Source organism: Stenotrophomonas sp. YJH_SMC_101-4 (genome assembly GCF_059370395.1).
Window position 1 is genome coordinate 226,855 of sequence record NZ_JCAFTP010000004.1, and the last position, 57,441, is coordinate 284,295.

The 57,441-nt window shown below is 66.5% G+C and carries 46 protein-coding genes, 1 tRNA gene and 1 pseudogene (2 of these 48 cut by a window edge); 30 read left to right on the top strand and 18 right to left on the bottom strand.

The window, feature by feature from the left end:
* From tolR to queC, 7 genes are all read left to right on the top strand, one after another.
* Positions 1 to 49, top strand: the end of a protein-coding gene (gene tolR / locus AC5P8D_RS15315) for a protein TolR (RefSeq protein ID WP_005410751.1). It extends 380 nt beyond the left edge of the window; the window shows 49 of its 429 coding nt (coding positions 381–429); the start codon falls outside the window, past its left edge; the stop codon is at positions 47 to 49.
* Positions 39 to 1,094: a cell envelope integrity protein TolA gene (gene tolA / locus AC5P8D_RS15320; protein WP_159360493.1), complete on the top strand. Its 1,056-nt coding sequence runs from the start codon at positions 39 to 41 to the stop codon at positions 1,092 to 1,094. The genes tolR and tolA overlap by 11 nt, the downstream gene beginning before the upstream one ends.
* A gap of 285 nt (positions 1,095 to 1,379) precedes the next feature.
* Positions 1,380 to 2,699 carry a Tol-Pal system beta propeller repeat protein TolB gene (gene tolB / locus AC5P8D_RS15325; RefSeq protein ID WP_032128528.1) on the top strand — a complete coding sequence of 440 codons (1,320 nt, stop codon included), beginning with the start codon at positions 1,380 to 1,382 and terminating at the stop codon, positions 2,697 to 2,699.
* A gap of 64 nt (positions 2,700 to 2,763) precedes the next feature.
* Positions 2,764 to 3,282, top strand: a complete 519-nt coding sequence (pal, locus tag AC5P8D_RS15330; protein WP_005410748.1) for a peptidoglycan-associated lipoprotein Pal — start codon at positions 2,764 to 2,766, stop codon at positions 3,280 to 3,282.
* Between the two features lie 3 nt (positions 3,283 to 3,285).
* The gene (ybgF, locus tag AC5P8D_RS15335) at positions 3,286 to 4,104 is read left to right on the top strand and encodes a tol-pal system protein YbgF (protein ID WP_495203463.1); all 819 of its coding nucleotides are present in this window, start codon (positions 3,286 to 3,288) and stop codon (positions 4,102 to 4,104) included.
* Between the two features lie 176 nt (positions 4,105 to 4,280).
* The gene (gene queE, locus AC5P8D_RS15340) at positions 4,281 to 4,982 is read left to right on the top strand and encodes a 7-carboxy-7-deazaguanine synthase QueE (protein ID WP_071306421.1); all 702 of its coding nucleotides are present in this window, start codon (positions 4,281 to 4,283) and stop codon (positions 4,980 to 4,982) included.
* 78 nt (positions 4,983 to 5,060) lie between these two features.
* A complete protein-coding gene (gene queC / locus AC5P8D_RS15345) occupies positions 5,061 to 5,726 on the top strand; it encodes a 7-cyano-7-deazaguanine synthase QueC (RefSeq protein ID WP_329760943.1) in 666 nt (221 codons plus the stop codon).
* A 133-nt stretch (positions 5,727 to 5,859) separates the two neighbouring features.
* Here the strand turns inward: queC and AC5P8D_RS15350 are convergent, their stop codons facing one another.
* Entirely contained in the window at positions 5,860 to 6,816 is a 957-nt protein-coding gene (locus tag AC5P8D_RS15350) for a DUF2268 domain-containing putative Zn-dependent protease (protein WP_329760944.1), read from the bottom strand.
* A 178-nt stretch (positions 6,817 to 6,994) separates the two neighbouring features.
* Between AC5P8D_RS15350 and AC5P8D_RS15355 the strand changes: the two genes are divergently transcribed.
* Positions 6,995 to 7,070, top strand: a tRNA-Lys gene (locus tag AC5P8D_RS15355).
* A 73-nt stretch (positions 7,071 to 7,143) separates the two neighbouring features.
* Here the strand turns inward: AC5P8D_RS15355 and AC5P8D_RS15360 are convergent.
* Genes AC5P8D_RS15360 through AC5P8D_RS15370 form a run of 3 tightly spaced genes read right to left on the bottom strand, consistent with a single transcriptional unit; the run spans position 7,144 to position 8,706 of the window.
* Positions 7,144 to 8,196 (bottom strand): tyrosine-type recombinase/integrase, encoded by a 1,053-nt coding sequence (locus AC5P8D_RS15360; RefSeq protein WP_159360819.1) that lies wholly within the window; start codon positions 8,194 to 8,196, stop codon positions 7,144 to 7,146.
* On the bottom strand, positions 8,196 to 8,408 hold the full coding sequence (locus tag AC5P8D_RS15365) for a DUF4224 domain-containing protein (protein ID WP_100447143.1): 213 nt from the start codon (positions 8,406 to 8,408) through the stop codon (positions 8,196 to 8,198). The genes AC5P8D_RS15360 and AC5P8D_RS15365 overlap by 1 nt, the downstream gene beginning before the upstream one ends.
* A 7-nt stretch (positions 8,409 to 8,415) precedes the next feature.
* The gene (locus AC5P8D_RS15370) at positions 8,416 to 8,706 is read right to left on the bottom strand and encodes a hypothetical protein (RefSeq protein ID WP_100446460.1); all 291 of its coding nucleotides are present in this window, start codon (positions 8,704 to 8,706) and stop codon (positions 8,416 to 8,418) included.
* 51 nt (positions 8,707 to 8,757) lie between these two features.
* Here AC5P8D_RS15370 and AC5P8D_RS15375 point away from each other — a divergent pair, with 51 nt between their 5' ends.
* The 6 genes from AC5P8D_RS15375 (at position 8,758) to AC5P8D_RS15400 (ending at position 13,946) form a co-directional block, all read left to right on the top strand.
* The gene (locus tag AC5P8D_RS15375; protein ID WP_157805978.1) at positions 8,758 to 9,240 is read left to right on the top strand and encodes a hypothetical protein; all 483 of its coding nucleotides are present in this window, start codon (positions 8,758 to 8,760) and stop codon (positions 9,238 to 9,240) included.
* 417 nt (positions 9,241 to 9,657) lie between these two features.
* Positions 9,658 to 10,050 (top strand): DNA adenine methylase, encoded by a 393-nt coding sequence (locus AC5P8D_RS15380; protein ID WP_235652565.1) that lies wholly within the window; start codon positions 9,658 to 9,660, stop codon positions 10,048 to 10,050.
* 205 nt (positions 10,051 to 10,255) lie between these two features.
* Positions 10,256 to 11,119 carry a hypothetical protein gene (locus tag AC5P8D_RS15385; RefSeq protein ID WP_159360492.1) on the top strand — a complete coding sequence of 288 codons (864 nt, stop codon included), beginning with the start codon at positions 10,256 to 10,258 and terminating at the stop codon, positions 11,117 to 11,119.
* Between the two features lie 537 nt (positions 11,120 to 11,656).
* A complete protein-coding gene (locus tag AC5P8D_RS15390; protein WP_053092029.1) occupies positions 11,657 to 11,857 on the top strand; it encodes a DNA adenine methylase in 201 nt (66 codons plus the stop codon).
* Between the two features lie 1,033 nt (positions 11,858 to 12,890).
* A complete protein-coding gene (locus AC5P8D_RS15395; protein WP_019658981.1) occupies positions 12,891 to 13,052 on the top strand; it encodes a hypothetical protein in 162 nt (53 codons plus the stop codon).
* Positions 13,053 to 13,484: 432 nt separating this feature from the next.
* Positions 13,485 to 13,946, top strand: coding sequence for a PA2169 family four-helix-bundle protein (locus AC5P8D_RS15400; protein ID WP_043400569.1), 462 nt, complete (start codon positions 13,485 to 13,487; stop codon positions 13,944 to 13,946).
* 479 nt (positions 13,947 to 14,425) lie between these two features.
* Here the strand turns inward: AC5P8D_RS15400 and AC5P8D_RS15405 are convergent, their stop codons facing one another.
* Both AC5P8D_RS15405 and AC5P8D_RS15410 read right to left on the bottom strand, forming a co-directional pair.
* The gene (locus tag AC5P8D_RS15405) at positions 14,426 to 14,743 is read right to left on the bottom strand and encodes a hypothetical protein (RefSeq protein WP_010481695.1); all 318 of its coding nucleotides are present in this window, start codon (positions 14,741 to 14,743) and stop codon (positions 14,426 to 14,428) included.
* Between the two features lie 78 nt (positions 14,744 to 14,821).
* The gene (locus AC5P8D_RS15410) at positions 14,822 to 15,112 is read right to left on the bottom strand and encodes a hypothetical protein (protein ID WP_019337548.1); all 291 of its coding nucleotides are present in this window, start codon (positions 15,110 to 15,112) and stop codon (positions 14,822 to 14,824) included.
* 282 nt (positions 15,113 to 15,394) lie between these two features.
* On the opposite strand from AC5P8D_RS15410, the gene AC5P8D_RS15415 reads away from it, so the two are divergent.
* Both AC5P8D_RS15415 and AC5P8D_RS15420 read left to right on the top strand, forming a co-directional pair.
* Positions 15,395 to 16,234, top strand: a complete 840-nt coding sequence (locus AC5P8D_RS15415) for an alpha/beta hydrolase (protein ID WP_329840945.1) — start codon at positions 15,395 to 15,397, stop codon at positions 16,232 to 16,234.
* A gap of 82 nt (positions 16,235 to 16,316) precedes the next feature.
* Positions 16,317 to 17,255, top strand: a complete 939-nt coding sequence (locus AC5P8D_RS15420; protein ID WP_100446454.1) for an alpha/beta hydrolase — start codon at positions 16,317 to 16,319, stop codon at positions 17,253 to 17,255.
* Positions 17,256 to 17,362: 107 nt separating this feature from the next.
* Here the strand turns inward: AC5P8D_RS15420 and AC5P8D_RS15425 are convergent, their stop codons facing one another.
* Positions 17,363 to 17,788 (bottom strand): response regulator, encoded by a 426-nt coding sequence (locus tag AC5P8D_RS15425; RefSeq protein WP_010481704.1) that lies wholly within the window; start codon positions 17,786 to 17,788, stop codon positions 17,363 to 17,365.
* Between the two features lie 94 nt (positions 17,789 to 17,882).
* Positions 17,883 to 18,650: pseudogene (locus AC5P8D_RS15430) on the bottom strand (CPBP family glutamic-type intramembrane protease).
* Positions 18,651 to 18,799: 149 nt separating this feature from the next.
* Between AC5P8D_RS15430 and AC5P8D_RS15435 the strand changes: the two are divergent.
* Positions 18,800 to 19,120 (top strand): TFIIB-type zinc ribbon-containing protein, encoded by a 321-nt coding sequence (locus AC5P8D_RS15435; RefSeq protein ID WP_057503042.1) that lies wholly within the window; start codon positions 18,800 to 18,802, stop codon positions 19,118 to 19,120.
* 54 nt (positions 19,121 to 19,174) lie between these two features.
* Here AC5P8D_RS15435 and AC5P8D_RS15440 read toward each other — a convergent pair whose 3' ends face one another.
* The 6 genes from AC5P8D_RS15440 to AC5P8D_RS15465 form a co-directional block, all read right to left on the bottom strand.
* Positions 19,175 to 19,687 carry a GNAT family N-acetyltransferase gene (locus AC5P8D_RS15440; RefSeq protein ID WP_109814753.1) on the bottom strand — a complete coding sequence of 171 codons (513 nt, stop codon included), beginning with the start codon at positions 19,685 to 19,687 and terminating at the stop codon, positions 19,175 to 19,177.
* Between the two features lie 81 nt (positions 19,688 to 19,768).
* Positions 19,769 to 20,764: a copper resistance protein B gene (locus AC5P8D_RS15445; RefSeq protein WP_109814754.1), complete on the bottom strand. Its 996-nt coding sequence runs from the start codon at positions 20,762 to 20,764 to the stop codon at positions 19,769 to 19,771.
* Positions 20,761 to 22,569, bottom strand: coding sequence for a copper resistance system multicopper oxidase (locus tag AC5P8D_RS15450; RefSeq protein WP_099560269.1), 1,809 nt, complete (start codon positions 22,567 to 22,569; stop codon positions 20,761 to 20,763). Before AC5P8D_RS15450 ends, AC5P8D_RS15445 begins: the two co-directional genes overlap by 4 nt.
* A gap of 75 nt (positions 22,570 to 22,644) precedes the next feature.
* On the bottom strand, positions 22,645 to 23,025 hold the full coding sequence (locus AC5P8D_RS15455) for a CopL family metal-binding regulatory protein (RefSeq protein ID WP_049435662.1): 381 nt from the start codon (positions 23,023 to 23,025) through the stop codon (positions 22,645 to 22,647).
* A 204-nt stretch (positions 23,026 to 23,229) separates the two neighbouring features.
* Positions 23,230 to 25,035: a DNA helicase RecQ gene (recQ, locus tag AC5P8D_RS15460; RefSeq protein WP_099560270.1), complete on the bottom strand. Its 1,806-nt coding sequence runs from the start codon at positions 25,033 to 25,035 to the stop codon at positions 23,230 to 23,232.
* A 557-nt stretch (positions 25,036 to 25,592) separates the two neighbouring features.
* On the bottom strand, positions 25,593 to 26,141 hold the full coding sequence (locus AC5P8D_RS15465; RefSeq protein WP_005410730.1) for a Dps family protein: 549 nt from the start codon (positions 26,139 to 26,141) through the stop codon (positions 25,593 to 25,595).
* Positions 26,142 to 26,227: 86 nt separating this feature from the next.
* On the opposite strand from AC5P8D_RS15465, the gene hrpA reads away from it, so the two are divergent.
* Entirely contained in the window at positions 26,228 to 30,310 is a 4,083-nt protein-coding gene (gene hrpA, locus AC5P8D_RS15470) for an ATP-dependent RNA helicase HrpA (RefSeq protein WP_329760975.1), read from the top strand.
* A 107-nt stretch (positions 30,311 to 30,417) separates the two neighbouring features.
* On the opposite strand, the gene AC5P8D_RS15475 is transcribed toward hrpA, so the two are convergent.
* Positions 30,418 to 30,954 carry a hypothetical protein gene (locus AC5P8D_RS15475; RefSeq protein ID WP_099560272.1) on the bottom strand — a complete coding sequence of 179 codons (537 nt, stop codon included), beginning with the start codon at positions 30,952 to 30,954 and terminating at the stop codon, positions 30,418 to 30,420.
* 130 nt (positions 30,955 to 31,084) lie between these two features.
* On the opposite strand from AC5P8D_RS15475, the gene AC5P8D_RS15480 reads away from it, so the two are divergent.
* Positions 31,085 to 33,241: a RelA/SpoT family protein gene (locus AC5P8D_RS15480; RefSeq protein ID WP_019336379.1), complete on the top strand. Its 2,157-nt coding sequence runs from the start codon at positions 31,085 to 31,087 to the stop codon at positions 33,239 to 33,241.
* A 30-nt stretch (positions 33,242 to 33,271) separates the two neighbouring features.
* Positions 33,272 to 34,837, top strand: coding sequence for a hypothetical protein (locus tag AC5P8D_RS15485; RefSeq protein ID WP_313270889.1), 1,566 nt, complete (start codon positions 33,272 to 33,274; stop codon positions 34,835 to 34,837).
* Here AC5P8D_RS15485 and AC5P8D_RS15490 read toward each other — a convergent pair.
* Positions 34,834 to 36,933: a glycosyltransferase gene (locus tag AC5P8D_RS15490; protein ID WP_049481805.1), complete on the bottom strand. Its 2,100-nt coding sequence runs from the start codon at positions 36,931 to 36,933 to the stop codon at positions 34,834 to 34,836. The genes AC5P8D_RS15485 and AC5P8D_RS15490 overlap by 4 nt on opposite strands.
* A 96-nt stretch (positions 36,934 to 37,029) precedes the next feature.
* On the opposite strand from AC5P8D_RS15490, the gene mrcB reads away from it, so the two are divergent.
* From mrcB to tsaB, 4 genes are all read left to right on the top strand, one after another.
* The gene (gene mrcB, locus AC5P8D_RS15495; protein WP_414614552.1) at positions 37,030 to 39,468 is read left to right on the top strand and encodes a penicillin-binding protein 1B; all 2,439 of its coding nucleotides are present in this window, start codon (positions 37,030 to 37,032) and stop codon (positions 39,466 to 39,468) included.
* Positions 39,465 to 40,001 (top strand): hypothetical protein, encoded by a 537-nt coding sequence (locus tag AC5P8D_RS15500; RefSeq protein ID WP_049430084.1) that lies wholly within the window; start codon positions 39,465 to 39,467, stop codon positions 39,999 to 40,001. Before mrcB ends, AC5P8D_RS15500 begins: the two co-directional genes overlap by 4 nt.
* Before the next feature lie 645 nt (positions 40,002 to 40,646).
* Complete coding sequence (yoaA, locus tag AC5P8D_RS15505; protein WP_159360484.1) at positions 40,647 to 42,695, top strand: DNA repair helicase YoaA; 2,049 nt, start codon at positions 40,647 to 40,649, stop codon at positions 42,693 to 42,695.
* 9 nt (positions 42,696 to 42,704) lie between these two features.
* On the top strand, positions 42,705 to 43,418 hold the full coding sequence (gene tsaB / locus AC5P8D_RS15510; RefSeq protein WP_019336376.1) for a tRNA (adenosine(37)-N6)-threonylcarbamoyltransferase complex dimerization subunit type 1 TsaB: 714 nt from the start codon (positions 42,705 to 42,707) through the stop codon (positions 43,416 to 43,418).
* 495 nt (positions 43,419 to 43,913) lie between these two features.
* On the opposite strand, the gene AC5P8D_RS15515 is transcribed toward tsaB, so the two are convergent.
* The gene (locus AC5P8D_RS15515; RefSeq protein ID WP_049436813.1) at positions 43,914 to 44,798 is read right to left on the bottom strand and encodes an energy transducer TonB family protein; all 885 of its coding nucleotides are present in this window, start codon (positions 44,796 to 44,798) and stop codon (positions 43,914 to 43,916) included.
* Entirely contained in the window at positions 44,798 to 45,745 is a 948-nt protein-coding gene (gene gshB, locus AC5P8D_RS15520) for a glutathione synthase (protein ID WP_495203464.1), read from the bottom strand. The genes AC5P8D_RS15515 and gshB overlap by 1 nt, the downstream gene beginning before the upstream one ends.
* A gap of 240 nt (positions 45,746 to 45,985) precedes the next feature.
* Between gshB and pilG the strand changes: the two genes are divergently transcribed.
* The 6 genes from pilG to AC5P8D_RS15550 all read left to right on the top strand — a co-directional run.
* Entirely contained in the window at positions 45,986 to 46,387 is a 402-nt protein-coding gene (pilG, locus tag AC5P8D_RS15525) for a twitching motility response regulator PilG (protein ID WP_005418455.1), read from the top strand.
* A gap of 18 nt (positions 46,388 to 46,405) precedes the next feature.
* Positions 46,406 to 46,768 carry a response regulator gene (locus AC5P8D_RS15530; protein WP_005410717.1) on the top strand — a complete coding sequence of 121 codons (363 nt, stop codon included), beginning with the start codon at positions 46,406 to 46,408 and terminating at the stop codon, positions 46,766 to 46,768.
* Positions 46,768 to 47,298 carry a chemotaxis protein CheW gene (locus AC5P8D_RS15535; RefSeq protein WP_005410716.1) on the top strand — a complete coding sequence of 177 codons (531 nt, stop codon included), beginning with the start codon at positions 46,768 to 46,770 and terminating at the stop codon, positions 47,296 to 47,298. The genes AC5P8D_RS15530 and AC5P8D_RS15535 overlap by 1 nt, the downstream gene beginning before the upstream one ends.
* A gap of 41 nt (positions 47,299 to 47,339) precedes the next feature.
* On the top strand, positions 47,340 to 49,376 hold the full coding sequence (locus tag AC5P8D_RS15540) for a methyl-accepting chemotaxis protein (RefSeq protein WP_010482706.1): 2,037 nt from the start codon (positions 47,340 to 47,342) through the stop codon (positions 49,374 to 49,376).
* A 100-nt stretch (positions 49,377 to 49,476) separates the two neighbouring features.
* A complete protein-coding gene (locus AC5P8D_RS15545) occupies positions 49,477 to 56,208 on the top strand; it encodes an Hpt domain-containing protein (protein WP_495203465.1) in 6,732 nt (2,243 codons plus the stop codon).
* Positions 56,195 to 57,441, top strand: partial view of a chemotaxis protein CheB gene (locus AC5P8D_RS15550; protein ID WP_109814764.1) — the 5' portion only. Its footprint extends 94 nt past the window's final position; only the first 1,247 of its 1,341 coding nucleotides appear in the window; the start codon lies at positions 56,195 to 56,197; the stop codon falls past the right edge of the window. The genes AC5P8D_RS15545 and AC5P8D_RS15550 overlap by 14 nt, the downstream gene beginning before the upstream one ends.

Below are 57,441 nucleotides of genomic sequence, written 5' to 3' on the forward strand. Positions count from 1 at the left end.
CAAGCGCGCCAAGGTAGACAAGGTAGGCCTGGCCACCGATGCACGCTGACGCCCTGCCACCTCCACAGCAGCGCGAACCCGGCTGGGGCCTGCCCCTGGCGCTGGCGTTGCTGGTGCACCTGCTGGTCGCGCTGGTCTTCATCGTGGCATGGTTCTGGTCGCCCGAGCGCAACACCGACGCCGCCGCCGGTGATCCGTCGGTCGAGGCCAGCCTGGCGCTGTCTGCGTCGGAGGCCTCCGCCGCGCGCCAGGCCCTGCGCCAGTCGGAAAAGCTGGAAGACCTGCCGCCGCCGGTGGCCGAGCCGATCCCGGTGCCGGAAGACACCATTCCGCCGCCGCAGCCGATCCCCGAGCCGCGCCCGCAGGACGCTCCCACGCCGCAGCAGCAACAGGCGCAGGAGCGCGTCGCGCAGCCGGACACCAAGGACCAGGAAGCGGTGAGCGCACTGGCCATCTCGCAGGAGAAGGCCAAGCAGGAGCAGGAAGCCAAGCGTCGCCAGGAGCAGATCGACCTGACCGAACGCAAGCGCCAGGAAGAAGCGGAGCAGAAGCTGCGCCTAGCCAAGCAGCAGGAAGCGGACGAGAAGAAGAAGCTGGCCGAGCAGGAGCGCGTGGCCGCTGACAAGGCCGAGGCCGAGAAGCAGAAGAAGATCGCCGAGATCCGTGCCCGCCGCGAGCAGGCCGAGAAGGAAGCCAAGCTGGCCGAGCAGAAGCTGCGCCAGGTGGCCGCCGCGCGCAATGCAGCCGGCAGTGCCGCTGCCGGTGCCAGCGGTGCGTCCCAGCCGGCCGCCGGTGGTGGTGGCAACAGCGACGATCTTTCGGCCAAGTACGCCGCCGCGATCCAGGCCAAGGTGCTGTCGCAGTGGGTGCGCCCGGATACGGTGCCGCTGGGCCAGCGCTGCCAGATCACCATCACCCAGATTCCGGGCGGCACGGTGATGCAGGCCAAGGTCAGCCCGAACTGCCCGTACGACGAGGCCGGCAAGCGTTCGATCGAGGCCGCCGTGCTCAACGCGCAGCCGCTGCCATACCGCGGCTTCGAGTCGGTATTCGCGCGCACGCTCAACTTCACCTTTACCGCCCAGGATCGCTGAGGCGGGCAGGGCAGGGTGGCTCCCGGGCCACCTGCGCCCACGGATGTCGCGCTCGCCTCTGGCAGGTCCGGTTTCGGCCGGGCAGGCTGTGGGCTGCTGTCGAACACCGTCCTACAGGGCGGCGTGACCGGGGCAGGCGAGTGCGATGTTAGCCACGACGTTAACGGTGCGTGAGAGGACGGGCTGGAACTGACCCGGAATTCACGTACCCTTGGTTCATGATTGCGAAGCGGTTCACTTCCGCTTTGTTATCCCTCGTTCCGGTTTCCCCCTATTGAGCGCTCCATGAAAAAGATGCCTCGCTGGCTTGCCGTGTTTGCGGCCCTGTTGCTGCCCTTTGCTGCCGTCGCGCAGCAGAAGGGGCTGGATATCGACATCATCGGCGGCAATGCCTCCGCGCTGCCGATCACCATCGTGCCGATGCCCTACCAGGGTTCGGCGGCTGCACCGCAGACCGACGTCGCTGGCGTGGTCCGTGCCGACCTGGAGCGCTCGGGCCAGTTCCGCACGCTGCCCGAAGCGCAGATCGTCGAGAAGCCCGTGCGTGGCGGCGACATCCAGTTCGCCACCTGGCGCGCGCTGAAGCAGAACTACATCGTGGTCGGCCGCGTGCTCGACGCCGGTGCCGGTGCCTACCGCGTCGAGTACGAACTGTTCGACGTGCCCAAGGGCGAGCGCCTGCTGGGCCTGGCGATGACCGCCCGTGGCAATGCCATGCGTGATGTCGCCCACCAGATGGCCGACGCCATCTACGAGAAGATCACCGGTGTGCGCGGCGCCTTCTGGACCCGCATCGCCTACGTGACCGCCAGCGGCAAGGGCGACGCCATGCGCTATGCGCTGATGGTGGCCGACTCCGATGGCTACAACCCGCAGACCATCGTGCGTTCGGCCGAGCCGCTGCTGTCGCCGTCGTGGAGCCCGGATGGCAGCAAGCTGGCCTACGTCAGCTTCGAGCGTGGCAATTCGGCCATCTACATCCAGAACATCGGCACCGGCGCACGCGAGCTGGTCACCAGCTTCCGTGGCATCAACAGCGCCCCGGCCTTCTCGCCGGACGGCCGCAAGCTGGCCCTGACCCTGTCGCGTTCGGGCAACCCGGAAATCTACGTGATGGACCTGGGCAGCAAGCAGCTGACCCAGCTGACCAACCACTTCGCCATCGATACCGAGCCGACCTGGGCGCCGGACGGCAGCGCGGTGTACTTCACCTCCGACCGCGGCGGCCGTCCGCAGGTCTACAAGGTCGGTGCGGGCGGCGGCAGCGCCGAGCGCGTGACCTTCCAGGGCAACTACAACGCCAAGCCCTCGGTGTCCTACGATGGCAAGAAGATCGCCGTCGCCCAGGGCTCGGGCAACAGCTACAAGATCGCGATGATGGACAGCTCGCTGGGTTCGCCCCGCTGGAGCACGCTGTCCCCGGGCTCGCTGGATGAATCGCCCAGCTTTGCGCCCAACGCGAGCATGGTGTTGTATGCCGCCCGCGAAGGTGGCCGTGGTGTTTTGTATGCCGTCTCGGCCGATGCGCGGGTCCGCCAGCGCCTAGTCCTGGCCGATGGTGATGTGCGCGAACCGGCATGGTCCCCATACCGTACCCAGCGCTAAAAGAGTGTTAATATTTTCGTTGTCTTGAACCCCTCATCGGCCTAGGAGCCACAAAGGTATCGCCATGAACAAGTCCACCCGCGTTCTGCTTGTTTCCCTGCTGTCTGTGGCCGTCCTGGCCGGTTGCTCGAAGAAGGTGAAGGAAGAGCCGGCAGCCCCGGTTGACACCGGCACCTCGACCACCACCCCGACCGGTCCGTCGACCTCGGGCCTGTACGGCCCGGGCGACCTGGACACCGACGCTTGCCTGCGCCAGCGCGTTGTCTACTTCGACCTGGACAAGGAAGACGTGAAGCCGGAATTCCAGGCCATCATGGCTTGCCACGCCAAGTACCTGCGTGACCGTCCGTCCTCGCGCATCACCCTGCAGGGCCACACCGACGAGCGCGGTTCGCGCGCGTACAACCAGGCCCTGGGTGAGCGTCGTGGCAACGGCGTCAACTCGGCCCTGCAGGCCAACGGTGGCTCGGCTTCGCAGCTGACCGTCGTGTCCTACGGTGAAGAGCGTCCGGTCTGCACCGAGTCGAACGAGTCCTGCTGGTCGCAGAACCGTCGCGTCGAAATCGTCTACACCGCGCAGTAATCCATGCGCATTGGCATCAAACTGATGCTGGTCGTTGCGGCAGCCCTCGTGGCTGCCGCACCGGCGCATGCACAGCGACAGAGCCTGGCTGACCGTGTCGGCGCGCTCGAGCAGCAGATGTACAACAACAGTGCCAACCAGGACCTGTTGAACCAGATCAACCAGCTGCGGCAGCAGGTCACCAGCCTGCAGGCCTCGATCGAGCAGTTGCAGCACGACAACGCCCAGCTCAAGCAGTCCGCCCAGGATCAGTACCTGGATCTGGACAGCCGCCTGAACCGGTTGGAAGGGGGCAATGCCGCCCCGGCCCTGCCGCCCGTTCCGGCGAGCGCGCCGAAGGCCGCACCGGCTCGGGCAAAACCCGCAGCGGCGGCCACTTCCGAGCGGCCGCCTTCCGTCCATGGTGATGCCGGCAGCCTTGCCGCCACCGGCGACGAGCGCACCTCCTACAATGTCGCCTTCGATTCGCTGAAGGCCGGCAAGTACGATGACTCGGCGCAGCTGTTCCTGAGCTTCCTGCAGTTGTATCCGAACGGCGTCTACGCGCCGAACGCGCTGTACTGGCTGGGCGAGAGCTACTACGCCACCCGCAATTTCCCGATGGCCGAGACCCAGTTCCGCGAACTGCTCTCGCGCTATCCGACCCACGACAAGGCCGCTGGCGGCCTGCTCAAGGTCGGCCTCTCGCAATACGGCGAGGGCAAGGTCGACCAGGCCCAGCAGACGCTGGAGACCGTCGTGGCGCAGTACCCTGGCTCGGACGCCGCGCGCACCGCGCAGGACCGTCTGCAGTCCATCCGCCTCGGCAAGCAGATCCGCTGATCCGCTGACCGGGCGTACAATGGGTGCCCTGTAGAGCCGAGCCCATGCTCGGCTACTTTCGTTTCCGGACCGGCAAACCCGTCCGGTTGCTGTTGTAGAGCCGAGCCATGCTCGGCTGCTTTCGTTACCGGCCACGGTAGCCCACCCGCCACGTGTCCCACCAAGAACTCCCCGCCATGACCGCCGTTACCCCGTCCAGCGCCGCCGCCACGCCCAGTGAGATCGTGCAGTCGCCCCTGCCACGCCTGAAGATCACCGAGATCTTCACCTCGCTGCAGGGCGAAGCCGATACCGCCGGCTGGCCGACCGTGTTCGTGCGCCTGACCGGCTGCCCGCTGCGCTGCCAGTACTGCGACACCGCCTATGCCTTCCATGGCGGCACCTGGTGGGACATCGACGACATCGTGGCCGAGGTGCTGGCCCAGGGCGTGCGCCACGTCTGCGTGACCGGCGGCGAGCCGCTGGCGCAGAAGCGTTGCCTGGTGCTGCTGCAGAAGCTCTGCGATGCCGGCATGGACGTTTCGCTGGAGACCTCCGGCGCGCTGGACGTCAGCGCGGTGGACCCGCGCGTATCGCGCGTGGTCGACATCAAGACCCCGGGCTCGGCCGAAGTGGCGCGCAACCGGTGGGACAACCTGCCGCTGCTGACCGCCCGCGACCAGATCAAGTTCGTCATCTGCAGCCGCGAGGATTACGACTGGGCCAAGTCCCTGCTGGCCGAGCGCGATCTGGTCAAGCGCTGCACGGTGTTCTTCTCGCCCAGCAAGGGCGAGATCACCGCGCGGCAGCTGGCCGACTGGATCGTTGAAGACCGGCTGCCGGTGCGCTTCCAGATGCAGTTGCATAAAATCCTGTGGAACGACGAGCCGGGCCGATGAGCCCGCGCAGCGTTCCCTGATGTAGCTCCGGCGCGGGACAGCGTGCTGGCTTTCCCCTCCCAACCGGATGTTTTTCCCATGAAGAAGGCAGTCGTGCTTCTCTCCGGCGGCATGGATTCAGCCGCCGTCATCGCCATCGCCCAGGAACAGGGCTTCGCTGTGCATGCCCTGAGCGTGCGCTATGGCCAGCGCCATACCTCCGAACTGGATGCCGCCGCCCGCGTGGCCAAGGCCCAGGGCGTGGTCGCGCACAAGACCGTGGACGTGGACCTGCGCAGCATCGGCGGCTCGGCACTGACCGACGACATCGACGTACCCGAGGCCGGTGGCGCCGGCATCCCGGTCACCTACGTGCCGGCGCGCAACACCATCATGCTGTCGCTGGCGCTGGGCTGGGCCGAAGTGCTCGGTGCCAATGACATCTTCTGCGGCGTCAACGCCGTGGACTACTCCGGCTACCCGGACTGCCGCCCCGAGTTCGTGGCTGCATTCCAGACACTGGCCAACCTGGCCACCAAGTCGGGCGTGGAAGGTGCGGGCATCAAGGTGCACGCGCCGCTGCAGTTCCTCAGCAAGGGCCAGATCGTCAGCGAAGGCGTGCGCCTGGGCGTGGACTTCGGCCTGACCGTGTCCTGCTACAACGCCGACGCCAACGGCGCCGCCTGCGGCCACTGCGACGCCTGCCGCCTGCGCGCGCAGGGCTTCGCCGAGGCCGGCGTGCCGGACCCGACGCTGTACGCCTGATCGCTCGGTAGAGCCGGCCGCTGGCCGGCTTCCCTGTGGGTGCGAACCAGATGGACCTGGTGGATGCCAACCGCTCCCTCGGTGGGTGCGAACCTTGGTTCGCACTCCCTGGCCCGCAAGGCATGGCCCGGCGCTACCGCTGCTGCAACCACCCCGATGCCTCGATAAACGCCCGCACCGCCTTCGGATCGGCATAGTCCAACTCGATCATCCGCGCGATACCGGCCTTCTCGTCGGCCTGCTGGCGCATGTACTCCTGCGCGATGCGATACCCAGCGTAGTACCCCACATCACTCACCCCGAATGGATTGCGGGCGCTGTTGTAGAGCCAGTTGTCGAGGTTACCCCCGTCCATCTCTGCAATGAAACGCGTGCGGATGTCCGCCTCATGCGCGGGTCCGTAGCTGTACAGCGGAAGCGCCGGCCGACGCCCACTCAGTCGTTCGGCCACGTACTCGGCAACACCCTCGCGCACCGCGTACTGGGCCAGGCTGCCGGTGGTCTCGCGCTGCTGGGTATGCACGTACTCGTGCAGGTTGTTCTGCGCGTTGTTCGCCCCCGGACGGCTGTCGTAGAAGATCCGTAGCCGCTCGCGCATCTTTTCGGGCAGTTCGCTCACGTCCACGCGCTCATCGCCCAGCGCCATCTCGGCACCGATCAGCACCTTGTCGCCCAGCGTGGTGCCACCGGTGCGCAGTACACCGACTGCGTAGGTGATGGTGGCCGGGCGCAAAGCCGGGTAGAGCGCCCGGAATTTGGAAAGATCCCGTTCCAGTGTGGCGCTGGCCTGCTGCGCGTTGGCGGTCAACGGCCGAACCGACGTCCAGAAGCGCGGCCACGCACGCATGGCCTCGGCGTATTCGCGGGCGGTGTAGTTGCGGACCTGCATCAGCGCATGCAGGCCGGGGCTGCCTGGATCGATGTAGCGCTCCTGCACGAGTGCGACCTGGCGTTCAACGTCGGGCTCGGCGCGTACCGCGTCATAGGTGGCCCAGAAGCGGCCGATGTCGTCGGTGACGACCTGGGGCGGGGCGGCCAGTGCCGCGCAGGGCAGCAGCAGGGCGGCAATGAGGCAGAGGGGCAGGTGCATCCGTGGCTCCGGGGAAGGATCACAGATGGGATGCGACGACGGCCCGGAAGGTTTAAGCCGGCGGCCCAGATCGGGTAGTGCCGGCCGCTGGCCGGCAACCTCGACGCACCAGGGTTTCACCCGGCCCGGCAAAGTAGGGTAGAATGCCCACCCCGCCGAAAGGCTGGGGCAGTGCAATGGGCCGTTAGCTCAGTCGGTAGAGCAGAAGACTTTTAATCTTTTGGTCGAAGGTTCGAATCCTTCACGGCCCACCATTGCTACATAAGGGTTTCGGAGCGATCCGGAGCCCTTTTTGTTTTTCCGCAATCGCCCATCTTTTCCGCAAAACTACTTCGTCGGGGTTACGCGGTCGCCCTTGCGCTTTCGTGTGTAGGTCTCGGTCATTACCACCGACGAGTGACCGAGCTGGCGCTGCGCCTGGCGAATATCTGCGGATGCATCGGCCTTGTCGGTGCCGGCCTTGGCTCGCAGATCGCGGAACTGGAAGGCCGACTTTTCGACGCCAGCGCGGGCGCGCGCTGCATCGAACCTGCTCCGTAGCTGCCCCTTGCTCAAGGGCTGACCATGCTCATCCAGTAGCAGCGCGGTGTGCACGATGACGGCTCCCGTGTGCTTGCCGCGGCGCTTGAACGTCCTGGCGGCAAAGCGCGCCAGAAGCGCCGCCAGCTCACCTTCGATGGCAATGCGCAGCTTGTGCTTGGTCTTGCTCTGGCTGATGTGCAGGAACCCATCGCGCACGTCACGCCGGTCCATGCTGAGCGCATCGGACGGCCGCTGGCCAGTCAGATAGGCCAGATCCAATGCATCACGCAGCGGTTGATCTGCTGCATCCCACACTGCCCGGTATACGTCGTCTTCCACGTACACATCGCGGCCCGCTTCACCGTAACCTCGCACGCCCTTGCAAGGGTTCTCCGCGTCGGTGAAGCCCCATTCCCTACACTTGTTCCACATGTGGCTCAGCAGGGCCTTTTCGCGGTTTGCGCTGACCGTGGCCACCGTTCCGTGCTTCGTTCGCCAGTCCATGTACTGGCGAACGTGCAGCGGCCTGATCTTGGCCAGCGGGGCAGGAGGATTGCAGAAGAATTCCTCCAGCTTGGCCAGCTCGGCCAGGTTGACCTTCGCCGTCGATGCGCGCTTCTTCGGGATGACCAGCTGCGCGTAACGCGTGGCTGCATCCTTGAAGGTCACGATCTCCGGCACCTGGGCCTCGGTCGCCATCAACTCCGCCCACTTCCGAACCGCCTCCGGGTAGCTTTTACCCAGCGGAGTTTCGCGCCTCGGCTTGCCGCCGTGGTCGAAGAAGTAATAGACGGTCTTCCCCCGCTTTCGCTTACGCAAGTGGGGTATCGAACCAGGATCCTTTGAGCGTCTTCCCATTACGCTGCTGACCTCAGTGCGTTGCTCGTCCAACCGCCCTCGACCTCTGGCGGTTTCTTCGCTGACCCATCAACGGCCGCCCACATCACGACCGGCCAGCCCGCAGCGTTGATCGTATGCGGGATGCCGTTGCGAGCCAGGTTCTGGATCTGCCTGCGCTTTGTATGCGCCCCGGTCAGGTCGGCCACGTCGCCGTGGGCGCCGGGGCGCATGATCTTCTCAGCCGCCGACACGGCGCACCTCCCGCGGCGTTGCCAGAAGCGGCAGCTGCAGCACGTTGTCCGGCAGCACCGGCTCAGCCTTGCGAGCGCTGCGGGCAGGGCGGTTTATACGCCGCCACTCGGCCAACGCCTTCTCGGGATCCTGGCTCTTGCTGGTCGCCCTGCAGGCGCATTCGACCAGGTGGCCGCCGCCGGCGGACGCACAGCGCTTGTCGTGGATGTGGCGCGCGCGGTGGCCGGCGGCGCAGTTCGGCAACCCTTCCGGGTGGCTGATATGTTCCTGGGTCATGTGTCAGCTCCGATGGAAATGCGGGGAATGGCTGGCGCTACACTGGGGTGCATGAGTCAATATGCGAATTCGACGCATGCGGAGTTGTGGCTCCGCGCCAAGGCTGAGGCGGGCGCTCTTCGACAGAGCGCTGACGTTCAGGACTTGGTATTGGCCAAGAGGCCGACGACGCATTGGCAGCGGCAGCAGATCCGAGCCGCCATGGCTCCGGGCGCTGACCGGTCGCTGGCCGACCTGTTGGATGCGCTGGCCAGACAGGTTCACCACGGCCAGCACATCCCCGGGGATGCCGAGCAGCTTCTGCAGGATCCAGCCACCAGCCTTCTGTCTGTGTTCGGCCCGAAGCTGGCCGAGCATCAGCGCAATGCGCGGCACCTGGTGGTGCTGGAGGCGGCGAACGTGGTCCTGCGCAAAGACTCGTCGGCCTGGCTGCATGGTGGAGAGGCCGGACAGACGCCACACGAGCGGTCGCTGGCCAGCAACGGCGGTTTGGCCGCTGTGCTGCAGGAGCTGGAAGCCCGTCGGAAGCGATAGGGCGGTCATGCGAATAGATCCAGTTGGGCCGGCAGCGGCAACAGCGGCGGGTGAGGGGGAGGGGGGGGGCGCCGGCACTGCAGCAGCACGGCGTGGCTTTGCTGTAGGCGGTGCACGGCGCACCAACTGCAGGTAATCGCCGTCTCCGCGCATCTGCCAGGGACGCCCCTTGATCGGGCAAACATCGTGGTAGCCCGCGTCGTAGTGAGTGGCGGGCGGCCCTTCGCGATACCTGAGCTGCACCTGGTAGTGCGATCTACCGGCGAACTTCGCCGGTTCGAGGTGTGGACCCGTCACGCTCTTGACGGTAAACAGCGGAAAGCACCGACTCCAGCGTGTGTCGTCGCCCGGCTGATCGGGTTTGGTGGCGAGGTGCAGGGGCAGTCGTTCGGCGTGGTTACCGCTGGCGGTCCACGATTGAACCTTCTGCGCATCGAGGAGGAGCTGAGCGCTGTGCATCTCCGCCTGGCGAATACGGTGATCGAGTGCCTGCCATGGCAGGAGTGCGTGCGGCGCTACGATCGGCCGGGGACGCTGTTCTACCTCGATCCGCCGTATTGGGAAACGGAGGGTTACGGCGTCGAGTTCCCCTTCGCTGAGTACGAGGCCATGGCCGAGCTGATGCGCGGCTCGGTCGGGCGCTTCGTGGTCTCGATCAACGACCACCCTGAGATCCGCGAAGTGTTCGCCGGCTTCGACCTGGTGCCGCTGCAGCTCGACTACACCATCGGTGGCGGGCAGGGGAGAGGGAAGAAGTTCGGAGAGCTGATCATCAAGAGCTGGGACGACAGCCAGGCCACCCTGCTGTAGACGTCACGCAACTTGCCGGAGCAGGTCCTCGCGATTGTTGCGTGGCGTGTTGACGGCACGGCTGAAGCTGCAGGCCTCCAGCGCTGGCGGCTCGTTGGCCGATAGCATCGTCGAGTGCACTGGCGTCATAGATTGACTTAACTATTCATGAATGTTAAATCTTGATCGCTAAGGCTCGTCTAGCGAATGGATCAAGGACGAAGTAATGATCAAGAAGATACTATTTTCTTCTGTGCTGCTCGCCGCAGGCTATGCAAGTGGTGCGGGCGCTGAAACCATTTCTTGCGATGGTTGTACTCCCGCAGAGATGCAGGAATGGGCAATGATGACGGCGGCCTATAGCGGGAATTCGTATAGTGAAATATATGTCATAAATCGTCACGAGGGTAAGATTCGTCGCTACGCAGTGACCCTCGATCAGCCTGGCCAAGATGTTCCAGGTCAAATTCCAGACGGTTCGACAAGTTACGGGTCTGCAGTCGAGTACGCGGTGCCAGTTCCCATTGCCGACTATTTCTCGATCGCAGTTCAGATTGATGGCAAAACTTACTTCATGCCAATGGGGGCGGGGCTGCCAGACAGTATGTATGATGTTGTAAACAATCCGGCAAGAGAAGCAACCATGCTGGATTGGGTGAGGACCACCCCTGAGAATAGTTTCAATACACTACTGATGCGCGCTCAGATGCTGGTGAACATTCCAGTGTTTGATCTCAATAAGGTGAAGGTTTCAATAACCCTTCATGCTGTAGATGGAAGTTATGCGGTGGTTGTTTTCGATCCCATCGAGAAAAAGTGGCAGCGATTGCCTAACTCCACGCGTGATTCCAGTAACAATCTAATTCCTGCCACAAAGTCAGAGTTGACTGGCGGGGTTGACAGTTTTAGGCAGTATCATTTCAATAACTCGATGGATCAGGGGCGGTTCGTCAACCAAGCGGTAGCATTAGGCGCAACATTCGTTGGTTCTGTCGGTAGTGCGCCTGGTGGCGTGGTGTGTACTTCTATCCTGAAGTCAACGACAGATGGTCAAGAGCGTCAGGAGTCCATAACGTGCAGCTCAGATTAGTTAGTAGGGTCAGTGTTTCAAAGGTGCTGCTCGTCGTGTCTGTGATTTTGTGCGTGATGACGATGCAGAATATCAATAGTGGTGTCAGCCACGTCTATTGGTGGTCTGCTATTGGCTTGGCGTGCCTCGGAGTTGTTCTTGGTTGGCCGCTTGGGCAGGTGCGTCGATATGTTATCTGTGCAATTACGGCTATTGCCGTCCCAGCGGTTCTAATGATCTAACTGCCCAGATTGCTGCAGCCCGCGCTTGGTCGGGCTGCAGCCTTATTCACTTTCGGCACCGCTGCTTGATGCCCTGCCTGCGCGGGATGGCCCTGGTCCTTGCCGGATCCGGGGCTGCAGGCAGCTCGACGCGGGGCGCGTGAGCAGCGCGCCGCCGGCACAGAGTCGAGTCAGACTCGACTCTGCCCGAACGGTTCAGAGAGGTAGCCGGCGCGTTCGCAGGATCTGCGAACGCCCGGTCGTATCCTTCCGGCCATGCGTCCAGCTCGATCACCAAGACATCTCGCTCAAATGCTCCTTCGCGGAGTACGAGGCCATGGCCGAGCTGATGCGCACCTCGGTCGGGCGCTTTGTGGTCTCGATCAACGACCATCCTGAGATCCGCGAAGTGTTCGCCGGCTTCGACCTGGTGCCGCTGCAGCTGGACTACACCAGCGGCGGCGGGCAGGGAAGAGGAAAGAAGTTCGGAGAGCTGATCATCAAGAGCTGGGACGACAGCCAAGCCACCTTGCTGTAGACGTCACGCAACATGCTGGAGCAGGTCCTCGCGATTGTTGCGTGGCGTGTTGACGGCGCGGCTGAGGCGGCAGGCCAGCTATTGCTGGCGGCTTGCTGCGCCTCTCGTTCATTATTTTCGTGTCGTATCGCAGTGTAGTAACGAGACAGCGCGCACCATCGTCTTGCGGTGAATTCATCGCGATGGAGTGATTTATGTATGAACGACGTCGACGGCTACAGATACGCATCCAGCACCAACTTGAAGGGCTGCGAGCGATATGGATACGGGTCAAGTATCGGAGTGAAAGGCTTCAAGCGATACGGGTACATGCTCGACGCAGAAGTGATCGTTCCATGGAGGCTGCGTTCCTGCGAGCAGCGAATCCAGCTCAAGATATTCAGTGAGAGTCGTGCGCGAATATAGTGGAGTATGTTTGGAATGCTGAAGTCTTGTAAGGGTAAGTGAGAACGATTGGTGTGAAATTGGAGTGGATGGCGTATAAATGCGCCGTCCATCTTCGTTCCGTTTGCCTGCAGGTGGTTTGGTGTGTGGCTCATTAGGTGGCCGTGCAGCGCGACTCCTTGAGAGGTCGGTCGTCAACAGAATAGGGGGGCGTCATCAGGAGAGGAGGTGGTCCCAGCATCGAGACGCAAGGCGTCTTGCAGCGGCCTCATTGTCTGCACGGCCAGAACGCATTTCTAGCCTTCTAATCAAGTCATCGGCCCAAGCGTCACGGCTTCCGTGGGGATCTCTTGTGTAGATATCACATGCAATTTTGATGATTGGCTGGATATCTAGTCCGAAACTGGCCCCTGGGAATTCTCCTGTCCCGAACTTAGCGCGCCAGTGGACAACTTCTCGTTCCACATCAACATAATTTTTATCCCTGCTCATGGCACTTTCCTCGAATGCACCGAGGTCACTGTACGCCTGTTGGTCGAATGGGCTCATTCATGTGCCCGGTTCAGTCTTCTCTTGCAAAGCGACCTGCAGCTAACGGGGGGGAGTGCATGCTTCTGATGCGGTGAGTCCACCGCGATGGAGTAATGTTATGAATGACTTCAAACGTGATGCATCCAATACCAACAAGCCGGCTGTGGCGGAGCCGGATGCAGGGAAGCAGAAGCAACAGCAACAGGAGCAGGAACGCCAAGACAAGGAGTCCAAAGAGCGTAACGCCAATGAAGGCGGGGCTCATAAGTCGAATAAGTAAGATCGACTGCGAGTAGTTGAGAGAGGGTGGCGCAGGCTTGCGCTGCCCCTTTTCTGTAGAAGGAGCGGCGATCCGTGGACAGGTTGAGAGATAGGAGCACGGATGCAGAGACTTTGATGGTGCGGGTGGCCTATCAGCTTAGGTGCCCGTCTGAGACGACGTTGCTGCCATGCAAGAGGTGCCGGAGACCAAGCCCCGGCGGCTACCTATGTGCCAATTGCCTATGCGACGACCTCGCCGTTCTGATTGAGAACACGGGGGCTGCAAGTAGATGGCTTTCCTCAGTAAAGATTGCTATCCAGGATGAAGGGACTGTCCTTCGATATGCGAGGAAGGCTGCATCTAAATAGCTTTTTCTCCTCCGCCTTCAAGTCGGTAGCGTGAAGGGCATGGCTTCGAAGTTTGACATTGAACTAATCAGGGAGAAGTGCCATGGGCCTTCAAACCATGCAGTCTAGAATTGAGACCCGCCTCAATGACTTGATAGAGATATCACGAGACGGGAAGGCGTTCTATGAGGAGGCCTCGGATCGAATAGAGAGCTCGGAGCTTTCCGATCTCTTTATGGGCATTGCAGGCGTGAAAGGCGAGCTGGTCGAAGAGATCAGTAGAATTGTCTCCAGAAGTGGTGGTCGTCCTGCAGAGCGAGGCACATTGGTGGGTGCAATGCATCAGTATTATGGGAAGATGCTCGCGGCGTTTGGCGAGACCCAGTACCAATACTTGAAAGAGTTGGAGAAGTCTGAAGAGCGTCTTGTTCAGACGTTCAACGAAGTTCTCAATGATCCGGAGCTATCACAGGACGTGAAGAGGGAGGTTGCGCGGATGATTCCCAAGGTCAGTGAATGCCATTCCGTCATGTTGAATCGGCTGCAATCGATGCATCGACACTAAGGTCGAATTTTCCGCTGCTATCGGATAGTCCACATATGTCCTGCGCGTACGCTCGGCTCACACGTTCTGTGGTTGGAGTGGTCGAAATGCGTTGCAGAGTCGTAGCGCTGGCGCATCGGCCTGACTTGTTGATCAGGTTCAGTCGATTGCAAAGCCGTTGACGTGAGCCTGCATACGCAGTCGCGACGAGCAGAAGCCAGCGCCGACAAGCTTGAGGGCCGGATACGCCCAGATGCGTTTTGCGTCGTTGGCCTCCGTAAAATGGCTCGGGACCAAGACGAAATTCGCGACGAAGATAGGCAGTCCTCCATAAAATATCTGGGGGCAAGTAATTGATTTGTAAGCAAGGATGGGCGGACTTTTAATCTTTTGGTCGAAGGTTCGAATCCTTCACGGCCCACCAATTGCATCCAATGACCCAGGTCATTCAGAAGGGCACCGCAATGCGGTGCCTTTTTTGTTGCGCTTCTCCACGGCAACTACTTCGTCCGCGCAGTCTTCGCTTTAGCCGCCGCCGCGTCAGCAGCCTCCTGTGCGGCCGTTGCTGCTGCATTCGCAGAACGTGCCGCCTCCGCTCTTGCCGCCTCGAAATAGGTGAGCCGCTGCAGACTGGTTCTGCGTTCCAGTTCCATTGCTGCGGCGAAGCTCTCCGGATGCTTTGCAGCACAGGCCTCCTGCACCAGTTGCACGGCACGATCAGACAGCCCGGGCTGGATGTTGCCGAGCAGGCAATCGGCATACGGTACGGGCGCGGCCGAGCTGGCGGCCAGCGCGGCGATGAGCAGGGCACTCAACATGCAAACCTCCTTGTAGGTTTTGAAGGGACTGGCAACCAGTCCGTCCCAAGTATGGACCGGATCTGGGTGCAACGGCGGCTACGCCGGCCGGATATCCCGGCACACCAGTTCCGCCAGCCCGCGGCAGGCGAAGAACAACCCATCGATTAGCCCCTCATCCAGATGGCGGTCGGGCGTGGCCATCGACCGGCAGCGTTCCGCGGCGTGCAGCATTTCCGCCACGGTCAGCATGCCAATGGCGGCACGCTCCGCGTGTGCCATCGCCTGTTCCCGCCCGGGCGGCAGATCGGTTTCCGGCCAGGGCAGACCGTCGGCGCCGTCGCCATCGCGGATGCCCTTGAGGCATCCCCATAATGCGCATCCACGCATGGCGTGGATCTACTTTCGCCTGAGAACAATCGCTGCGATGACGGCTGCGATGCCGACCGGGATCAGGACGACCGCCAGAAGAATGATCCAGTGCCAAATGCTGAATCCCCCCATGTCCCAACTCCTTGTAGGAAACGATGAATGCTAGCAAACGCGATTGCAGTCATTTCCCGATACAGTTCAAGCATCGCGCAGCGCCGTAGCATACAGGCAGGCTTGCCGAATCGGCCGACGCCTTGGTCTTGGCGTTATGCTCGGCACTTTCCCAGGATGGGCCGCTCCATGCGCTTGATCGTGCTGTCGCTGTTGTTGTCCGCCGTCTCCGCCGGGCCGCTGATGGCCGCCGAAACCGCGTCGCCCGCTGCCGCAACTCCTCTGGTCATCGGCGAGACCTTCACCATCGAGTCGAAGGCGCTGGGCGAAACCCGCCGCATCAACGTCTACCGCCCGCAGCCATGGGGCCTGGACCCGAAAACGCGGCTGCCGGTGCTCTACATGCCCGACGGCGGCATCGGCGAGGACTTCCTGCATGTGGCCGGGCTGGTGCAGGTGCTGACCGGCAACGGCAGCATGCGCCCGTTCCTGCTGGTCGGCATCGAGAACACCGAGCGCCGCCGCGACATGACCGGCCCCAGCAAGGACCCGCAGGACCAGAAGATCGCGCCACGCATTGGTGGCTCGGCGGCCTACCGCACGTTCCTGCGCGATGAACTGATGCCGCAGGTGCGCCAGCGCTACCCGACTACCGACGAACGCGCGTTGATCGGCGAGTCGCTGGCTGGCCTGTTCGTGGTCGAAACGCTGCTGCAGGAACCGACACTGTTCAACAGCTACATCGCGCTGGACCCCAGCCTGTGGTGGAACCGTGGTGCAATGCTGGCCGGGGCGGCCAAGCAGCTGCCGGCGGTGACGCGTGCGCAGCCGCGCGTATTCCTGGCCAGCAGTGGGCAGCCGGAGCTGGCCGCATCCACTGCACGACTGGCCGAGTTGTTGCAGCAGGCTTCGCCGTCGCCGCTGGTGAAGTACCTGCCGTTGCCGGAAGAAACCCACGCTACGATCTATCATCCGGCCGCATTGCAGGCGCTGCGCACACTGTTCCCGGCGCCGCCGGCCTCGCCCTGACCGCACTGGCAGCGGGTTGCGCACCATGCAAGGATGCGGCAGCGGCGCCATCCGGTGCGCCGCCCGCAATGGGAGCGTGTGGATGCAGCGTGTGCGTGGATGGAGTGTGGCGGCCTGCCTGGCCGTGAGTGGCTGTGCGATGTCGGTGGCGCCGCCGGCAGCGCAGAGTGAAGCGAAGGAGAGCCCGGCCGCCGCAGTGTCGGGCGTGGTGCTGCCGGATACCGAAGCGCTGCGCGTGCACGATCCGATCGGCCGCGATTATCCGGTCTGGGTGGCGTTGCCGGCCGACTACGCCGCACATCCGGAAAAGCACTATCCGGTGCTGTACGTGACCGACGCGCTGTACAGCTTCCCGCTGGTGCGCAGCGTGGGCAACCTGGTGGGCCAGAAGGGTGTCAACCTGGAGGATTTCATCCTGGTCGGGCTGCCGCCGCAGGAAGGGCTGACCTCCAAGCAGAGCCGCTCGCGCGACTATACGCCCAGCGATCCGGCGCGTACCGATCCGCGTGATTACAGCGATGACGTGAGCTACGGTGGCGCGGCGCACTATCGCGATTTCCTCGCCGAGCGGGTGCTGCCGATGATCGATGCGCGCTACCGCACTGATCCGGCGCGGCGCGCCTATGCGGGTCATTCCTATGGTGGCCTGTTCGGCGCCTATGTGCTGACCACGCGCCCGGACATGTTCCGCACCTACATCCTCTCCAGCCCATCACTGTGGTTCGACGACCATCGGGTGCCGCGCATGCAGGCCGAGGCCAAGGCGCCGGCGCAGCCGACCACGGTGGTGCTGTCGGTGGGCAGCTTTGAAACGGTCAAGCCCGAACCGCGTTATTTCACCCGCAACGACATGCTGCGCCACAACGCAGAATTCGCCGAGCAGCTGCGCAGCAGCGGGCGATCGTTGAAGGTGGAGAACATGGTGATCGATGACGAGGATCACTTCACGGTCTACCCGGACATGATCACCCGCGCACTGCTGAAGGTGTTCCCGGGTAGCGGGCCGTACAGCAGCGGTTGATCGCAGGTTCAATCCACGCATGGCGTGGATCTACCGGGGTTGTTGACGTGGATCCACGCCGACGAGAAACGGAATCAGTAGATCCACGCCATGCGTGGATGATCCCCTCAGGCCGCGCTGGCCTGCGGCGGCGGCATCAGCGCGGCATCCGCTGCGTGCCGGAAGCACAGGCGGATGGCATCGAGCAGCTCGCTCATGCTGTATGGCTTGGGCAGGAAGTGGATGCCGGCGCGCAGCTGCGGCAGCACGCGATGCTGATCCATGCCGGAGGTGACCAGGATCGGCAGCTGCGGCAGGTGCTCGCGCACGCGGTTGGCGGTTTCGATGCCGCTGATGCCGCCCAGGCAGACGTCGGTGAACAGCAGGTCGAACGGTTCACCGGCGTTGAGCAGGCCCAGCGCGGCCTCGGCGCTGCTGACAGCGGTGACCTGGCAGGCCTGGCTTTCCAGGGCGAGACGGCTCAGTTCCTGGGTTTCCTCGGCGTCCTCGATGAGCAGGACGCGCGGTTCCACAAAGCGCTTGGACAGCAACATGACGCGGCAACTCCGGACAACAGGGGGAGCAAAAGGCGCGCAAGTATGCGCAAGCCGGTAGTGATCCCGGCGTGCACGGCAAGCTAAGTGGGCGTTACAACCGCGTCTGGCGCCGGCGATGCACGTGCCAGGCCAGGATCGCGACCGCGAGCAGGGCGGTGCCGATGCGCAGGCCGGTGGCCTGCCAGCCCAGTGCAACGGCGTCATCAAGGCTGAACACGTTCCAGGCCAGGTTCATCGACACGTGCAGGACCAGGCCGCACCACAAGGTGTCACCGTCGAGGTGGTCGAGCCAGGCGAAGATGAAGCCGCCCAGGGCGATCACCGCGCCGACGAACAGCGCGAGGCCGCCGCCGTCGAACCCGCCGAAACCCAGCCAGTGCACCCAGCCGAACAACAGCGCCTGCGGCAGTGCGAGCCATGGCCAGGGGGCGCGCACGATCTTCACCAGCAGCACGAAGCCGAGGCCGCGGAACAGCACTTCCTCGGCCAGTGGGAACAGCACTGCCAGCATCGTGGCGTCCAACGTGGTCAGCGCGGTGTTCGGTGAACCGAGCAGCGCCAGGCCCAGCCAGCAGGGCAGGCTGGCCAGCAGTACTCAGAACGGGCCGCCCCAGCCGTTGCCGCGCAGCCCCAGGCTGGTCATCAGGCCCATCCCGCGTGGCCGCAGCAGCGCGGCCAGCAGGAGTGCCACGAGCACGGCCAGCGCGTTGTCGAGCAGGCTGCCGCCGTAAGCAATGGGCAAGGCGGGAATCGGCGTGCCTGCGGCGGCTGCGATGTCGCGCAGATTCAGGCCAACGCCGACGCCGAGCAGCACCAGCAGCAGGCGCGCGGCGCTGGGCAGGCGGGACAGGGCGGTCATGCACGCACTCCCTGCGGAACCAGCATGCAGTGTGGAAGGGGCCGGGCACGCTGGCACGCGCCGGAAGTCCCTGTGCCATCGGTCATGTGTTGCCGCACAGTCATCACAGGGCAGGTACAGTCGTTACCAGACCGACAGGAGCAATGCCAATGCTGTGCCCCGTGTGCAAGACCCAGACCCTGCAGATGGCCGAACGCCATGGCATCGAGATCGACTATTGCCCTGGCTGCCGCGGTGTCTGGCTGGATCGTGGCGAGCTGGACAAGATCATCGAGCGCGCGGGTGCGGGTAGTGCGGTACCGCCGCCCGCCCCGGCGCAGTCGCAGCCGGCCGCCGCGCCGCCGCCGGTGATGCATCGCGACACCCGTCATCTGGGCCAGCGCTACGAGGACAACCGGGGCCAGCAGTACGGTCGCGGCTACAAGAAAAAGAAGAAGGACAGCTTCCTGTCGGAGCTGTTCGACTTCTAGCCGCTTCGCTCTTTGTAGCGTCTAGCCATGCTCGACGCTACAGGGGCCGCATGATCACGGCCGGCGCAGGATGAACTCGCGGTCGTGGGTATCGCCGACGATGAAGTCGTACTCGCCCACTTTGCTGCACCCATAGCGCGCGTAGAAGCGCTGCGCGCCGAAGTTTTCTTCCCATACGCCCACCCACAGGGTGCGGCGCTGCGGCTGGTCCAGCCAGGCCATGAACGCGTCCATCATGCGTGCACCATGGCCGCCGTTCTGGTGTGCAGCCAGAATGTAGAACCGCTTCAGTTCGATGTCGCCCTCGCATGCATCCGTGTGCGGCAGGGTGTTGGCACCGGCGGCCAGATAGCCGACCACGGCGTCACCGTCCATCAGCAGCCAGATGGCACTGCGTGGGTCGGACAGTTCGATGCGCTGCGGTTCGCTGCTGTAGTGATCCTGCAGGAAATCGTGCAGGTCCTGCGGCGGATATGAGTCGCCCCAGGTCTCGGTATAGGTGGCGATGGCGATCGCCGAAAGCGTGTCGACGTCGGCGAGGGTGGCGCGGCGGATCTGCAACGACATGGCGGTGCCTGCATTGGAACGTGGCGCAGTGTAGCCGGCCCCGGCGGCTGCCGGGGCTGGCCACTGCTCACGTAACGCTGCTCAGAACCACATGCGCACGCCAGCGACCCAACGCGTGTCGCGCGCGTGGTCACCGGCATAGTCAGAGGTGTCGCCGAAACTGCGTTCGTGGCTGATGCCGATGTACGGCGCGAAGCGGCGGCTGAACTCATAGCGCAGTCGCAGCCCGGCTTCGACCTTGTTCAGGCCACGGCCGATGCCGTACTCCGGTTCATCCTTGGCTGCCACTGTGGCTTCCAGCAGCGGCTGCAGGATCAAACGGTTGGTCAGCAGCACGTCGTACTCGACTTCGGCCTTGGCCAGCACCTGGCCGCCGGAGCCCATGTACAGCGTGGCCGAGCTCTCGAACTTGTAGGGCGCCAGGCCCTGGATGCCGATGGCTGCCCACGTGCGGGAGTCGGCCGGCCGGAAGTCCTGGCGCACACCGACCAGCACGTCCCACCACGGCGACACGCTGCGGCCATACAGTGCTTCAAGCGACGATGATTCGGTGCGGCCACGGCTGCGTTCGCCATCGGTGCGCAGCCACAGGCGGTTGATGTTGCCGCCGATCCAGCCCGTGGCCTCCCAGGCCTGGCCGTTGCTGCTCTTGCCATCCCAATGCTCGAGGCGGTCGATCAGCAGCAGACTGTTGATCTCCGGCGCATGCTCCATCGCACCGTGGGCGATGGGCGGGAATGCAGCGGCACGGTCGGCATCGGTAGGCACCGGAATCGGTTCGAGGGGTTCGGTCGGTGCGGGCGTGCCGTGACCCATCGCCGAATGGTCCATCTGCGAATGGTCCATCTTCGAGTGGTCCATCGTGGAGTGGTCCATGCCGGCGTGATCCGCCGCACTCATGTCCATCTTCAAATGATCCATCTTCGAATGATCGACCGGTTCGGCCGGCGTCTTCGCGGTCTTCGCCGGCGCGTCCATCGCGCCCATGTCATGGCCTGCGTGCGACTGCGCGAACACCGGCAATGCGGCGGCCAGGCCCAAGGCCAGCAGGCTGGGGGAAAGCAGTGAGCGGCTCATTCTTCGATCCTCACTTCGCGCATCATGCCCGCTTCCATGTGGTACAGCAGATGGCAGTGATAGGCCCAGCGGCCGAGCGCGTCGGCGCGCACGCGGTAGCTGCGGCGTGTACCCGGCGGCATGTCGATGGTGTGCTTGCGCAGCTGGAATTCGCCCTGTGCGTTTTCCAGATCGCTCCACACGCCGTGCAGGTGGATCGGGTGCTGCATCATGGTGTCGTTGACCAGCACGATGCGCATGCGCTCGCCGTAGTTCAGCCGCAGCGGCTCGGCGCTGGCGAACGGGATGCCGTCGAACGACCAGGAGAATTTCTCCATGTGGCCGGTCAGGTGCAGCTCGATCTCGCGGCTCGGCTCGCGGCCATCAGGATCCTTGAACAGGCTGCGCATCGCGCCGTAGGTCAGCACCTGGCGGCCGTTGTCGCGCAGGCCGATGCCGGGGTCGTCCAGCTTCGGTTCGGTGGCCGAACTCTGCATGTCCACCAGCGGGTTGTTGCGTTCGCTGGCCGGATGCTTCGATGCCTTGCTGGCGGTATCGCCGCCGTGGGCGCCGTGGCCCATGCTGGCGCCGCAGCCGCCTTCCATGCCCTTCATCGCGGCCATGTCGTGGCCACCGTGCCCACCACTGCCCATGTCGTGCCCCATGTCGCTCATCGTCAGCAACGGGCGTGGGTCGCGTGCGGGAATCGGTGCCTGCAGGCCATGGCGAACCGCCAGCGTGCCGGCGGCGTAGCCGGTGCGGCCCATGTCCTGGCAGAAGATGGTGAAGGCGTCCTGGCCGGTGGGTTCGACCAGCACGTCGTAGGTTTCGGCGGGAGCGATGCGGAATTCGTCGATGCTGACCGGGTGGATGTACTGGCCGTCAGCGGCGACCACGGTCATCTTCAGACCGGGGATGCGCACGTCGAAGTAGGTCATCGAGGCGCCGTTGATGAAGCGCAGCAGTACCTTTTCGCCGCTGCGGAACAGCCCGGTCCAGTTGCCGGCCGGCGCGGTGCCGTTCATCAGGTAGGTGTAGGTGTGCGCGTTGATGTCGGAGATGTCGGTCGGCGTCATCCGCATCCGGCCCCACATGCCGCGGTCGGACAGCGCGGCCGACCAGCCGTCGCGCTTCACGTCACGCAGGAAGTCGGGCAGCGTGCGCTTGTAGTAGTTGTCGTGCTCGGCAAGCTTCTTCATGCGCCGGAACAGCGCGCCCGGGTCCATGTCGGTCCAGTCGGACAGCATGATCACGTGCTCGCGGTCGTGGTGGTACGGCGCCGGTTCGGCCGGATCGATGATCAGCGCACCGTACAGGCCGGCCTGCTCCTGGAACATCGAGTGGCTGTGGTACCAGTAGGTGCCGGACTGCTTGAGGTCGAAGTGGTAATGGTAGGTCTCACCGGGGCCGATGCCGTTGAAGCTCAGCCCGGGCACGCCGTCCATGTTGGCTGGCAGCAGAATGCCGTGCCAGTGGATCGAGGTCGGATGGCGGTCCAGCGTGTTGCGCACGAACAGATCCACGGTCTGGCCTTCGCGCCAGCGCAGGATCGGGGCCGGCAGCGAGCCGTTGACGGTGATCGCCGGGCGGGTGCGGCCGGTGAAATTGGCCAGCGATTCGCCGATGGCCAATTCGATGCGGGTGTCGCTGAGCACGGCAGGGGCGCCGGCCAGGCGTGGGGCGGCCGTGGCGGCGGCGAGCGCGCGTTGCGGCACGCCGACAGCGGCGATGCCGGCAACCACGCCACCGGCGGCCAGACCCTGCACGAACAGGCGGCGCGACGGCATGGGCACAGCGCCCGGACCGGGGGGAATGCGGGTATTCATGGTGGTGACTCCAGACACGTAAAGACGCCGGCAGGTGGCCGGCTACGGTGCGCAGGGCGCACGGTGTGTGTGGAATCAGCCGATGGGAGGGCGGGAGATCGGCGGCAGCGGCGGCGCCGGCCGGCCAGTGGCCGGCATCGGCTGCGGCGCCAGCGACAGTGCCGGGCCCGCCAGATACGGCAACGGCTGCACCACCAGCAGCGGGTGCTGGGCGCAACTGCGCACACAGTCCTTGATCTGGCAGTGGGCGTCGTGCGCGGGGGCCTTGGCCTGCGGGGCCTGGTCGGCCTGCATGGCGGCGTGGTGGTGGCAGTCGGCATCGCCGCCATCAAGGGCGGCTACCGCGTGGGCCATCCGGCCCATTTCCTCGTGGCCACTGGCCATGGCCGCGTTCAGCCCGTTGAGCAACAGGCTGAGCATGAGCACGACACGGAGCAGGGTCGAGGCCAGGGACATGGCGTTAATCTAGCTGCAAGTGGGCGCGGATGCACTTCCGGCTGAATGGCCGGTTCAAGGTTGGACCTGCACCAGCGTAGAGCCGAGCCCACGCTCGGCTGCTGTTCGCGCAGAGGCAGCCGAGCGTGGGCTCGGCTCTACAGGGGCGCCCGCGCGCCGTTGGGGCCATGCCCGGCGGCCGCGCAGCGCGGCAACGCGTTACCGTCAGCCCTCTTCGCGAACGATTTCGACCAGGCGTGGGCCGTAGCGGCTCAGCTTGGTACCACCGATGCCGCCGACCCGGGCCAGTTCGTCCAGGCTGGTCGGGCGCTGTTCGGCGATGTTGCGCAGGGTGCTGTCGTGGAAGATCACGAAGGCCGGCACGTTCTGTTCGCGCGCCAGTTCGGCACGCAGGCCGCGCAGGGCGTTGAACAGGGCCAGATCCTGCGGCAGCACCGACAGGCCGGTGCGCTGTGTGCTGCGCTCGCGTCCGCTGGTGCTGCTGGCCGGGTCGCGGCGCATGCTGATCTGGCGGCGGCCGGTCAGCACGTCGCGGCTGGCATCGGTCAGGCGCAGGCCGCCATGGCCCTCGCTATCCACTTCCAGCAGGCTGGCGGCGACCAGCTGGCGGAACACGCTGCGCCAGGTGCGTGCATCCAGGTCGCGGCCGATCGCATAGGTGCTCAGCTTGTCGTGGCCCTGCTGCTTCACCTTCTCGTTCTCGCTGCCACGCAGGACGTCGATCAGGTGACCGACGCCGAAGCGCTGGCCGCTGCGGTAGACGCAGCTCAATGCCTTCTGCGCGGGAATGGTGGCATCCCACGAAGCGGGCGGGGTCAGGCAGTTGTCGCAGTTGCCGCAGGGCTGCGGATAGGTCTCGCCGAAACCGGCCAGCAGCACCTGGCGGCGGCACTGCATGGATTCGCAGTAGCCCAGCAGGTGATCGAGCTTGCCCCGCTCCAGCTGCTTGCGTTCTTCGCCGGCCTCGGACTGCTCGATCATCTGCTTGAGCAGGACCACGTCGCCCAGGCCGTAGCACAGCCATGCTTCAGCGGCTTCGCCATCACGGCCGGCGCGACCGGTTTCCTGGTAGTAGCCTTCCATCGACTTGGGCAGGTCGGTATGCGCCACGAAGCGCACGTCCGGCTTGTCGATGCCCATGCCAAAGGCGATGGTGGCGCACATCACGATGCCATCCTCGCGCAGGAAACGGCGCTGGTTGTTAGCGCGCACTTCCGGCGGCAGGCCGGCATGGTAGGGCAGGGCGTTGAAGCCTTGGCCGCAGAGGAATTCGGCAGTCTCCTCGACCTTGCGCCGCGACATGCAGTAGACGATGCCGGCCTCGCCACGGTGGCCGCGCAGGAAATCGGTCAGCTGCTTGCGGGCATTGTCCTTCTGCACCACGGTGTAGCGGATGTTGGGGCGGTCGAAGGAGCTGACGAAGTGGCGTGCTTCCTGAAGGTCCAGGCGCTCGGCGATCTCGCGCTGGGTCGGCGGGTCGGCGGTGGCGGTCAGCGCGATCCGGGGGATCTGCGGCCAGCGCTCGTGCAGCACGGTCAACTGGCGGTATTCGGGGCGGAAGTCATGGCCCCACTGCGACACGCAGTGTGCTTCGTCGATGGCGAACAGGGCGATGTGGCTGCGTGACAGCAACGACAGGAAGCGGCCGGTCAGCAGCCGCTCGGGGGCGACATAGAGCATGTCCAGCTCGCCCGCGAGCAGTTCGCGCTCGACGCGGCTGGCGGTCTCGGCGTCAAGGGTCGAGTTCAGGTACTCGGCACGCACGCCGAGCTGGCGCAGGGCTTCGACCTGGTCCTGCATCAGCGCGATCAGCGGCGAGATGACGATGCCACATCCGTCACGCAGCAGGGCCGGCACCTGGTAGCAGAGCGACTTGCCACCGCCGGTGGGCATCAGCACCAGGGCATCGTGACCGGCAGCCACATGCTCCACGATGTCCTGCTGGGGACCACGGAAATCGTCGTAACCAAAGACGCGTTGGAGCAGGTCGTGCGCGGGACGGGAAGCCATCCGGTTAGTTTACCTCCCGGAGGCGGCGGCAGGGCTGCGCCCTGCACCTGCTACAAGCCACGGCAACGTCAAAGGCAACAGCCGGCTCTGGCGTGTCTGCTGGTTGGGCGGGTCGGTGTGGGCTTGCAGGACACGCCGTAAACCCGTCCTTGGGGGCTCGATGGCGCCATCCATGGCGCCAACGGTCCTGCAAGCCCACACCGCCCCGCCTTCGACGGTTTCCCGGTCACGGAGGGTCCATCCACGCCATGCGTGATGAAAACAGTCAGATATCGACAAACAAGATGGGGTCAGATCCGTTTTCCTGCGGAAAACGGATCTGACCCCAATGGCTTTGCTGGCAGATCGCGGAAAACTGTCGAAGGCGGGGTGGGTCCGGTTGTGGGAGTGTCAGCCGCATGGATGCGGCTGCCAAGCCCCCAAGGACGGGTTTACGGCGTCTCCCGCAACCGGACCCACCCCGCCAACCCACAGGAAACCAGCTCTTGCTCTGGTAGTTGCTGTTGCTTCGGCCTCTGCGGGTGCAGGGCGCAGCCCTGCCGAACCACTCCCAACCCTTACTGGAGCAGGGAGCGCAGCATCCAGGCGTACTTCTCGTGGGTCTGCAGGCGCTGGGTCATCAGATCCTCGGTCGGGGCGTCGTCACCCTTGGCCGCCACCTCCAGCACTTCACGCGCCGTACGGCAGACCGCTTCGTTGGCGACCACCAACTGGCGTACCATTTCACGCCAGTCCGCACTGTCGGTCAGGCCCGGTTCCTCGGCGATCGAGGTCAGCGCAGCAAATTCCCGGTAGGAGCCCGGGGCATTGAAGCCCAGCGCGCGGATGCGCTCGGCCACGTCGTCCAGTGCCGCCCACTGCTCGGTGTACTGCGTCTCGAACATGGTGTGCAGCGAGTTGAACATCGACCCGGTCACATTCCAGTGGAAGTTGTGTGTCTTCAGGTAGAGCGTGAACGCATCAGCCTGGAAGCGCGACAGACCGTCGGCGATCTTCTTGCGGTCGCCCTGGGTGATCCCGATATCGATGTTCGGCGCCGACGGTGCCGCCGCTGCAAGCTTCTGCTTGCCGGTCTTGGCCTTGGTCGTGCTCTTGGTCTTCGCCATGGGGTTCCTCCTTGTGGAATCGTTGGCCTTCACAATAAACCGGTCGTGATGACTGGTCGCTTTCAAAGTTTTGAACGAACCGATTGATGAACTCTATCGATAAAAATCCATCGCCCCGCCTGCGCCAACAGCGCGCCGCCATCGACGGCGCCATGAGCCGCGACCGGGGCCGTTTGCTGGGGATGCTCTCGCGTTGCCAGGCCAAGCCACAGGATGCGGCACTGGCCGCCACCTTCGAGCAGGCCTTGCAGGCGTCGGTGCAGCGCCGGATGACACGGGCGCAGCAGCAGCCGTCCATTACTCTGGACCCGCAGCTGCCGATTGCGCGTGAAGCCGACGCGATCATCAAGCTGATCCGCGACCATCAGGTCGTGGTGATCGCCGGCGAAACCGGCTCGGGCAAGACCACCCAGCTGCCCAAGCTGTGCCTGGCCGCGGGCCGTGGCCAGGCCGGCATGATCGGCTGCACCCAGCCGCGACGGATTGCCGCACGTGCGGTAGCCAGCCGTGTCGCACAGGAACTGCAGAGTGAACTGGGCCAGCTGGTGGGCTACCAGGTGCGCTTCAACGACAAGGTCAGCGAAGACAGCCGCATCAAGTTCATGACCGACGGCATCCTGCTGGCGGAGATTGCCAGCGACCGCTGGTTGTCGAACTACGACACGATCATCGTCGACGAGGCGCACGAGCGCAGCCTCAACATCGACTTCCTGCTGGGCTACCTGAAGCAGCTGCTGCGCAAGCGCCCCGACCTGAAGCTGATCGTCACTTCGGCCACCATCGACACCGGACGCTTCGCCCAGCATTTCGACAATGCGCCGGTGATCAGCGTTGAGGGCCGCACCTACCCGGTGGAGGTGCGCTACCGCGCGCTGGAAGGCGAGGGTGAAGACCAGGGCGAACGTACCGTCAACGATGCCATCGTGTCGGCTGTCGACGAGATTACCCGCCTGGATGCACGCGGCGACGTGCTGATCTTCCTGCCGGGCGAGCGCGAGATCCGCGATGCGCACCAGTCGCTGGAACGGCGAAAGTACCGCAACACCGAGGTACTGCCACTGTATGCGCGGCTGTCCAACCAGGACCAGGACCGGGTGTTCAATCCCGGGCCGAACCGGCGCATCGTGCTGGCCACCAATGTGGCGGAAACCTCGCTGACGGTGCCGCGCATCCGTTACGTGGTTGATCCGGGCCTTGCCCGCGTCAAGCGCTACAGCCCGCGCAACAAGCTGGACCGCCTGCACATCGAGCCGATCTCGCAGGCCAGCGCCAACCAGCGCAAGGGGCGCTGCGGCCGTATCGCCGAGGGCATCTGTTACCGCCTGTATGCTGAGGCCGATTTCCAGGCGCGGCCGGAGTTCACCGATCCGGAAATCCGCCGCTCCAGCCTGGCCGGGGTGATCCTGCGCATGCTGCAGTTGGGCCTGGGCCGCATCGAGGAGTTCCCGTTCCTGGAAGCACCGGACGAGCGCGCGGTTGCCGATGGCTGGCAGCAGCTGACCGAACTGGGGGCGATCGATGCCGAACGGCGCCTGACCACCATCGGCAAGCAGATGGCGCGCCTGCCGGTGGACGTGAAGCTGGCGCGCATGCTGGTGGCCGCGCAGGCCGCCGGCTGCCTGCGGCCGATGCTGGTGATCGCCTCGTTCCTGGGCATCCAGGATCCGCGCGAACGACCGCCCGAGGCGCGCGGTGCGGCCGACAGCGCGCATGCGCAGTTTGCCGACGGCCGATCCGAGTTCGTCGGCGTGCTGCGCCTGTGGGATGCCTACCGGCAGGCACATGAAGACCTGACCCAGTCCAAGCTGCGCGACTGGTGTGGCCGTCATTTCCTCGGTTTCCTGCGCATGCGCGAATGGCGCGAGCTGCACCGGCAGCTGCGCCTGCTGTGCGAGGAACTGGGCTGGAAGGAAGAGCCCAGCGAGGCATCGATGGCGCCGCTGCTGGCGGGCAGCACTGCACCGGCCCCGGCGCGCGATGACGCGGCGGCGGTGAAGGCGACCCGGGGCCAGCTGCACCGGGCTGCACGCCTGGCCCGCGAAGGCAAGGCGGAGGCCGCACCGGCGCCGGTGGCCGTGCGCGCGCAGAAGGAACAGGCGCCGGTTGGCGGCGGTTTCAGCGAACGTGTGCGTGCCGCTGCCTACCAGACCCTGCACCGTGCGTTGGTGGCGGGCCTGCCGACGCAGATCGGCCACCGCACCGAGAAGGGCGATTTCCAGGCGCCGCGCCAGCGCCGCTTCCTGCCGTTCCCCGGTTCGGCGCTGGCCAAGCGGCCACCGCCGTGGCTGCTGGTGGCCAACCTGCTGGATACGCAGAAGGTATGGGGCATGACCCTGGCCGCGATCGAGCCGGACTGGGTGATCGCCGAACTGCCGCACCTGCTGCTGCGCAAGCACTTCGACCCGCACTGGTCGCGCGCGCAGGGCCAGGTGCTGGCGTCCGAGCAGATCAGCCTGTTCGGCCTGGTGCTGGCACCGAAGAAACCGGTCCATTACGGCCGCATCGCGCCGGGCGAGGCGCATGACATCTTCGTGCGCCAGGCACTGGTGACCGGCGAGATCAATACCCGCGCCAGTTTCGTCGCCGACAACCAGAAGGTGCTGGAGGTCGCGCGCGAGGAAGAAGCCAAGCTGCGCCGCGCCGGCATCGTCGCCGACGAAGACTGGCAGGCACGCTGGTACCTGGACCGGGTGCCGCCGCAGATCCATTCGGCCTCCGGCCTGGATGCCTGGTGGAAGGGTCTTGCGCCGGAACAGCGCAAGACCCTGCACTGGTCGCTGGCCGACCTGTTGCCGGGCGAAGGCAGTGAGCAGGAGCGCTACCCGAAGTACCTCGCGCTGGGCCAGGCACGATTGCCGCTGCATTACCGCTTCGAGCCGGGTGCCGAGGATGACGGCGTAACCCTTGACGTACCGCTGCACCTGCTCAACGCATTGGATCCGGTGCAGCTGGGCTGGCTGGCGCCCGGCTTCGTTGCCGACAAGGCTGCGGCGCTGATTCGCAGCCTGCCCAAGGCGATGCGCCGCAACTACGTGCCGGCGCCGGACTTTGGTCGCGCGTTCTACGAGGCGTTCCCGCAACCCAGTGCCGATGCCATCACCGGCGAACTGGCGCGTTTCCTCTCACGCGCGACAGGCGCCACGGTGACCGCGCTCGATTTCGAGCCCGGCTCGATCGAACCGCACCTGCACATGAACCTGCGCCTGCGCGACGAGCAGGGCAGGGTGCTGGCCACCTCGCGCGACCTGGACGCATTGCGCGCGAAGTTCGGTGGGCGCGCAGGCGACGCCTTCGCTGCACGCGCCGGACGTGAAATGGCGGCTGATGGCCTGCGTACCTTCCCGGCCACGCCGATTCCGCTGCAGGTGCCCGGCGAAGCCGGCGTGCCGGCCTATCCGGCGCTGCTGGACGAGGGCGACAGCGTGGCGCTGCGCATCTTCGCTGATCGGCAGCAGGCGCAGGCGGCTCATCCGCTGGGTGTGCGCCGCCTGCTGGAGATCGCGCTGGCCGAGAAGATGAAGCAGGCACGCAAGCAGTTGCCGGTGGGTGCCAAGACGGGCCTGCTATATGCGGCGATCGAATCGCAGGAACGCCTTCGTGGCGATCTGGTCGATGCGGCGATGAACGCCGTACTGGCTGAAGGCCTGGAAGACATACGCGATGCGGCGGCCTTCGAGCAGCGCCGCGAGCATGCGGCCAAGGCGCTGTTCGGTGAGGCCATGTCGCGGCTGAAGCTGGCCGAGACCATCCTGGCGCTGGTGGCCGAACTGAAGCCGATGCTGGAAGCGCCGCTGATGGGCTGGGCGCGCGGCAACCTGGACGACATGGAGGCGCAGCTGGCCGGGCTGATCCATCCAGGCTTCCTGCGCGATACACCGGCCGACGCATTGGCGCAGTATCCGCGCTATCTGAAAGCGATGATCCTGCGTACCGAGCGTGCCAAGCGTGATCCGCCACGTGACCAGGCGCGCATGCTGGAACTGCACCCGTTCCTGGAAGCGCTGGAAGTGGGGGAGCAGCAGGGACTGCGCGAGCGCCCGCAATGGCAGGCGCTGCGCTGGGATCTGGAAGAGCTGCGGGTGTCACTGTTCGCGCAGGAGCTGGGGGCACGCACCGGCATCTCGGCGAAGAAGCTGGCGCAGCGGGTGACCGCATTGCGCCAGGCGTGAATCCGGTCCTGTAGAGCCGAGCCGGCGCTCGACTGCTGGCGATGGACGATGGCGGTCCATCGGAAAGCAGCGGAGCATCGGCCAGGCTCCACGGGACGGGTAAGCCGTTACTTGGTACGGCGCACCTTCGGTTGTACGTTCACGCCTTCGATCTTCATGTACCAGACACCGAGCATTCCGGGCTTGATACTGACGTTTGGCGACTGCTTGCGTACCCCTGGGGTCGTGGATGTGTCGGTCTGCTCCCATTCCTGGCCGTTGTCCAGCACGTAGACGCGGCCCTTGCCGAACCCGCGGAACTCACCCTGCAGCACGCCGACGATCGGCTCACTGCTGCCGAAATCGAAGAAGCCGCGATTCTTCACGATCACTTCCTGGCGGCCTTCCTCGCGCGCCGATTCCCGTACCGCTGCAACTGCCTGGGTCGTGGCCGCCTCGACCTTGCCCTGCAGCCAGCGGTTCAGCGTGGCCAGTTCCTGCGCACTGAGCTTTTCCAGGCCAGCAGCCTTGAATTCGGCCGGTGACATCTGCTGCTGCAGGTCACCCTCTACCACGCGCTGGGCCAGCGCAGGCGCCGACAGGGACAGCAACAGTGCGGCACAAGCCAGCAGCCGTAGGCGGAAACGCGGGACGATCGGGGACATGACGGGACTCTCCTGGGTTTGCCCGCGAGTGTAGCGGCATGTCTTCATGCCGGGTGATGGTGGCCGCGGTGATTGTCCCTGAACGGCGCCGGCGCTAGTGTAGAGGCCTCTGTCTTGCCTGCTCGATGCTGTGAACCGCGCTTCCGTCCCCGGCCTGGATGCCTTGTTGAACCGTCCCTCGGCAGCCGTGCTGCCTGCTCCGCTGCGCCAGGCCCTGCGCGGGCACTGGGAAGCGCCGGAATGCGACCACCAGATGCGTGCCAGCTGGTCGGTGCTGGGTGACACCCTCGACGCACTGGCGATGCTCTCCGCCGACGAAGGCGCGGTGGTCGCGGCCCTGCTGTTCGACCTGCCGGGCCTGCGGGCGAGCCTGGAACAGCTGCCGCTGGGCAACCACAAGGCCGCGGTGATCGGCCTGCTGGATGGCCAGGACGCCGCCGACCCGGTGTGGGCGCTGCATGCCGGCCGTGAGGCAGGGCGCAACAGCGAGGGCCTGCGCCGCCTGCTGCTGGCGATCATCCGCGACCTGCGCGTGGTGCCCATCCTGCTGGCCCGGCAGCTGGCGCGGATGCGCGCGGCCGACAAGCTGGATGACGAGCAACGCCGCGCGCTGGCACAGCTGACACGCGACATCCACGCGCCATTGGCCAACCGCCTGGGCATCTGGCAGCTGAAGTGGGAGTTGGAGGACCTGGCGTTCCGCCACCTGGAACCGGAGACCTACCGTCGCATTGCGCGGGAGGTGGACGAAACCCGCATCGCCCGCGAGCGTTACGTCGAGAACGTCAAGAAGGTGCTGTCGCGCGAGCTGGTCGCGCAGGGCATCAAGGCCGAGGTCAGCGGCCGTCCAAAGCACATCTACAGCATCTGGCGGAAGATGCAGAAGAAGCGTCTGGCGTTCGACCAGCTGTATGACATCCGTGCGGTGCGCGTGATGGTCGACGACGTCGCCGCCTGCTACGCCGCGCTGGGCGTGGTGCATGCACTGTGGGCACCGGTGCCGAGCGAGTTCGACGATTACATCGCCCGGCCCAAGGCGAACGACTACCGCTCGCTGCACACCGCCGTGGTCGGCCCGGAAGGCCGCACCATCGAAGTGCAGATCCGTACCCACGAAATGCATTCGCAGGCCGAGCTGGGCGTGGCCGCGCACTGGAAGTACAAGGAAGGTGGCAAGGGCGCGGAGAAGTCCTTCGACCGCAAGATCACCTGGATGCGCCAGCTGCTGGAGCAGGCGCAGGACGGGCAGGGCAATGAGCTGGCCGGGGCGCTCGACGCCGAGCTGACCGAAGACCGGGTCTATGCACTGAGCCCGAAGGATGAGGTGCTGGATCTGCCGCAGGGCGCCACGCCGCTCGATTTCGCCTACCAGGTGCACACCATGGTGGGCCACCGCTGCAGGGGCGCCAAGGTCAACGGTCGCATCGTGCCGCTGACCTATCGCCTGCGCAGCGGCGACCGCGTCGAGATCCTGACCGGCAAGGAGGCCGACCCCCGCCGCGACTGGCTGATGCCGGCCAACGGCTTCCTGGCCAGCAACCGCTCGCGCGAAAAGGTACGCAGCTGGTTCCACAAGCTGGACCGCGCGCGCAACGTGCAGGCCGGGCGCGAACTGCTTGAGCGCGAGCTGAAGCGTCTGGGCCTGCAGCACTCGGACCTGGCGGTGGCGGCGAAGAAGTTCCATGCCGACAGCGTTGACGACCTCTACATCCAGGTGGCGCTGGGAGATACCGGCCCGAACCAGGTCAGCCGTACCCTGCTGGAAGCCGAACGTGCAGCGAGCCAGCCGGCGCCCGCGCCGACCCTGCCGCGGCCGACCGCGCGCCGCGAGAACCTGGGCAAGTCCAAGTTCACCGTGCAGGGCGTGGGCAACCTGCTGGTGCAGCTGGCACGCTGCTGCCAGCCGGTGGCTGGCGAGCCGATCGTCGGCTACCTGACCCGTAGCCGTGGTGTCACCGTGCATCGTGCAGACTGTGCCGCGCTGGCCCGGCTGGCAGCCACCAGCCCGCAGCGCATCCTGCCGGTGGAGTGGGGCCAGGCCGGCGGCGGCTACGAAGTGGACGTGGTGGTCACTGCGGTCGACCGCCGCTGGTTGCTGAAGGACATCACCAACCTGATCGCCCAGGAAGACGCCTACGTGCTCGACATTCACAGTGACAATGTACGCAACAGTGGCCGTGCCCACCTGCGCCTGCGTCTGAAGGTGAGCGACTACGGCCAGCTGTCGACCCTGCTCGGCAAGCTGGATGCGCTGCCCGGCGTGAGCGAGGCGCGTCGCCTCGGCTGAGCTTCACGCTGCCCCGGCTACCCTGCACGCATGGAACGCGAGCCCCCGCATCGCCAGCATGGCGCTGAACACCCTGCGCTGGACCGCGTCCGCCGCGAAGGCCGTTGGTGGTGGCTGCAGGCACGCCACGCGCGCCGGGTGTGGCGCTGGGCGCTGGTCGCGGCGCTGGCGGTGTTCGTGCTGCTGGTGCTGCTGCGCAAGCCATTGGCCGACTGGTTCTGGGATGAGCCGAAGATCGAACAGTTGCTGGCCGAAGGTGACCGCGCGCTTGCCACCGGCCGGTTGAGCGCGGCCGACGGCACTGGTGCGCGCGAGCGCTACCAGGCCGTGCTGGCGCTGGATGGTGATCGTCCGCAGGCCCGCGAAGGCCTGGCCCGTACCGGCGTCGCGGCCCTGCAGCAGGCCAGCGAAAAACTGCAGGCCAACGACCTCGAGGGCAGCGCGAAGGCGCTGGCACTGGCCCGGGAACTGCAGGTGCCGCAGGCCGATGCGGACGCCGTGGCTCGCCAGCTGCAGGCCCGTCGCAGTGCAGGCACCGGCATCGGTGCACTGCTGGCGCAGGCGCGCAACGCCTTTGCAGCGGGCCGGCTGGACGAAGGTGACAGCAGCGCGCTGCCCCTGTTCCAGCGCATCCTGGCATTGCAGCCGGACAATCTGCCGGCGCTGGAAGGTCGCGAGGACGCACTGAGCGATCTGCTGCAGCAGGCCCGCATCCTGGCCGGGCGCGGCGAGCTGGCCGAGGCAGCGACGATACTGCAGCGTGCGCGCCAGTTCGATGCCGGCCACGCAGATCTGCCCGCAAGCCAGGAAGCATTGGCACAGGCTGTCGACCAGCGCCTGCGCCAGGCCCAGCGCGCCTTGCAGCGGCGGCAGCTGGAATCGGCAGCGAAGGGATTCCTCGCCGTGCTGGCAGTGGCGGTTGATGATTCCAGTGCCCAGCGCGGCCGCGAACAGACCTTGCAGGCGGTGCTGGCGCGCAGCCAGAAGCGGGCCGACGACTTCCAGTTCGAGGCGGCGCAGGCCGATTCCGCGCTGGCGGCGGAACTGGGTGCTTCGCCTGCCGCGCAACAGCAGCTCGCGCAACGCCTGCAGCGCGCACAACAGGCGCAGAAGGCGCTGCAGCAGCCGGCGGTCAGCAACACGCAACGCGAACGCCAACTGCGCGACCACCTGCGCAGGATCGAGCGCGCTGAACGTGCCGGGCAATGGATCAGCCCCCCCGGCCACAGTGCGTTCGACGCGTTGCGCGAAGCGCAGTCACTGGCGCCACGCGATGCACGGGTGAAGGCTGCCGCAGCGCGGCTGCTGCCCGCCAGCCGCCGCTGCTTCGACGACAACCTGCGGCAGAACCGCGTGCAGGCCGCAGGTGCCTGCCTGCAGGCCTGGCAGACCCTGTCGCCGACCGCGGCCGGACTTCCCTCGGCACGCCTGCGCCTGGCCCAGCGATGGCTGGCGATCGGCAGCGAACGGCTCGGCAACGGCGACCTGGCTTTCGCGGCGCATGCCGCCGGACAGGCCCGTTTGCTGCAGCCGGACCTGGCCGAGCTGCCAGCGTTCGAAGACCGCCTGCGCCGCGCAGGCGGGCGCCCGGATTAGGTGAAGAACACCCGCTGCACGGTTGCCCGGGCAGCGTCCAGCGAGAAGTGCTCTGCGATGTTGGCCAGGCCGGCATCGGACAGCTGCTGCCACAGCTGCGGATCCTGGTACAGGCGGACCACCGCATCGGCGAAGCCCGCCGCATCATCGGCCACCAGCACGTCCTGGCCCGGGCGCAGGTGCATCCCTTCCACGGCGCAGGTGGTACCTACCACCGGCTGGCCATGGGCCATGCTCAGGTTGATCTTGCCTTTCACGCCGGCACCGAAGCGCAGCGGCGCGATGGAAATGCGTGCGCCGTCCATGTAGGGCGTGATGTCCTCGACGAAACCGTGCATCTGCACGCCGGGCTGGCGTGCGGCCAATGCCAGCAGCGAATCGGGTGTGGCGGCACCGATGCAGTGCAGGCGTACATCGGGCAGACGGGCGCGGATGCCGGCGAAGACTTCGCCGATGAACCACTCCATGGCATCCAGGTTCGGCGGATGGCGGAAGCCGCCGACAAACACCAGATCATGGCGCTGTTCGAATGGCTTGCCGGCGCCGGCGACGTCGTGCAGGTTGGAGATCAGCTCCACCTGCACGGAAGGGGCGTCGGCCTGCAGCTGCTCACGCTCGGCGGCACTGACCAGCACGGTGACGTCGCACTGCTCCATCACGGCCAGCTCGCTGGCGCGGGTGCGCTCGGCGGCGCGCAGCAGCCCGGCATCACCGGCGACTTCGGCACCACGGCGTTCGCGCAGGTAGTGCAGGTCCACGGTGTCGAACACGGTGCGTGCCTGTGGCGCATAGCGCTCCAGCAGCGGCAGGCACTCGTGGGCGACGTGGTGGCGGACCAGCAGCGCCACATGGAAGCGTGCACCGTGCGCTCGCAGCCAGCTGGCGACGCCATCGAGGAACGGTGCATACCAGACTTCCACGCCCATCCGCTGCAGTGCTTCGGTGGCGGCACCGCCATGTTCGCGGCGGGTGGGAACAAACACCACATGAGCGCCGCCCTGCAGCAGCAGGCGGATCAGGTTCACCTGGCGCAGTGACGCGGAATCGCGATCCGGCTGCGGTACTTCCTCGTCCAGGATCAGCACCTGGCGTCGGCCACGCAGCAGCAGCGCCGGCGACGGCACTTCGCCCACCGCCGGATGGCGGGCCAGCTCGGTGGCCCAGCGGGCGGCGAAGATGGCCTGGTTGCGCACCTGGTAGGCCTTCACCCCGCTGCCGGTGTCGGTGCCGTTGCTGGTGCCCTCGTCGTGGATCACCCGGCTGGCCGGCTGAACCAGCACGCGCAGGCCCTGTGCACGCACGCGGAAGGCCAGGTCGGTGTCCTCGTAGTAGGCCGGCTTGTAGCGGGTATCGAAGCCATCCAGCTGCTGCCAGAGGGCGCGCGGCAGCATCAGCGCCGCACCGGAGCAGTAGTCGACGTCGCGCAGGCTGGCATAACGCGGGTCGTCCGCCGCCTCGAAACGGCCGTAGCTCCAGCCGCTGCCGTTGGCGAAGATCACCCCCCCTGATTCCTGCAGGCGGCCATCCGGGTACAGCAGCTGGCTGCCGACCAGGCCGGCGCCGGGCGTGCTGGCGAACGTGTCCAGCAGAGCGTCGAGCCAGCCCGGCTGCGGCACCGTATCGTTGTTGAGCAGCACCACGTAGCGGCCGCGTGCGCGCGACACGCCATCGTTGCAGGCCTCGATGAAGCCGCCGTTGTGCTCGCGCACTTCGTAGCGCAGTCCGGCTACCTGCGGCATCCACTGCACGGTGGCGTCGCTGCTGCCGTCATCCACTACCAGGATCTCGCACGCGGCCAGCGGCGGATGTGCCGCCAGGGCGCGCAGGCAGGCCAGGGTGTGGCCGGCGTGGTTGTAGACCGGGATGACGATGCTCACTTCCGGCGTCTCGCTGAACGGCACCGTGAAGGGGGCGAAATCCTGTGCCGGCGGCAGGAACAGCGGCGTGCGCGGTGCGGGAACGGCGCGCTGGGTATGCACGCGGATGCGCTGCCAGGTCGCCCGCCACCCACGGGTACGCAGGCTGGCCAGGCTCCGGCGGGCCAGGCCCGTGAGGCGGTTGATCAGGTATCGGATCTCGGCCAGGGACATCGCCATCCGGTTGCAACTCCAGCTTAAGCAGGGGAACCCGGGAGAATCCGCCAGCCGCAGCGGCTGGGGTAGACTCGCCAGACCCTACATTCTCGCATTCCCGTGCCCCGACGCTACGATTCCGACGACATCGACGATTTCGACGACGACGACCAGCAGGACAACGGCCCGCTGTGGCGGCGTCGCCTGATCACCTGGAGCATGGCTGCGGTCGCGTTGGGATTGGGTTTCCTCATTCCCTATACGCTGTACCTGAACCAGCAGGTGACCCAACGTTTCGGTGAACTGCGCTGGCAGATCCCGACGCGTGTCTATGCGCGCCCGCTGGTGCTCACCCCCGGCAAGGCGATGGATGCGTCCACGCTGAAGACCGAGCTGGCCGCCTCCGCCTACCGCGATGACGGCCAGGGCAAGGAGCCGGCCACCTATGCGGTGAACGGCGGGCGCTTCGTCATCTCCAGCCGCGGCTACAACGACGTCGATGGCCGGGTTGCCCCGCGCCGGCTCGAGCTGTCGCTGGCCGATGGTGCGGTCGCCTCGCTGCGCGACGCCGACAACCGCAAGGCGTTGAAGGCCGCACGGTTGGACCCGGCCCGCATCGCCACCCTGTACGGCCAGAAGCAGGAAGAACGCCGCCTGATCCGCATGGACGAGGCGCCGGACCTGCTGGTGACCGGCCTGCAGGCGGTGGAGGATAAGGACTTCAACCGCCATCACGGCATCGACCTGTCGGGCATCGCGCGCGCGGTGTGGGTGACCATCCGCTCCGGTGGCCAGAGCCGCCAGGGCGCTTCGACGCTGACCCAGCAGCTGGCCCGCAGTGGCCTGCTCGGCATCGGCAAGGAACAGACGGTTACCCGTAAGTTCAACGAAGTGCTGTACGCGCTGATCATGGAAGCGCGCTACGACAAGCGCACCATCTTCGAGGCCTATCTCAACCAGGTGTACCTGGGCCAGCGTGGCAGCCAGGCGATCCATGGCATGTCGTCCGGCGCCGAGTTCTGGTTCGGCCGCGACCTGCAGTCGCTGGAGACCGAGCAGATCGCGTTGCTGATCGGCCTGGTCAAAGGCCCGTCCTTCTACGACCCGCGGCGCAATCCGGAACGCGCGTTGGATCGCCGCAACTTCGTGCTGGGCAAACTGCACGAGGCCACGCTGATCGATGACGCCGAGTACCAACGTGCGTTGAAGGCCCCGCTGGGCGTGCCCAAGACGCCGGGCCTGGTTGCCGCCAACCGCTTCCCGGCCTATGTCGATCTGGTCCGCCGCCAGCTGGGCCATGACTATCCGGAATCGGCGCTGCAGGGCGCGGGCCTGAGCGTGATGACCGGCATGTCGCCGTCCGCGCAGGCCTATGCCGAAGGCGCGGTGACCCGCACCATCAAGTCGCTGGAAAGCAAGCGCCGCCCCGAACTGCAGGCCGGCATGGTGCTGACCGACGTGCACAACGGTGATGTGCTGGCGGTGATCGGCAGCCGTGAGGTGTCCGAGGTCGGCTTCAATCGGGCGATCGAAGCACAGCGTCCGGTCGGCTCGCTGCTCAAGCCGTTCGTCTACCTGCTGGCGCTTGCGCAGCCGGACCGCTACTCGCTGGCCAGCTGGGTCGATGATTCACCGGTGACCGTGCAGCTCGGCCGCGGCCGCAACTGGAATCCCGGCAACGCGGACAACCGCAGCCACGGTACGGTGCGCCTGATCGACGCGCTGGCGCATTCCTACAACCAGGCCACGGTGCGCGTTGGCATGCAGGTCGGCCCCGAGCGCGTGACCCAGCTGATCCACGTACTGGCCGGCATCAAGGCCGAGGCCAACCCGGCGGTGATCCTCGGCTCGACCGACCAGAGCCCGTACGCGATGGCACAGCTGTACCAGTTCCTCGCGTCCGGTGGCGAGATCCAGCCGCTGCATGCGGTGCGTGGCGTGCTTGATCCGCAGGGCAAGCTGCTCAAGCGTTACGACAAGACCCCGGCACCGGCCCAGGAAGGCGACTCGATTGCCGCCAACCTGATCAGTGTCGGCCTGCAGCAGGTGGTTGCCAGCGGCACCGGGCAGCGGCTCAACGCCGATGGCCTCGGCCGCCTGCAGCCGGCCGGCAAGACCGGTACCACCAACGATGGCCGCGACAGCTGGTACGCCGGTTACACCGGCGATCATCTGGCGGTGATCTGGATCGGCAACGACCAGAACGAGCAGGCCGGCCTGTACGGTGCCACCGGCGCGATGCGGGTCTGGTCGGGTATCTTCCAGCGTCTGCCGAGTGCTCCGCTGCGGGTCAGCAACAAGGGCCTGGACTGGCAGTCGGTGGCGCCCACCGGACTCAACAGCACGGATGAAGGCTGTCCGGGCGCGCGTCGTTTCCCGTTCGTGGTGGGCTATGCACCGGCCTATGCACCGTGCGCGCCGGCGGTGTCGCCGGACGGGCAGGGTGCCGAAGGCGAGGGCGGTGGCTGGCGCAGCTGGTTCGGCCTGGACCGCAAGCCGGAAGCGCCTGCTGAACCTGCCGCGGCGCCCGCCGCCGCCACTCCTCCCCCGAGCCGATGATGCCGATGAACATGCGATCCCTGCTGCAGCCCCTGGCCCTGACCGGCCTCAGCCTGGCCCTGGCCGCCTGCGTGACCAGCGCGCCGCCGGTGGTCAAGCCGGTCGATACCACTACGCCGGCACAGCGCCTGGCTGCGGTGGATGCGGCCGCAGGTCCGGACGACAAGGAGCTGTCGGTGCAGCCGCTGCGTGATTCGCAGGTGGAAGACCTGCGGGTGACCGCGCAGGCGCAACGCCAGGCGAACGACCTGGCCGGTGCCGCCAGCAGCCTGGATCACGCGCTGGAAATCGTCGCCGGCGACCCGGCGGTGCTGCAGGAACGTGCCGAACTGGCGCTGCTGCAGGGGCAGTGGGCGCAGGCGGAGACGTTCGCGCGCAAGGCGGTGGATCTGGGCTCGAAGACGGGGCCGTTGTGCCGGCGGCACTGGGCGACGATCGAGCAGTCGCGCCTGGCGCGGGGCGAGAAGGAAAATGCGGTGTCGGCGCATGCACAGCTGGAAGGCTGCACCGTGCCGGGGATCAAGCGGTACTGAATTTCCAGCCAACGGCGCAGCCCCTCGTGGCTGGCTGCTTGGCCGCCGAAAGCAAAAGCTGCGCTTGGCCGGGCGGGGTGGGTTCGCGGGGGACGCCGTGAACCCGTCCTTGGGGGCTTGGCCGCGGCATCCATGCCGCGGACACCCCCGCGAACCCACCCCGCCCGGCCTCTGACAGTTTCCGTGTGCTGCCAGCCACGGAAGAGAAAAAGAAAATCAAAAGCGGGTCGCGCACTGCGCGCGCTCGCGGTAATCCATCTTCTTCCCTCGTTCCTCCCACAGCTTCTGAGTTGCCAGTCGAGCAAGCTCGACCTTACGACGTGCGTCCATCCGTCACCGGGAAACTGTCGAAGGCGGGTCGGGAGGGGCAGGCAGGACCGTTGGCGCCATGGGCCCGAGGCATGCCTCGGGCGGGTTGGGAAGGATGCCCAACCCCGGTCTTGCCGTGTGCGCAGGACAGCGCGCACGAGCAAGGCGCCATCGAGCCCCCAGGGATGGGTTTACGGCGTGTCCTGCCTGCCCCTCCCGACCCGCCCAGCATGTAGAAACCCAGAGTCATGAACCAAGCTGTTGCCGTTGCTTTTGCTGGTGCTCTGGCTTGAAACGGGTGCCGGGCAGCGCCCGGCCGGGTATCCTTTCCCTCTGATGTCCGACCTTGTCCATGCCAGCCGCGAAGCCCTCAGCGACGGCGGCGCGCTCGCCTCGCATCTGGACGCATTCGTCCCGCGTCCGGCACAGCTGCACCTGACCGAAGCCATCGCCGATGCGCTGCAGCAGCGTGACCTGCTGCTGGCCGAGGCCGGTACCGGCACCGGCAAGACGTTCGCCTACCTGGTGCCGGTGCTGCTGTCCGGGTTGCGCACCATCATCTCCACCGGTACCCGCGCGCTGCAGGACCAGCTCTACCACCGCGATCTGCCACGGGTGCGCCAGGCGCTCGGTGTTGGCCTGCGCAGTGCGCTGCTGAAGGGACGCGCGAACTACCTGTGCCGCTATCGCCTGCAGCAGGCGCGCGGCGAGCCGCGTTTTTCCAGCCCCGAACAGGCTGCGCAGTTCCAGCGGATCCTGGCCTGGTCCGGTCGTTCGGAGTTCGGTGACATCGCCGAACTGGAAGGCCTGGCCGATGATTCGCCGCTGCTGCCGATGGTCACCTCCACTGTCGACAACTGCCTGGGGACCGACTGCCCGTTCTGGGATGACTGCTTCGTGGTGCGCGCGCGGCAACGCGCGCAGGCCGCCGATGTGGTGGTGGTCAACCACCATCTGCTGTTGGCCGACCTGGCACTGAAGCAGGACGGCTTTGGCGAGTTGTTACCTGGGGCGCAGGCCTTCGTCATCGACGAGGCGCATCAGTTGCCCGAACTGGCCGCGCAGTTCTTCGGCGAAGGTTTTGGCATGCGTCCGTGGCAGGAACTGGGCCGCGACTGCCTGGCCGAAGCGCGCGGCGTCGGGGGCGCGCAGTCGGCGCTGCAGGAACCGGTCGACCAGTTGCAGCAGGCGCTGTTGGCGCTGCGCTCGGCAATGGAAGGGCTGCCAGCGCGTGGCACGCAATGGCGTGCACTGGCGATGCCGCAGGTGCGTGATGGCTTCGATGCGGTGATGGCTGGCCTGGTGACGCTGGAGCAGGCGCTGCAGCCGCTGCGCGAAGCGGCTGCCGGCCTCGATGCCTGCCATGCGCGTGCGCGCGAAGCGGTTTCGCGGCTCAGCCGCTGGCTGGGGGATGACGAACCCACCCTCGATTTCGATACCGATCCGGAGGAGACCGCCAGCGCCGCCGATGTGCTCTGGTACGAGCTCACGCCGCGTGGTTTCCGCTGCCAGCGCACGCCGATGGATGTGTCCGGCCCGTTGCGCGAGCATCGCGAACGCAGTCGCGCCGCATGGATCTTCACCTCGGCGACGCTGACCGTCGGCGGCGGATTCGATCACATCGCCACGCGCCTGGGCCTGGACGATCCACATACGCTGGTCCAGCCAAGCCCCTTCAATTGGCCCGAGCAGGCGTTGTGCTATCTGCCCGAGGGCCTGCCTGATCCGGCCGCGCGTGGTTTCGGAACCGCGCTGATCCAGACCCTGCGGCCGGTGCTGCAGGCCTCGCAGGGCAGGGCGTTCCTGTTGTTCGCCTCGCACCGTGCATTGCGCGAGGCCGCCGAGGCACTGCGTGATGGGCCATGGCCGTTGTTCGTGCAGGGCGAGGCGCCGCGCGCGACGCTGCTGCAACGCTTCCGCGAATCGGGCAATGGCGTGCTGCTGGGCTCGGCCAGTTTCCGCGAGGGCGTGGACGTGGTCGGCGAAGCGTTGAGCGTGGTGATGATCGACAAGCTGCCGTTCGCAGCACCGGATGACCCGGTCTACGAGGCACGCCTGGAGGCGATCCGCAGCCAGGGCGGCAACCCGTTCCGCGATGAACAGCTGCCGCAGGCGGTGATCGCGTTGAAGCAGGGCGTCGGCCGCCTGATCCGCAGCGAGAGCGACCGCGGCGTGCTGGTGCTGTGCGACCCGCGCCTGCTCAACCGGGGTTACGGCCGGGTGTTTCTCGATTCACTGCCACCGTTCCGCCGTACCCGCAGCCTGGCCGATGTCCAGGCCTTCTTTACGCCACAATGGGCGCCCGTGGCCGACGATGCGGCTGCCCGGGCCGCTGTTGCGACCGGCCCCGAGCCGGCGCCCGGTGCCACGTTCCCCCTGTTCTGACCCGATCCGATGAAACTGCTCGCCTTTGAAACCGCCACCGAAGCCTGTTCCGTTGCCCTGCATGTCGATGGGCAGGTACTGGAACGCTTCGAGATCGCCCCGCGCCGGCATGCCGAACTGAGCCTGCCGTGGGCCGAGGCGCTGCTGGCCGAAGCCGGCATCAGCCGCCGCCAGTTGGACGGCATCGCGCTCAGCCGCGGCCCTGGTGCGTTCACGGGCGTGCGCCTGGCGATCGCCATCGCGCAGGGCATCGCACTGGCGCTGGACCGTCCGCTGCTGCCGGTATCGACGCTGCAGGTGCTGGCGCTGCGGGCACCGGCAGAAGAAACGCAGATCCTGTCGGCGATCGACGCACGGATGGGGGAGTTGTACGTTGCGCGCTTCGAGCGTGTTGACGGCCTGCCGCTCGCGCGCGATGGCGAGCGTGTATGTGCACCGGCAGCAGTGGCGCTGCCGGACGGGCTGTCGGCCTATGGCGTCGGCACCGGCTTCGGCGCGGCCGACGGCGCGCTGGTGGCGCAGTTGGGCAGTGGCCTTCGGGGATTCGATGCGACAGCACTGCCGCGGGCATCGGATGTGCTGGCACTGGCGGTGCCGGCGTTCGCGCGTGGCGAGGCGATTGCGCCGGAGAAGGTCGAGCCCGCGTACCTGCGTGACAACGTGGCGCTGACCCTGGTCGAGCAGCAGGCCGCGCGTGAGGCGAAGGCGAAGGCCAACGGCTGAGCCCCTCGTGGCGGAGTTGGTTGGTCGTGTAAATCAAAAGCCGCGCTTGGCCGGGCGGGGTGGGTTCGCGGGGGACGCCGTGAACCCGTCCCTGGGGGCTTGGCCGCGGCATCCATGCCGCGGACACCCCCGCGAACCCACCCTGCCCAGCCACGGACAGTTTCCGTGCGCGTCCGCCACGGAAAATCAAAAAAGAAAATCAAAATCAAAAGCCGATCGCTTCGCTCGCATCCACGCATGGCGTGGATGTGTGTCGACCAAGTTCGACACCTACCAAAGCAATGGTGCGCCGCGATCTGTCAGAGGCGGGGCGGTGTCGGGCGGCGGGGTATCCGCGGCATGGATGCCGCGGCTAAGCCTACACGGACGTACTTGCGGCGTCCCCGCCGCCCGACACCGCCTCGCCACGCTTCAGTACACCAACCGCCGCTGTTGTTGTTGCCGTTGCTCTAGCCTTTCAGCGGGTCCCGGGCCGCAGGCCCGGGTAACAAAACCCTACCGGTCGTCGTGCAGGGTGCCGCCCGGCAGGAACACCCACGTGCGGGTGACCTGCAGGATGTCGATCTCGTCTTCGGTCTTCGGCAACGGCGGGAACGGCTGGGCCAGCTTCACCACCCGCAGTGCCGCCTCATCCAGCAGCGGCGTCCCGCTCGAACGCAGGATCCGGCTGCTCTCCACGCTGCCATCGCGGCGCACCCCCACGCTGATCACCACCTGGCCACCGAGGCGGCGCTGCCGGGCCTCGTCCGGGTAATTCAGATTGCCTACGCGCTCGGCGCGGTCGACCCAGGCACGCAGGTAATTGGCATAGGCATATTCGCGCGTGCTGGCCGACACGAACTTGCGGTTCGGGCGCTTGGCGTACTGCGCCGAGCGCAGATGCACTTCGGCAGCCAACCGCGCCATCTCCACATCGCGCTGCTCGCGCGCGCTCAGCGGTGCGTCCGGTTCGGGCTGATCCGGCGTGGGGCGGGACTGTGCCTGCGCCACCACCTCTTCGCCATTGCGGCTGCTGACCACCCGTGCCTGCGGCGGCGGAACCGGCGCGGCCGATTGCTGCTGCTGCGGCACCGGGCTCAGCCCGGACTGGGCCTGTGGGACGATGCCGGCCTGGTTGTCGCGTGGACGCTGTGCGCGGTCGTGCTCGCCACCGCCTTCCTGGTTGGCCGCGGCCAGGAAATCAGCCTGCTTCGGCGTCAGCGCGGTGCGGGTCTGGCTGAAGATCACTTCCAGCGTCGGCACCAGCGGCGCATCGCCCTTCACGGCGAAGCCCACGCCCAGGATCAGCAGGGCGTGGACCAGCACCGACAGCGCGATGGTCGCCCCCAGCCGTTGTGCTTCGCGCGGCGGCGGGGGCAGTACGGCAGGTGCGGCAGGCATCAGCGCAGGCCGGCCTCGAGTGCGTCGAACAGGGTGCCAGCGATGTTCAGGCCGTACTGGGCGTCCAGTTCGCGCACGCAGGTCGGGCTGGTCACGTTGACCTCGGTCAGGTAGTCGCCGATCACGTCCAGTCCGACGAAGCGCATGCCACGACGCTTCATCTCCGGGCCGACCTGGGCGGCGATCCAGCGGTCGCGCTCGCTCAGCGGGCGGCCTTCACCGCGGCCGCCGGCGGCGAGGTTGCCGCGGAATTCGTCGCCCTGCGGGATGCGCGCCAGGCAGTAGTCGACCGGTTCGCCATCGACCAGCAGGATGCGCTTGTCGCCGGCGCTGATGTCGGGAATGAACTTCTGCGCCAGCGCCATCCTGTGGCCGCCGTCGGTCAGCGTTTCCAGAATCACGTTCAGGTTCGGATCGCCCTGGCCGCTGCGAAAGATCGAGCGTCCTCCCATGCCATCCAGCGGCTTCAGGACGGCTTGGCCGTGTTCCAGGGCAAAGGCCTTCAGCGCCTTGGCGTCGCGGCTGACCAGGGTCGGCGGGCAGCATTGCGGGAACAGCAGGGCGGCCATCTTCTCGTTGTAGTCGCGCAGGCCCTGCGGGTTGTTGACCACGCAGGCGCCGGCCGCCGCGGCCACGTCCAGCACCTGGGTGTCATAGATGTATTCGGCGTCGACCGGCGGGTCCTTGCGCATCAGCACGATCTGGCCGGGGCCGAATTCGGTGCGGCTGAATGCGCCCAGCTCATACCAGCCGGCCGGGTCGTCGCGCACCTGCAATGGCGCGGTCTGGGCCACCGCCACGCCGCCCTCCAGAGCCAGGCCACCCGGACGCACGTAGTGCAGGGCATGGCCGCGGCGCTGGGCTTCCAGCAGCATGGCGAAGGTGGTGTCCTTGGCGATCTTGATGTGGGCGATGGGATCCATCACCACGATGACGTTCAACGGCATGGGCGCACCTGTCAGGCAAGGCGTTGATGGTAGCGGCAACGCCGCCCGCGCGCCTCCCCGCCGTACTGCAACGCAGCGTCCGCCCGGGGCTCGCGCACGCATTGCGAAACCCGTCACGTTCAGGAGGGTGCCATGCCCCGCGCCATGGGGCGGCCTTGAAGCGGGCGCGGAAAGTGCGATATAGATACGCTTTCGTAGCGGCCCCCGCCAGAGATCGGGCCGTGCGCTTGGGGATAGGCAATGACTGAAAACACGACTGCGGGCGGGGAACTCGCAGGACTCCGGGTGATGGTCATCGATGATTCGAAGACCATCCGCAGGACTGCGGAAACGCTGCTCAAGCGCGAAGGCTGCGAGGTGGTCACCGCCACCGACGGCTTCGAAGCGCTTGCCAAGATCGCAGACCAGCAACCGCAGATCATCTTCGTCGACATCATGATGCCGCGCCTGGACGGGTACCAGACCTGTGCGCTGATCAAGGGCAACCAGCTGTTCAAGGCGACCCCGGTCATCATGCTCTCGTCCAAGGATGGCCTGTTCGACAAGGCGCGGGGACGCATCGTCGGCTCGGAGCAGTACCTGACGAAGCCTTTCACGCGTGAAGAACTGCTGGGTGCCATCCGCACATACGTCAACGCCTGACCAGGGGGGAAAGGCACAATGGCTCGTATCGTTCTGATCGAGGATTCACCGACCGACCGCGCGGTGTTCACCCAGTGGCTGCGCCGTGCCGGCCATGAGGTGCTGGAAGCGGACAACGCCGAGGATGGACTGCAACTGGTACGCGACCAGGTGCCGCAGCTGGTGCTGATGGACGTGGTCCTGCCCGGCATGAGCGGCTTCCAGGCCACCCGTGCGATGGCCCGTGATGCGGCGATCAAGCACATCCCGGTGATCATCGTCAGCACCAAGGCGATGGAAACCGACAAGGCCTGGGGCCTGCGCCAGGGCGCGGCCGACTACATCGTCAAGCCGCCGCGCGAGGATGAACTGATCGCGCGGATCAACGAGCTGGTGGCCTGATGCGCTCGCCCTTCGACATCCTCGAAGCCTACGAACGGCGAAGCCTGGCCCACGCGGTGCAGCTGCCCGAGCGCCAGTTCGCGCAGGACCTCTGGCGTGGCGTGGGTTACCGCGTCGGCCAGCGTCGGCTGGTGTCCGATTTCCGCGAAGTGGTGGAAATCGTGCCGATGCCGCCGGTCACCCCGGTGCCGTGCGCACAGCCGTGGCTGCTGGGCGTGGGCAACCTGCGCGGCAACCTGTTCCCGGTGGTCGACCTGAAGTACTTCCTGGAAGGCACGCGTACCGTGCAGCAGGAAGGCCAGCGCGTGCTGATCATGCGCCAGGCCGGCGGCGACGTCGCGCTGACCATCGATGAACTGTTCGGCCAGCGCAGCTTCGAACTGGACCAGCAGATCGCGGCCGGCACGCTGGCCGAAGGGCGTTACGGCCACTTCGTCGATCGCGCCTTCCACGCCGACGGCCACGACTGGGGCGTGTTCTCGCTCTCGCTGCTGTCGCGTACCCCTGAATTCCGGCAAGCCGCGGCCTGAGGCCGGGCAACGCCCCCTGCATTGAAGATCGAGGTTGAACGATGAGTACTGCTTCGGACGCCACCAAGACCGGCAAGCTGCGGCTGGGCGGCAGCAACCTCTGGCTGTTCCTGCTGCTGGCATCGATGATCCTGTTCGGCGTCAACACCGGCGTCGCCACCTGGCAGGGCAGTCGCCTGGCCGATGCCGGTTCCAAGGCGGCCGACCTGCAGGTGCTGTCACAGCAGCTGGCCAACCAGGGCCGTGACGCGGTGGGCGGCAACGCGCAGGCGTTCACCGCCTTCAAGGCCACCCGCAACGCGATCGAACAGAACGTGTCGACCCTGCAGGGGCGCTACGGCAAGGAACCGGGCGTGTCCGGTGCGATCGCCACCCTGGGCGAAACCTGGGCGCCGCTGGGCAAGCAGGCCGGGCAGCTGGTCGCCAGTGAACCGGCGGTGCTGGCCCTGGCCGGCAACGCCAACAACTTCACCGGCGCCGTGCCGGGGCTGCAGGCCCAGCTGAACGAGCTGGTGCGTGCGATGTCCGCTTCCGGCGCCCCGTCGTCGCAGGTGTACAGCGCCCTGCAGCAAGTGGTGGTGGCCGGCTCCATGGCCCGCCGCGTGACGGAAATGCGTGCCGGTGGCAGCGCCGCTGCCACCTCGGGCGACGCACTGGCCCGTGACATCACCGTGTTCTCGCAGGTGCTCGACGGCCTGCGCAACGGCAACGAGGAACTGGGCATCACCGCCGTGCGCGGTGCCGCCGCCGTGGCCGCGCTGGAGCAGTCGCAGCAGAAGTGGGAAGCGATGAAGCAGGACGCCGACGCGATCCTGGCCAGCTCGCGCCAGCTGTTCGCGGCGCAGTCGGCGGCCACCGCACTGGGCCAGGGTTCGGCGCACATGCTGGACGACAGCCGCAAGCTGTTCGAGGCGTTCTCCTCGTTCGGTTCGGTGTCCGATACCCGCCTGTTCCCGAATTTCTGGATCGGCGTGGTCTCCGGTGCGCTGTCGCTGATTGCGATCATCGGTTTCGTCTCCACCAACGTGCGCAGCCGCTCGCGCGAGCAGGAACTGCGCTACCAGACCCAGGTGGAGTTCAACAGCCGCAACCAGCAGGCGATCATGCGGCTGCTGGACGAAATTTCCTCGCTGGGTGAGGGCGACCTGACAGTGAAGGCCTCGGTGACCGAGGACATGACCGGCGCCATCGCCGACGCGATCAACTACGCCGTCGACGAGCTGCGCCACCTGGTGACCACCATCAACGACACCTCGGCCAAGGTCGCGCTGTCCACCCAGGAAACCCAGGCGACCGCCATGCAGCTGGCAGAGGCGGCGGGCCACCAGGCCAACCAGATCACTTCGGCTTCGGACCGCATCGGCGAAATCGCGGCGAGCATCGAACAGGTGTCGCGCAACTCGGCCGAGTCGGCCGACGTGGCGCAGCGCTCGGTGGTGATCGCCGCCGAGGGTGCCGGCGTGGTGCGCGAGACCATCCAGGGCATGGACCAGATCCGTGACCAGATCCAGGAAACCTCCAAGCGCATCAAGCGCCTGGGCGAGTCGTCGCAGGAAATCGGCTCGATCGTGGAACTGATCAACGACATTTCCGAGCAGACCAACATCCTGGCGTTGAACGCTGCGGTGCAGGCAGCGTCGGCCGGTGAAGCGGGCCGCGGCTTCGCGGTCGTGGCCGACGAAGTGCAGCGCCTGGCAGAACGTACCTCCGGCGCGACCCGACGCATCGAGAACCTGGTGCAGGCCATTCAGGCCGATACCAACGAAGCGGTCACCTCGATGGAACAGACCACCGCCGAAGTGGTGTCCGGTGCACGCCTGGCCGAGGACGCCGGCACCGCGCTGACCGAAATCGAACGCGTGTCCAATGCACTGAACACCCTCATCAAGAACATCTCCATCGCCGCCCAGCAGCAGTCCGCCGCGGCCTCGGACATCACCCGCACCATGGGCGTGATCCGGCAGATCACCGGCCAGACCTCGCAGGGTGCCGGGCAGACCGCCGAATCGATCGGCCACCTCGCGCAGCTGGCGGCCGACCTGCGTCGTTCGGTCGCCGACTTCAAGCTGCCGGCGTGACGCAGGCAGGGCGGCGAGCAAGGAACCAGTCGATGAAGCATTTCCATTTCCCACGCCAGAACTCGCGCGGCTTCCGCGCGGCGGCGAACGGAGCGCGTCCATGAGCAGTCTGCGCGATGCGATGAGCCACGCAGCGCTGGGTTGGGTCAAGCCTGAGCTGGACGAGACCCTGCGCCAGGTGCGCAACGAGGTCGAGTACTACGCGGAAGACCCGGCCGATGCCAGCCGCATGCGCATCTGCGCCGGCTACCTGCACCAGGTGCAGGGCACCCTGCGCATGGTCGAACTGTATGCCCCGGCGATGGTGGCCGAGGAGCTTGAACAGCTGGCCAATGCCATCGGCGCTGGGGGTGTGGCCGATCGGGATGAAGCCTGCGCGACCCTGATGCGTGGCAGCGTGCTGCTGCCTGACTACCTGGAGCGCCTGCAGAACGGGCATCGCGATATCCCGATCGTGCTGATGCCGCTGCTCAACGAGATCCGTGCCGCACGTGGCGAAGAAGGCGTGCATGACAGCGTACTGCTGGCATTCGCACCGGACAGCGTCACCGCCACCGAGGCCGAGCTGGACCATGCCCGCGGCAGTCTGAGCGGGCGCAACCGCGAGCTGCTCGATACCGTGGGCAGTGCAGTGAAGGAAGAACTGCTGCGCATCAAGGATGCGCTGGACCTGCACCTGCGTACCGGCGGTGCGCCGGAGCAGCTGCAGACCCAGGCCAACGAGCTCGGTGCGGTGGCCGATACGCTGGGCATGATGGGCCTGGGCGTTGCCCGTGGCGTGGTCGTGCAGCAGCGTGATGCACTGCGTGGCGTGGTCGAAGGGCGCCAGCAGATCGACGAGAACCTGTTGCTGGATATCGCCGGGGCACTGCTGTACGTGGATGCCTCGCTGGATGACCAGGTTGCTCATCTGGGCGCCGGCGGCAGTGGCGCGGACGATCCGAGCGCGGTGGAGAACCGGCGCACGGTAGAAGTGCTGGCGCATGAGGCCATCGCCAACTTCGCCGCCGCGCGTGAGCACTTCGTCGCGTTCATTGAAACCAGCTGGAACCATGCCGAGCTGCAGGACGTGCCGCGCCTGCTGGGCGATGTCTCCGGCGCGCTGCGCATGCTGGATCTGGGCACGGCTGCGGATTACCTGCGCGGTGTGCAGCAGTACATCGAAGCCGAGCTGATCGGTCGCCAGCGCGTGCCCAGTGGCCGTCAGCTGGACACCCTGGCCGATGCCATGGCCAGCCTGGAGTACTACCTCGAAGCACTGCGCGACCGCCGCCCGGGCCGCGAGGACATTCTCGACATCACCCGCAGCAGCCTTGAAGCGCTGCGCTACTGGCCGTTGCCGGACCGCAACGCGGTGGAACCTGTTGCCGCCGCGCCGATTCCATTCGCATCGCTGCTGATCGAACGCGAGCCGGTCGCGCTGCAGGCCGAGCCGTTGCAGCCGGAGCGCATCGAGATTCCGGTGCAGCCGGCCGCGCCCGCCGCTGGCACTGTGCCGGTGCCGCTGCCGGACTTCACCTTTGATCCGCCACCTGCCACGCCTGCACCGGAGGTGGTGGACAACAGCCTGATGTTCGGTGCGCTGGGGAGCGCTGCATCCGCACCGCTGTCGTTGCAGGACGACGCAGATGCGCCCTTGGTCTTCGCCGCCTCCAGCGCGCCTGCACCCGACGTGCCGCAATGGGATCTCGCACCGTTCCATTCCGACTCCGATCCGGCCGCGAGTGCCGAAGACGAGCGCAGTCCGACCTTCGCCAGCTTCGACCCGGTCAGTTTCGAACGGGCCGAAACCGGAGTGGGATCGGCGCCGCAGTGGACACTGTCGGAGGCAACGCCGCCGGCAGTGGCCGATGTGGCCGTGATGGCTGTCGAGGACGACGTCGAAGCGTCGGTGCCCTTCGACACCGCTGACTTTGCCGCGCCGGTGTTCGACCCGGTCGCTGCCGAGCACGATGCGGTTGCCGCCGGTGAGGACGTGGTATTCCGCTTCGACGCCGATGCGCTGGACAATGCCGACGACGTGCTGTCGCTGCACGCGATGGAGACGCTGTCGCTGGACGACGACGCCGGATTGCATCCGTCGCTGGAGATCGTCGATGCCGCCACGCCCCTGCGGGTAGACGAAAGCCCTGTGGTTGCCGGAGTGGACGCCGTTCCGGCGGATGTGCCGGAGGACGTGCCCGCGCCGATGGCCGAGGTGCTGGCGCCGGCCTCCGATGCACCGGCACCGGCGGTGTCGGTGTCGGTGTCGGTGATTGATATCGACACCATCGCACCCATCGATTTCAGCGAAGCCGACGCGCAGTTCTTTGCCGAGCTGAGCGCCGCGGCGGCCGACTTCAATCCGCAGGCCATGGCGGCTCCGCCCGCTGCGGACATCCCGGTCGTGGCTGGGACCGAGGCCGGCTTCGAGGCGGGCTTCGACGACGATGCCGAGAACATCGACGAGGACATCCGAGAGGTGTTCCTGGAAGAGTTCGACGACGAGCTGGCCAACCTTGGCACGCTGCTGCCGGCATGGCGTGTGCAGCTGGACAACATGGACCGGCTGCGGCCGATCCGGCGCATCTTCCACACCCTCAAGGGCAGTGGCCGCCTGGTGGGGGCGCGCACCCTGGGCGAGTTCGCCTGGAAGATCGAAGGCATGCTCAACCGCGTGCTTGATGGCAGCCGCCCGGCCACTCCGGCCGTGCTGGCGATGGTCGATAGCGCACATGCCGCGCTGCCGCAGCTGAACGCCGCGCTGCGCCATGGCCAGCGCATCAGCGTGGACCTGCAGGCGATGCAGGCCATCGCCGATCGTGTCGGCGCCGGTGAGGAAACCTATTACGTGCCGCTGCCGGTAGCGGCCGCGCCTGTGGCACCGGTGGCCGAGGCCGAAGGCGAGGACGAGGACGAGATCAGCCGCATCCTGGCGGCCGAAGCCATCGCGTCGGTGCAGGACGAAGCCGAGCCGGTGCCCGAGGCCGTGGGCACGCCAGCCAACATCGACAGCGTGCTGCGCGAGATCCTCGAAGCCGAAGTGGAAGTCCACCAGGCCACCCTGCAGGATTGGCTGCGCTCGGCGCAGCAGGCACCGCAGCCGGTCAGCGACGCGTTGCTGCGCGCAGTGCACACCATGAACGGCGCCTTCGCGATGACCGAAGTGCCGGAAATCACGGCGGTCACCGGCGGTGCCGAGTCCTACATCAAGCGCGCGCTGGCCGCTGACGTGGTGCCTGGCGACGAAGGCGTTGCCGCACTGGATGCGACTGCGCAGGCGATCACCGCGACCATGGAGGCGCTGCAGGCCGAACAGCCGCGCATTGTTCCGCAGGGCGCGTTGGTGCAGCGGCTGCAGGTATTGGCCGGCGAGCTGCCGGAAGCACGCTGGCCGCTGTTCGCGCTGGAAGACGAGGATGAGGAGGGCGTCGAGCTGGCGGCTGATGTCGAGCCGGCATCCGAAGCCGAAGCGCCGCTGGCTGGGCTGGACGCGCTGGACGAAACCAGCATGCCGTCCGCTTTCGATGCGGAGCCCGATCTCATTGCCGAGCCGCAACTGCTTGCCGAAGATGCGCTGGAACCGGTTCCAGCTGCAGCCGAGCCGCAGCCGCTGGATGTCGCGGCCGACAGCGGCCTGGACGTGGGCGAGCTGACCGCCAGCGACGATCTTTCGCGTTACTTCGACGCCGGCTGGGCGTCGGTGCCAGGCGAAGCTGAACCTGCCGTGGCGGACATCGGCACGATTGAATCGATCCAGCCGGTCGAGAGTGCGCCTGTTGTCGAAGTGGCCGACGTAGATGCCGTGCCCACGATCGCGACGGTCGAAGACGCTGATCTGACCGTGGCCGACGATCTGTCGCCGTACCTCGACGCCAGTGCGCTGCCGGTGGATGACCGTGACGCGGAAGAGCTGCCGGTGTCTGCGGATGTTGACGCGATCGACCTGAATACGTCGCTGTCCTTTGATTCGGGCCGTGGCGATGACCGCGTCATTGACGACGCTGCTGCACTGCCACTCGACAGCGAGCTGTCGAGCCTGCAGGATGAAATGGCTGTGCCGGGTTTTGCAGAACCGGTCACGCTGGCAGCCGCGCTCGAGGCCGGCCTGCACGTGATCGAGGAAGAGCAGACCCTGGACGACGACGGGCAATGGCCCGTGATCGGCCTCCAGGCCAGCGAACTCGCGCCGGGCGAGGCAGATGCCTTTGCCGAGGATGCGGACGTCGGCGGGGAGGCGGCGGTCGGTGAAGGAGAGAGCGCCGATCAGCCGTCCCCGGCGACGGTGATTGAGGAGATCACCGCGGAGCCCCCGCAGGGCAGCGCTGCTGTGGTGCGCTTCTTCGAGATGGAAGAGGCGCCGGGCCAGGGCATGGTCGAAGCCGATGCCGATGCCGATGCCGATGCCGATGCCGAGATTGCAGAGGCCGACGTCACGCCCCGTGCGCCGCACCTCGAGCAGGCGCCTGATGCGGCCGATGCCGAAGACGGCGCCGACGCACTTGACTTCAGCGTGTACGACCGCGAGCTGGTCGATATCTTTGTCGAGGAAGGCAAGGACCTGCTCGACCACTGTGATGGCCTGATCAGCGAACTGCGCGATGCACCGCAGGACCGCGAGGTGCTGGCCGGCCTGCAGCGTGACCTGCACACCCTCAAGGGGGGCGCGCGCATGGCCGGCATCAACGCCATCGGCGATCTCGGCCACAGCATCGAATCGCTGCTGGAAGCCGTCGCCGCCGGTCGCACCGAGATCGAGCGCCGTGATGTGCAGCTGCTGGAGCGTGGCTTCGATCGCCTGCACCAGCTGCTCACCCGCACCGGTGATCATCGCGTGGTGGAACCGGCGCAGGACCTGGTCGACGCGTTCGAAGTGCGTACCACCACCGATATCGCTGCGGCTGCGGCGGCCAACGTGGCGAGCGTCGCAGAAACCGACTCGGCACCGGTCGCCAGCCCGGCTCCGGCACTGCTCGATGCGCCGTTGTCGGCACCGCTGCCGGCAGAAGGCGTGGTCGATGAAGATCCGCTGGCGCGTCCGCAGCAGGAGCAGGTGCGCGTGCGCGCCGACCTGCTCGACCGCCTGGTCAACCATGCCGGTGAAGTGGCGATCTACCGCTCGCGGCTTGAACAGCAGCTCGGTGCCTTCCGTGGTGCCATGGGCGAACTGGAGCGCACCAATGCGCGACTGCGCGACCAGCTGCGCCGACTCGACCTGGAAACCGAGGCGCAGATCGTCGCCCGCTACCAGCGCGAACAGGACCAGGCCGACCAGAAATTCGATCCGCTGGAACTGGACCGCTTCTCCACCCTGCAGCAGCTCAGCCGTGCGCTGAACGAGTCGGCGGCCGACCTGGGTGGCCTGCAGGGCGTGCTTGACGATCTGTCGCGCCAGTACGATTCGCTGCTGCAGCAGCAATCGCGCGTCAGCTCCGAGCTGCAGGATGGCCTGATGCGCGCGCGCATGGTGCCGTTCGACGGCCTGGTGCCGCGCCTGCGCCGCGTGGTCCGCCAGTCCGGCATGGATACCGGCAAGCAGGTCCACCTGACCCTGGAAGGTACCCACGGCGAACTGGACCGCAACGTCCTCGACCGCATGGTCGCGCCGCTGGAACACATGCTGCGCAACTCCGTGGCCCATGGCCTGGAGGCGCCGGAGCAGCGCCGCGCCGCCGGCAAGCCGGAGGAGGGCGAGATCGCCATCCGCCTGCACCGCGAAGGTTCGGAAATCGTGCTGGAAGTGGCCGATGACGGCGCCGGCCTGGACCGCGAAGCGATCCGCCGCCGCGCCATCGACCGCGGCCTGCTGGCCGCCGATGCGCAGCCGAACGAGCAGGAGCTGGACAACCTGATCTTCGCGTCCGGCTTCACCACCGCCGATCAGGTCAGCCAGCTGGCCGGCCGCGGCGTGGGCATGGACGTGGTGCGCAACGAAGTGCGCCAGCTCGGCGGTTCGGTCGACATCCAGTCGGTGCGGGGCCAGGGCGTGCGCTTCACCCTGCGCCTGCCGCAGACGCTGGCCGTCACCCAGGCGGTGTTCGTGCAGATCGGCGAAACCACCTTTGCGGTGCCGGTCGCCTCGGTCAGTGGCATCGGCCGCCTGTCGCGTGAGCGTTTCGAAGCGGCCGACAGCAGCTATCGCTACAGCGGCGAGGACTATCCGCTGTACGACCTCGGCAGCCTGGTCGGGCAGGCTCCGGCGCGTGCCGACGGCCAGGACCAGGTGCCGCTGCTGCTGGTCCGCGCCGGCGACCTGCGTGCCGCCGTGGCAATCGACCAGGTGCTGGGCAACCGCGAAATCGTGGTCAAGCCGGTCGGCCTGCAGATCGCATCGGTGCCGGGCATCTACGGCGCGACCATCACCGGCGATGGGCGTGTGGTGGTGATCCTGGACGTGGCGCCGCTGGTGCGCCGCTTCCTCGCCAATCCGACACTGCCGGTACTGGCCAATGCGCCGCGCCAGGAGCGCCAGGTGCCGCTGGTGATGGTGGTGGACGACTCCCTGACCATGCGCAAGGTCACCGGCCGCATCCTCGAACGCCACAATTTCGAGGTCAGCGTTGCCCGCGACGGCGTGGAGGCGCTGGAACGCCTGGAAGAGCGCGTGCCGGACCTGATGCTGCTGGATATCGAGATGCCGCGCATGGATGGCTACGAGCTGGCCACCGCGATGCGCGCCGACCCGCGCTACAAGGATGTGCCGATCGTGATGATCACCTCGCGCAGCGGCGACAAGCACCGCCAGCGCGCCTTCGAGATTGGTGTCCAGCGCTATCTTGGCAAGCCGTACCAGGAACTGGACCTGATGCGTAACGTGTACGACCTGCTGGGGATCGCCCGTGTCCGTGAGTGAAACCCAAACGGCTCCGGCCGTTGCCCTGCTGGCCCGCCCCGGCGCGGCGCGTGAGCGCCTGCGCGAGGCGTTGTCGCACGCCGATGTACAGCTGGTGCTGGAAGATGATCCCAATACGCTGGAGGTGCGGGTCCTGCAGGAGGCGCGCCCGCAGTTCGTGGTGATCGCGCTGGAGGCCGCCATCGAGGACGCATTGGAGCGCCTGGAAGCGGTGCTGTCCGCACCGGGCCTGACCCTGGTCTTCGACGAGGCCGAGCTGGCCGCACGTCGTGATGGTTGGGAGGCTCAGCGCTGGGGCCGTCATCTGGCCGCCAAGCTGCATGGCCACCAGCAGGTGTTGCCGCCGGGGGCCGAAGAAGAACCCGGCCTGCAGCTGGAGCCGGGCCACCCGGCACCACCGCCGGCGCCGCAGGAAGAAGCGTTGCAGCCGCACCTGGACCAGGCATTGAGCTGGGCCGACGAGGTCCCTGCTGACAGCCTGTACTCGCCGCCCGCGCAGCTGCACGAACCGATCGCGCTCGAACAGGCGCTGGCGGCGTTGCAGCCGGTCGTGCCCGAGCCGCTGGAGCCGCCCGCACTGCCGTCGCTGGCAGAGTCCGCGCGCGCAGCAGCGCCCCTGCCGCCGGTCTCCTTCGACCACACCGCCTGGTCGCTGGTCGAAGACGGGGCCGATGCCCCGGCCGCCGCTCCGCACCACGCTGCAGTGGAGGCATCGCTGCCTTCCTTCGATACCGGTCATCTGAGCCTGGTCGACCTGGATGCCGCAGCGCCCGTGGGCGCACGCGCCGGATCGCTGCTGGTGCTGGCCGGCATCGGTGGCCCGGACGCGTTGCGTCGCCTGCTCGGCGCGCTGCCGTCTTCGCTGAGCGTGCCGGTCCTGGTGCACATGCGCCTGGATGGCGGACGCTACGGCAACCTGGTCAAGCAGATGGCACGCGTGTCGCCGTTGCCGGTGCAGCTGGCCGAAGCCGGCCAGCGTGCAACACCCGGTGAAGTGCACGTGCTGGCCGATGACATTGGCGTGCAGGCAGCCAGTGACGGCCTGCATTTCGTCAGCGACGCGCAGGGTATTTCGATTGCCGCGCTGCCGGCTGACCACACTGCGCTGGTCCTGCTCAGCGGTGCCGATCTTGCGCATGTTGGTCCGGCGCTGGATCTGGCCGCCGCCGGCGCCTGGGTGGCCGGGCAGGTCGGCGAGGGCTGCTATGACCCTGCCGCAGCCACGGCGGTGGT

Coding starts and splice junctions, on each gene's coding strand:
- AC5P8D_RS15465 (WP_005410730.1), bottom strand. CDS start 26,141: ATGGCGAAGACCAAGAGCACGACCAAGGCCAAGACCGGCAAGCAGAAG.
- AC5P8D_RS15415 (WP_329840945.1), top strand. CDS start 15,395: ATGCGCTTGATCGTGCTGTCGCTGTTGTTGTCCGCCGTCTCCGCCGGG.
- AC5P8D_RS15485 (WP_313270889.1), top strand. CDS start 33,272: ATGGAACGCGAGCCCCCGCATCGCCAGCATGGCGCTGAACACCCTGCG.
- AC5P8D_RS15490 (WP_049481805.1), bottom strand. CDS start 36,933: ATGGCGATGTCCCTGGCCGAGATCCGATACCTGATCAACCGCCTCACG.
- AC5P8D_RS15390 (WP_053092029.1), top strand. CDS start 11,657: ATGGCCGAGCTGATGCGCACCTCGGTCGGGCGCTTTGTGGTCTCGATC.
- pal (WP_005410748.1), top strand. CDS start 2,764: ATGAACAAGTCCACCCGCGTTCTGCTTGTTTCCCTGCTGTCTGTGGCC.
- ybgF (WP_495203463.1), top strand. CDS start 3,286: ATGCGCATTGGCATCAAACTGATGCTGGTCGTTGCGGCAGCCCTCGTG.
- AC5P8D_RS15405 (WP_010481695.1), bottom strand. CDS start 14,743: ATGTTGAGTGCCCTGCTCATCGCCGCGCTGGCCGCCAGCTCGGCCGCG.
- AC5P8D_RS15395 (WP_019658981.1), top strand. CDS start 12,891: ATGAATGACTTCAAACGTGATGCATCCAATACCAACAAGCCGGCTGTG.
- AC5P8D_RS15445 (WP_109814754.1), bottom strand. CDS start 20,764: ATGAGCCGCTCACTGCTTTCCCCCAGCCTGCTGGCCTTGGGCCTGGCC.
- AC5P8D_RS15530 (WP_005410717.1), top strand. CDS start 46,406: ATGGCTCGTATCGTTCTGATCGAGGATTCACCGACCGACCGCGCGGTG.
- AC5P8D_RS15410 (WP_019337548.1), bottom strand. CDS start 15,112: ATGCGTGGATGCGCATTATGGGGATGCCTCAAGGGCATCCGCGATGGC.
- AC5P8D_RS15370 (WP_100446460.1), bottom strand. CDS start 8,706: ATGACCCAGGAACATATCAGCCACCCGGAAGGGTTGCCGAACTGCGCC.
- pilG (WP_005418455.1), top strand. CDS start 45,986: ATGACTGAAAACACGACTGCGGGCGGGGAACTCGCAGGACTCCGGGTG.
- hrpA (WP_329760975.1), top strand. CDS start 26,228: ATGAACTCTATCGATAAAAATCCATCGCCCCGCCTGCGCCAACAGCGC.
- AC5P8D_RS15545 (WP_495203465.1), top strand. CDS start 49,477: ATGAGCAGTCTGCGCGATGCGATGAGCCACGCAGCGCTGGGTTGGGTC.
- tolA (WP_159360493.1), top strand. CDS start 39: ATGCACGCTGACGCCCTGCCACCTCCACAGCAGCGCGAACCCGGCTGG.
- AC5P8D_RS15360 (WP_159360819.1), bottom strand. CDS start 8,196: ATGGGAAGACGCTCAAAGGATCCTGGTTCGATACCCCACTTGCGTAAG.
- queE (WP_071306421.1), top strand. CDS start 4,281: ATGACCGCCGTTACCCCGTCCAGCGCCGCCGCCACGCCCAGTGAGATC.
- queC (WP_329760943.1), top strand. CDS start 5,061: ATGAAGAAGGCAGTCGTGCTTCTCTCCGGCGGCATGGATTCAGCCGCC.
- AC5P8D_RS15475 (WP_099560272.1), bottom strand. CDS start 30,954: ATGTCCCCGATCGTCCCGCGTTTCCGCCTACGGCTGCTGGCTTGTGCC.
- AC5P8D_RS15375 (WP_157805978.1), top strand. CDS start 8,758: ATGAGTCAATATGCGAATTCGACGCATGCGGAGTTGTGGCTCCGCGCC.
- yoaA (WP_159360484.1), top strand. CDS start 40,647: ATGTCCGACCTTGTCCATGCCAGCCGCGAAGCCCTCAGCGACGGCGGC.
- AC5P8D_RS15535 (WP_005410716.1), top strand. CDS start 46,768: ATGCGCTCGCCCTTCGACATCCTCGAAGCCTACGAACGGCGAAGCCTG.
- AC5P8D_RS15515 (WP_049436813.1), bottom strand. CDS start 44,798: ATGCCTGCCGCACCTGCCGTACTGCCCCCGCCGCCGCGCGAAGCACAA.
- AC5P8D_RS15400 (WP_043400569.1), top strand. CDS start 13,485: ATGGGCCTTCAAACCATGCAGTCTAGAATTGAGACCCGCCTCAATGAC.
- AC5P8D_RS15365 (WP_100447143.1), bottom strand. CDS start 8,408: ATGCGCCCCGGCGCCCACGGCGACGTGGCCGACCTGACCGGGGCGCAT.
- gshB (WP_495203464.1), bottom strand. CDS start 45,745: ATGCCGTTGAACGTCATCGTGGTGATGGATCCCATCGCCCACATCAAG.
- AC5P8D_RS15385 (WP_159360492.1), top strand. CDS start 10,256: ATGATCAAGAAGATACTATTTTCTTCTGTGCTGCTCGCCGCAGGCTAT.
- AC5P8D_RS15450 (WP_099560269.1), bottom strand. CDS start 22,569: ATGAATACCCGCATTCCCCCCGGTCCGGGCGCTGTGCCCATGCCGTCG.
- AC5P8D_RS15500 (WP_049430084.1), top strand. CDS start 39,465: ATGATGCCGATGAACATGCGATCCCTGCTGCAGCCCCTGGCCCTGACC.
- tolB (WP_032128528.1), top strand. CDS start 1,380: ATGAAAAAGATGCCTCGCTGGCTTGCCGTGTTTGCGGCCCTGTTGCTG.
- recQ (WP_099560270.1), bottom strand. CDS start 25,035: ATGGCTTCCCGTCCCGCGCACGACCTGCTCCAACGCGTCTTTGGTTAC.
- AC5P8D_RS15540 (WP_010482706.1), top strand. CDS start 47,340: ATGAGTACTGCTTCGGACGCCACCAAGACCGGCAAGCTGCGGCTGGGC.
- AC5P8D_RS15420 (WP_100446454.1), top strand. CDS start 16,317: ATGCAGCGTGTGCGTGGATGGAGTGTGGCGGCCTGCCTGGCCGTGAGT.
- AC5P8D_RS15350 (WP_329760944.1), bottom strand. CDS start 6,816: ATGCACCTGCCCCTCTGCCTCATTGCCGCCCTGCTGCTGCCCTGCGCG.
- AC5P8D_RS15435 (WP_057503042.1), top strand. CDS start 18,800: ATGCTGTGCCCCGTGTGCAAGACCCAGACCCTGCAGATGGCCGAACGC.
- AC5P8D_RS15425 (WP_010481704.1), bottom strand. CDS start 17,788: ATGTTGCTGTCCAAGCGCTTTGTGGAACCGCGCGTCCTGCTCATCGAG.
- tsaB (WP_019336376.1), top strand. CDS start 42,705: ATGAAACTGCTCGCCTTTGAAACCGCCACCGAAGCCTGTTCCGTTGCC.
- AC5P8D_RS15455 (WP_049435662.1), bottom strand. CDS start 23,025: ATGTCCCTGGCCTCGACCCTGCTCCGTGTCGTGCTCATGCTCAGCCTG.
- AC5P8D_RS15440 (WP_109814753.1), bottom strand. CDS start 19,687: ATGTCGTTGCAGATCCGCCGCGCCACCCTCGCCGACGTCGACACGCTT.